Here is a 57671-nt window from a genome sequence, read left to right on the forward strand (position 1 = left end):
GCCTCGGTCTCCTCCAGCATCCGGCGGATATAGAACAGGAACGGCACAATCAGACAGCCAACCACAAACGGGATACGCCAGCCCCACTCTGTCACGGCCTCTTTCGCCAGCAGGTGGTTCAGCATCAGCCCCAGCAGGGCGGCGAAGATCACTGCAATCTGCTGACTGCCCGACTGCCAGCTGACGAAAAAGCCTTTTCGGCCTTCAGGAGCGACCTCCGCCAGATAGACCGACACGCCACCCAGCTCAACACCCGCTGAAAAGCCCTGCAGCAGTCGACCCAGCAGAATCAGAATCGGTGCCGCCGCGCCCAGGGTCGCATAGCCCGGCACCAGCGCGATGGTCAGTGTACCTATCGCCATCAGGCTCAGTGTCAGCAGCAGCCCTTTACGACGACCGTGATGGTCAATATAGGCCCCCAGAATGATCGCCCCCAGTGGGCGCATCAGGAAGCCTGCACCAAAGGTCATCAGGGTCAGCATCAGAGAAGCAAAGGGGTCGTCACCCGGGAAGAAGGTTTTGGCTATCGCAGTCGCGTAGTAGCCAAACACCATAAAATCGTACATCTCCAGAAAGTTACCACTGGTGACGTTAAAGATTGTCCGCGCGGCACTTTTGGATGGCTTTTGTAAAGACGGGGTGTGACTCATAACGGCTTCCTGTTGTTTTTTAGCCGTTTTAGCCTGCCTGAGACAGGAATAATGTGACCAGGCTCACCATTGCACTTTACAAAACTGTGTTCATAAGTAACAACCAATTAACAATTCAGTTCAGCCAGCATAACCGATCGGTGCGATCGCCAGTTGACCTGATTTTGTATGGCTGTCGCGCAGACATAAAAAAAGGCGACGGAAGCCGTCGCCCTGTTGAGATACCGGATAAGCCGCTATTTCTTCACAGTTTCCATGCCCATCAGGCCGATCTTCAGATAGCCCGCTGTGCGCAGCTTGTCCATCACGCTCATCAGCGTTTCATAATCCACTGACTTGTCCGCCTGGAAGAAGATGGTGGTTTCTTTATTGCCCTGGGTCTGGCTGGTCAGCACGTTCACCAGCGAATCGGGCGTGACCTGGTCGTTGCCGACATAAAGCTGCTTATCCGCCTTAATCGACAGGTAGACCGGCTTTTCCGGTCGTGGCTGCGGCGCGCTGGTGGAGGCAGGCAGATTAACCCGCACATCGACCGTCGCCAGGGGCGCGGCCACCATAAAGATGATCAGCAGAACCAGCATGACGTCGATAAACGGCGTCACGTTGATTTCGTGCATTTCACCCTGTGTCTCCAGGTCGTCGTTTAATCGCATTGCCATCAGTGCTTACCCTAACCGCAGCTTCTGAGCGGTGGCGGGACGCGGAACATCCCGCGCGACGGTGCCGAGGTCGATATCACGACTCTGCAGCAGCATAACCTGAGCGGCAACATCGCCCAGCGAGGCTTTGTAGTTAGCGATCATGCGGGCAAACACGTTGTAGATGACGACCGCCGGGATAGCCGCCACCAGACCGACTGCGGTCGCCAGCAGCGCTTCGGCGATCCCCGGCGCGACCACGGCGAGATTCGTGGTCTGCGTTTTCGCGATACCAATAAAGCTGTTCATGATGCCCCAGACAGTACCGAACAGCCCTACGAACGGCGCGACAGAGCCGATAGTCGCCAGGAACCCATTGCCCCGTCCGGCATGACGGCTGAAGGCAGCCACGCGGCGCTCAAGGCGGAAACTGGTGCGGTCTTTGATTCCGTTGGTGTCTTCCACCCCCGCCGACAGCTCAAGTTCATTCTGCGCGTCGTTCAGCAGCACTACGCTGTGGCTGTGGCCGGTAAACGATTGGGCGATGCGGGCGGCGTCATTGAGATTGCGGGCTTCGCCCAGCGCCTGCTGCTCACGCTTCAGGCGACGCTTAGCCGCGCTGAGTTCGGCATATTTGCCGAAGAAAATCGCCCAGGTCACGACAGAGGCCAGCAACAGGCCAATCATCACCACCTTTACCACGATATCGGCATGTTGATACATGCCCCAAACGGAGAGATCCGTTTGCATCAACTCACTGGCTACCACGCTGCTTCTCCAACTTCTGATTCAGGGATGCAAAATAAGGACAAATAATAGCAAAACGGCGTCGAATTGATAGTAGTTCTCATTAGTATTTACAAAGTCAGGGGTACCAGATGACCTGCGTTGAGCGGTTTTAACGGCGATATGTCCGGATGTTTCTAAAATGTGAAGCCGCATGAAAATTTATTAAAACAACGTTTCAAAATGTGATGGGTTTCATTCAATCAGCATTGCTGCATTTTACTCAGACAGGTTTTCACTATGCTGGCTCCTCACGGCCCTCTGCATTCAGCCCCGACTCCGGGCCGTCCTACCTCTGCAGGAGACAATATAATGAGAATGATAAAAACAGGCCTGGCAACGGCCCTGGCAGTGGCGATGATGAGCAGTACCGCCCTGGCACAGGTTATTAAAGTTGCCGAAGTGCAGCCTGCGGGCTATCCGACGGTGGTCGCCCTGCAGCACATGGGTGACAAACTGAAGCAGGCCACCGACGGGCGGCTGGAGATGAAAATTTATGCCGGTGGCGTACTGGGTGATGAAGATCAGACACTGCAACAGGTACAGCTCGGCGCCATTGATATGATCCGCGTTTCGCTGGCGCCAGTGACCTCAATTGCTCCGGAAACCAGCGTACTGACGCTGCCCTATATTTTTCGCGACGTTGACCACATGCACAAGGTTCTGGATGGTGAGATAGGTCGCGAGATCGCCAGCCGGTTCGACAACGATCCTAATGCCCGCATGGTCTTTCTCGGCTGGACCGACGCGGGTGAACGCAACATGATCACCAATAAACCGCTGGCGAAACCCGAAGATCTCAAAGGTATGAAGATTCGGGTGCAGAACAGCGCCATCTCGCTGGCAACACTAAAAGCCATGGGCGCCAATCCGGTGGCAATGGGCGTCAGCGAGGTGTTCAGCGCCATGCAGACCGGTGTAGTCGATGGCACAGAGAACAATCCCCCCACCTTTGTGGCCCACAACTATCTGCCGGTGGCGAAGTATTACACTCTCAGCGGCCACTTTATCCAGCCAGAGATGATCCTCTATTCAAAACGCGCCTGGGATCGCCTCAAACCCGAGGATCAGGCGCTGCTGAAAAAGCTGGGTAAAGAGGCGCAGGATGAGGAGCGCCAGCTCTGGGCGACCTACACTGACGACGCGATCGCCAAAATGAAGGCGGGCGGCGTCACGTTCCAGCAGACCGACCGTGACTATTTCGTTAAAGCCACGCAACCGGTGCGCGATCAGTTTGCCGGTAAATATCAGGATCTGATGACCCGGATCGCTGAGGTGAAATAATCCCGACGCCACACTGCCGTGTGGCGTGCTTACTCAGGTATCAGTTATGACTGCTTATACGCGTCTGATGGATGGGCTTTATCTGCTCTGCATGCTGGTGGCCGCTGTGGCGCTGCTGATCATGGTGACGGTGATCCCGGTGGGGATCTTCGCCCGTTACGTGATGAATGGCGCGCTCTCCTGGCCGGAACCGGTCGCCATTATCTGCATGATTATTTTTACGTTTATTGGCGCGCCGGTGGGCCTGCGCGCCGGAACCCATATCTGCGTGTCGATGGTCACCGATCGCCTGTCGCCCGCCCGGCAGCGCCTGATGCTGCGCGTCAGCGACCTGCTGATGATCGTCACCTGTCTGGTCATCTTTCAGGCAAGCTACAGCCTGTGCGAAGCGATGTGGGTTCAGCATCTCGCTGCGCTGCCTGCGGTCACTTACGGCGAGATCTATCTGCCGATTCCGGTCGGCGCGATCTTTACCCTGCTGTTTGTCATTGAGCGATTGCTGAACGGCGATCAGAGTCAGCGGCCGGTTGTCTCGCTGGGCGGCACCCACTAACGCGGAGCAGAAAAATGGATGCATTGATTCTGATAGGCAGTTTGCTGGTATTGCTGATGGTGGGCTTTCCGGTCGCCTTCGCCGTCGGCCTCAGCGCCTTTATCGGGGCGTGGTGGATCGATCTGCCGCTGGAGGCGGTGGTGATCCAGGTCACCAACGGCATCAATAAATTTTCGCTGCTGACCATCCCGTTCTTTATTCTGGCTGGCGCGATCATGGCAGAAGGCGGCATTGCCCGGCGGCTGGTCAACTTCGCCTATATCTTTGTCGGCTTTATTCGCGGCGGGCTCTCCCTGGTTAATATCGTCGCCTCGACTTTCTTTGGCGCGATCTCCGGTTCATCGGTGGCGGATACCGCCTCGATTGGCTCGGTGATGATCCCGCAGATGGAGGAGAAAGGGTATCCGCGTGATTTCGCCGCCGCCGTCACCGCCAGCGGATCGGTGCAGGCGGTGCTGACGCCCCCCAGTCATAACTCGGTGATCTATTCGCTGGCGACTGGCGGCATGGTGACCATCTCCTCCCTGTTTGTCGCCGGGATCTTCCCTGGCTTGCTGCTGGCAGCCTGCCTGATGGTGATGTGTCTGGGCTTTGCCCGCAAACGCGGCTACCCCAAAGGCGAACGGATCCCGTTTCGTCAGGCGCTGAAGATCTTCTTCGATGCGTTCTGGGGGCTCTTTACCGTGGTGATCATCATGGGGGGTATCCTCTCCGGCATTTTTACCGCCTCGGAATCTGCCGCCATCGCCTGCCTCTGGGCCTTCTTTGTGACGATGTTTATCTACCGCGATTTCAAATGGCGTCAGCTGCACATTCTGCTGTTCCGCACCATTAAAACCGTCACTATCGTCATGGTGCTGATCGCCTTCGCGGCGGGCTTCGGCGCGGTAATGACCTTCATGCAGCTCCCGACCCTGATTACGGAAGCCTTTACCAGCCTCTCTGATAATAAATATGTGATTCTGATGTGCATCAATCTGCTGCTGCTGGTGGTGGGAACGCTGATGGACATGGCACCGCTGATCCTGATTCTGACGCCAGTGCTACTGCCGGTAGCGACCGCGCTGGGCATCGATCCGGTTCACTTTGGCATGATCATGCTGACTAACCTGGGGATCGGGCTGATTACGCCGCCGGTCGGCACGGTGCTGTTTGTTGCCAGCGCGGTGAGTAAACAGAAGATTGAACAGGTGGTCAGCGAGATGCTGCCCTTCTACGGCATGCTGTTCCTGGTGCTGATGCTGATCACTTATGTCCCTGCCATTTCACTCTGGTTACCGCACCTGATGGGCGTGATGTAGCACAATAAAAGCGGCCCGTTCGCGGGCCCGCTTTTTTATGCTGCGACGCACTCTGATAATCACCATTGAGTCTCAACCCTGCTGGTCGTTTCGTGATAACGTGAGGGCTTAGTCAGAAGCGGCAAAGGCGACTCATGACCACCAGAAAAATTGATACCACGCTCGTCAGCGCAGGACGCAGCAAGCGTTATACCCAAGGCTCGGTGAATGCGGTTATTCAGCGTGCCTCCTCGCTGGTTTTCGATAGCGTTGCGGAGAAAAAGCGCGCCACCGCAGGCCGGGCAAAAGGCGAACTCTTTTATGGCCGCCGGGGCACCCTGACCCACTTTGCGCTGCAGGATGCGATGACCGAGCTGGAAGGCGGTGCAGGCTGCGTGCTTTATCCCTGCGGCGCAGCGGCGGTGGCGAATGCGATTCTGGCGTTTGTGGAGGCTGGCGATCATGTGCTGATGAGCGGTGCAGTCTATGAGCCGACGCAGGATTTCTGCACGAAAATCCTGGCGAAGATGCAGGTGTCAACGGGCTGGTTCGATCACACCCTTGGCAGTGAAATTGCTGAGCTTGTGCAGCCCAACACCCGGGTCGTTTTCCTGGAATCGCCTGCCTCCATTACCATGGAAGTGCAGGATATTCCGGCAATTGTCGCAGCCGTTCGCGCCCGTGCACCCGACGCGATCATCATGCTCGACAACACCTGGGCGGCCGGGATTTTCTTTAATGCCCTGGCGCATGGCATCGATATCTCGATTCAGGCCGGCACCAAATATCTGATTGGCCACAGCGATGCGATGATTGGCACCGCCGTAGCCAATGCGCGCTGTATCGATCAGCTGCGCGAGAACTCCTATCTGATGGGACAGATGGTCGATGCTGACACCGCCTATATGGCGAGCCGCGGTCTGCGTACTTTGGGCACCCGTCTGCGTCAGCATGAAGAGAGCGCCCTGCTGGTGGCGGAATGGCTGGCGGCGCGTCCGGAGGTGGCATGGGTCAACCATCCGGCACTGGCGCAAAGCAAGGGACATGCGTTCTGGCAGCGCGATTTTAACGGCAGCAGCGGCCTGTTCTCCTTTATCCTGCAGGAAAAATTAGGTGACGCCCAGCTGGCAGAATATCTCGATCACTTCCATCATTTCAGCATGGCTTACTCCTGGGGTGGCTACGAGTCCCTGATTCTGGCGAATCAGCCCGAAGAGCTGGCCGCCATTCGTCCGGCAGGCGGTGTGGATTTCACCGGCACGCTGGTGCGACTGCACATTGGTCTGGAGCACGTTGATGACCTGCTGGCTGACCTGGAGGCGGGATTTTCGCGTCTGATGCGCTGAGTCAGTTAAACAAAGCGTAAACGGATGCTAAACCGATGGCGGCTGTCGGCAGACTCTGCCGGGCAATCGCACTTTTGTTGTTAAAATTTCTCCCGCATCGTTCAGATCACGCGTGTATTAACGGTGTCATCTGAATGCAGACGGATAGTTCCTTGTGACGTGATGGAATAGCTAATGGGTGTTTTACACGAGATTGTCCAGGCGCTCTGGCATCAGGATTTTGCCGCGCTGGCGAATCCGGATGTGGTGTGGGTGGTGTACGGCGTGATGTTCCTGACGCTGTTTCTGGAAAATGGTCTGTTACCCGCCTCTTTTCTGCCGGGCGATAGCCTGCTGTTGCTGGCAGGCGCAATGGTGGCAAAAGGGGTAATGGATTTTGTGCCAACGATAGTGATTCTGACGACGGCCGCCAGCCTGGGCTGCTGGCTGAGTTATCTGCAGGGGCGCTGGCTGGGTAATACCCGGCTGGTGAAGAACTGGCTGATGCATCTGCCCGCGCAGTATCACCAGCGCGCCTGGAATATGTTTAACCGTCATGGCCTGATGGCGCTGCTGGTCGGCCGTTTTCTCGCGTTTGTCCGTACCCTGCTGCCAACCATGGCCGGGATTTCCGGCCTGCAGAATGGCCGCTTCCAGCTGTTTAACTGGCTGAGCGGCGTGCTGTGGGTCGGGATTGTGGTGGCCTTCGGCTATGGCATCAGCCAGGTGCCGTTTATTAAACGCCATGAAGATCAGGTGATGGCCATCCTGATGGTTCTGCCGATGGTGCTGCTGGTGCTCGGCCTCTCCGGCAGCATTATGGTCATCTGGAAGAAGCGTCGGCAGAAACGGACCTGACGCGCCTGCTACGTCCGGGTCCGCCGCTGCTCAGGCGGACGGATCCGCGACGGTCTGCCTGACCCGACTCACCTCCTCCCCCGGCGTCACGCCAAAATAGCGTTTAAATTCCCGCGAAAACTGTGACGGGCTCTCATAGCCGACCCGCACCGCCGCTGCACCTGCTTTGAGTCCGTCATGCAGCATCAGCAGGCGCGCCTGATGCAGGCGATATCGCTTGAGATACTGCAGCGGTGAGGTCTGCGTGACGGCCTTAAAGTTGTGGTGAAAGGCGGAAACGCTCATGTTCACCTCCGCCGCCAGCGCATCCACGCTGAGGTTTTCCGCATAGTGATTCTCAATCCGTCGCAGCGCACGCGCGATCAGGCTGAACTGCGTCTGTCGGCTCACCAGCGAGAGCAGCGCCCCGCCGATCGGGCCAGTCAGCACATAGTAGATTATCTCCCGCACGATGTGCGGTCCCAACACGCGCGCATCACGCGGTTGGGTCATGACATCAAGCAGGCGTTCGGCGGCGCAGAGCATCGGTTCCGTCAGCCACGCCGAATGAATACCGGACGTCAGCGGCTGGGGCTGAAACTGGTCGTCATCGCCGATTTCAATCAGCAGATCCTGCAGACTGGCGGTATCGACGTTCAGACAGAGCCCGGCGATTGGGATATCCGGCGAGGCCCAGGTTTCGCACTCCACCGGCAGCGGCACGGTCAGCATCAGGTATTTGCTGGCGTCATACTGAAAAGTGGTGCTGCCGAGATAACCGGTTTTGCTGCCCTGAAACAGGATCACAATACCGGGCTGATACATCATCGGCGTACGGGGGCGATATTGATTCGCATAAATCAGCGACACATTTTCGACGGGACAGAGACGATCATGACCGTGCGTCATTAAGGTGACGACCTGCTGTGCCAGCCGGTGACACAGTGCATCATGCGCCATAGCGACTCCTTTTCAGGCAAAAATTCAGTGTGCCGTGCCTGTGCCTGAATCGCCAGCGGTCTGGAGAATCAGGCAAGAAGTTTACTGAATCAGGCATAACCCCGGCGCGACAGAAGTTGCCTGAGCTGAGCAGGCTGACAATTGTTGGCTAGACTTAAGCACAGTGAAATCTCACGGGTTAACCGCAACGGAAAGGAGCAACTATGGCAGACCAACCCATTATCAAACTGCGCGATGGCAACATGATGCCGCAACTGGGACTTGGCGTATGGCAGGCCAGCATGGAGGATGCACGCCATGCCGTGCTGAAAGCGCTTGAGGTCGGCTATCGCTCAATCGATACCGCCGCCGCCTACAAAAATGAAGAGGCGATTGGTCAGGCACTGCAGGAAACTGATGTGCCGCGCGAAGAGATTTTCGTCACCACCAAACTCTGGAACGACGATCAGCAGAACGTTCAGCAGGCGATGGAAACCAGCCTGGAGAAGCTCAAACTGGATCAGGTTGATCTCTATCTGATGCACTGGCCGTGCCCGGAAAAAGATCATTACGTTGACGCCTGGAAGAAGATGATCGAACTGCAGCAGCAGGGGCTGACCAAAAGCATTGGCGTCTGCAACTTCCACGAGGCGCACCTGAAGCGACTCATGGATGAAACCGGCGTGACGCCGGTCGTGAACCAGATCGAGCTGCACCCGATGCTGCAGCAGCGCACCCTGCACGCCTGGAACGCGCTGCATCAGATTCAGACCGAATCCTGGAGTCCGCTGGCTCAGGGCGGTAAAGGGGTATTCGATCAGGAGATCATCAGGTCACTGGCGAAGAAATATGGCAAAACCCCGGCGCAGATCGTGATCCGCTGGCATCTGGACAGCGGCCTGGTGGTGATTCCGAAGTCCGTGACGCCAGCGCGTATCGAAGAGAACTTTAAAGTCTTCGATTTCCGTCTGGATAAGCATGAAGTGAGTGATATTGCGAAGCTGGACAGCGGCAACCGTCTGGGACCCGATCCGGAAACCTTTAACTAGGACAGCGTTTCAGGATGATCTTACCCGCTGCCCGGTCGCCGGCAGCGGATGAAAAACGCGGCCAGGCAGGTTATCCCGCCTGGCCGCGTACTTATGCGGTGGGCTGTACCACCAGCTGACCCGCGGTTCCGCGATCCGCCAGCTCCAGCGTCTGACTGTAATAGACGAACGGGAAGTGGTCAGAAGCACTCTGCGGGAAGCTCACCAGCAGCTCCACGCTGCCATCGACCCACACCGTATCTTTCCAGCCGCGATCTTCGCCCATCGGCTGAGCGCCATTCACGCTTTTTATCAGGAACATCACGCCCTGGATATGCAGCGACTGCGGCCGATCAGCGTGCAGGATCCAGCGCTCGAAGGTGCCCTGCTGGGTCGTGGTGTCGATGCGGTTCATATCCCACACCGCGCCGTTGATGCCCGGCATGCTGTCACCGATGCGGAACTCCCGCGTGCGTACCGCTGCGCCATCCAGGATCTGGTCAGCCAGCAGCCGCATCGGCAGATTATCGGTTACCAGCGGCAGCAGACCGGTCGGCCGCAGCGTCAGGATCAGGGTTGAGGTCAGAATGGATGAAGGCTCGAAGAAGCCGCGCAGCCGGTCCATAATGCCCGCCGCCGTGCCTGCGGTGATAGAGACTTCGTCGCCCTGCGACATATCCACCAGCACCTCGCGGCGTTCGCCCGGCGCCAGAGAGAGACGCTGCACCGCCACCGGTGCAGGCAGATAGCCCTGATCGCTGGCGATGACCATAAATGGCCGATTGTCACTGAGCATCATCTCGTAGCGGCGCGCATTCGACGCGTTCAGCAGACGCAGACGTACCCAGCCGCGCGACACCTCCACGAACGGATTGCGCACACCGTTGACCAGCAGCGTGTCACCCAGAAAGCCACCCTCCTGCGGCGGGTCATATACGGGTGTCGCAAAGTTATCAAGGCGCTTGTCCTGAATGATGATCGGGAAGTCATCCACCCCGTAGTGCTTTGGCAGCGGCAGCTGTTTGCTGACATCATCTTCTATCAGCCACATTCCTGCCAGGCCGTTGTAGATGTGCGGTGCCATGCGGTTCGGGGTGTTCGCGTGATACCAGCAGGTCGCGGCCGCTTGCCGAATCGGCAGCACCGGTGACCAGTCTGCGCCCGCCGACATCATACGCGGCGCACCGCCCATCAGCGCACCCGGCACCTGCAGGCCGCTGACCGTCATCGAAACTGGTTCGTTCAGCCTGTTGCTGTAGATGAGCTTAACGTCATCGCCGCTGTAGACCCGAACAGTGGGGCCAAGATAGAGGCCATTAATCCCCCACACCGGCACCTTGTTATTATCGCCGTTGAACGACCAGTGGCTGCGCTGCATCGTCAGAAACAGCGGCTGGCCGCGACGGGATTCCAGCAACGGCGGAACAGGAAGCGGCGTATCGCCACTGGCGGACGAGGCGGCCAGCGCCGCACGAGGCATAACCGTGGCGCTGAGTGCCACGCCAGCAGAAAGCTGGATAAACTGACGTCTGCTGAAAGACATAAAACTTCTGACCCTTTACGCGTGGCGCTAAGCGCCGACCCTGTTTTTATTGATCTGTTTTGCTGTGTTGTGTTCACGGTGAGCCAGCATCGGCTCATCGTGGGCATCCATGCAGGATAGTTCGGCAAAAGAGCCGCCGGTCAGATTTTTCCGTTTTTTTCGCGTTCTGCAACTTCGGCATTCAGCTCTTCCAGCTTCGCCGCCATCAGTTCGCGACAGTGGGTAGCCAGCTTACGCACCGAGGATGATTCGAATGCCTTTACGTCAACCGGTGGCAGCATCTCCACGATCACCAGCCCGTTATTGAGGCGGTTCAGATTAACTTTGCCGTGGGTGTTGGAGACCACAATCGGAATGATCGGCACGCCCGCCGCCACCGCCGCATGAAAGGCACCGGTTTTAAACGGCAGCAGGCCACGGCCACGGCTGCGCGTTCCTTCCGGGAACATCCAGATGGAGATGCGCTTGCGATTAAACTGGTCGACCAGCTCGCCGATGGTGCCACGCGCTTTGGCGCGGTCATCACGGTCAATCAGCAGGTTACCGGTCAGCCAGTAGAGCAGGCCAAAAAACGGTACCCACAGCAGACTCTTTTTCCCCACCGTCACCGTCGACGGCTGCACGATTTTAGCCGCGGTCACCATGTCATAGTTGTTCTGGTGGTTCGCAATGTAGATCGCGTTGCCATACTTCTCCGCGCCTTCCGGCTTGCGCAGCTCCACTTTAAGGCCGAATACCGTCGACAGTTTGCCAAACAGATGACCAAAACGGGCGACGTGACGCGGGTCGCGCGGCGAGAAAAGACACCAGATACAGCCAAAGACACAGACGACAATCGAGTAGATGACGACGATAATGGTACGCAGAATAAGTAACATAGTTCCCTCATTGAGCCACGGCTGACGCAGCGTCAGCCGGGTAGTTTACGCTTCGCTATCCGGGCTTGCCGGACGCGCAGGCGCATCCAGTTCTACACGATCGATTTTTTGCAGGCCGCGCGGCAACAGCGTACCGCGACGTCCGCGATCGGCGCGGAATTTCTGGAGTTCTTCACTGCGCAGCAACATTTTACGTTTGCCAACATAGAGCGTAATGGCGCTGCCCGGTGGCAGGATCATCAGCCAGGCCAGCTTATCCTGACCGGCAGCCGCTTCCGCCGACGGGATTGAGATAATTTTGTTGCCCTTGCCTTTCGACATCTGCGGCAGCTCGCCGACCGGGAACATCAGCATCCGTCCCGCCAGGGTGATCGCCAGCAGCATGTCATCTTCGTGATGCACCGCTAGTGGCGTCATCACACGGGCGTTTTCCGGCAGCGTCAGCAGCGCTTTACCGGCGCGGTTGCGCGACACCAGATCGCTGAAGGTACAGATAAAGCCGTATCCCGCATCGGAAGCCATCAGCAGACGCTGGTCATCCGCCTCCATCAGCACCTGTTCAACCACCGCGCCCGGCGGTGGCGTCAGCTTGCCGGTCAGCGGCTCGCCCTGCCCGCGCGCCGACGGCAGCGAGGTTGGATCCAGCGTATAACTGCGGCCGGTGGAGTCGATAAAGGCCACCGGCTGATTGCTCTTACCGCGTGCGGCCGCCAGATAGCTGTCGCCCGCTTTGTAACTGAGCCCGGCCGGATCGATATCGTGCCCCTTGGCGCTGCGCACCCAACCCATCTGGGAGAGCACAATGGTGACCGGTTCAGACGGCACCAGCTCCGTTTCACTCAGGGCTTTGGCTTCGTCGCGCTCACAGAGTGGCGAACGACGATCGTCGCCGTAGCGGGCACTGTCAGCCTGCAGCTCTTTCTTCAGCAGGGTGTTCATCTTGCGTTCAGAGGCCAGCGTCGCCTGCAGCTGATCGCGCTCTTTTTCGAGATCCGCCTGCTCGCCACGGATTTTCATCTCTTCCAGCTTTGCCAGGTGACGCAACTTCAGTTCGAGGATCGATTCGGCCTGGGTTTCGCTGAGACCAAAGCGCGACATCAGCACCGGCTTCGGCTCATCTTCAGTCCGGATAATCTCAATGACCTCATCGATATTCAGGAACGCGACCAGCAGGCCTTCCAGGATATGCAGGCGACGCAGCACGCGTTCCAGTCGGTAATTAAGACGGCGTTTGACCGTTTCACGGCGGAACACCAGCCATTCGGTCAGGATCTCATGCAGGTTCTTCACCGCCGGACGGTTATCCAGCCCGATCATGTTGAGGTTAACGCGGTAGCTCTTCTCCAGATCGGTAGTGGCGAACAGATGGTTCATCACCTGGTCGAGATCGACGCGGTTGGAGCGTGGCACGATCACCAGACGTGTTGGGTTCTCATGATCCGACTCATCACGCAGATCCTCCACCATCGGCAGTTTTTTATTGCGCATCTGGTTAGCAATCTGCTCCAGCACGCGCGCGCCTGACACCTGATGTGGCAGCGCGGTGATGACCACCTCGCCCTCTTCCTTTTTCCAGACCGCACGCTGGCGGATGGAGCCGCGACCGCTCTGGTAGAGTTTGCGGATTTCGTCACGTGGCGTAATGATCTCCGCCTCAGTCGGGTAATCCGGCCCCTGAACGATATCAAGCAGCTGATCCAGCGTGGTTTTCGGCGAGTCGATCAGTGCGATCGCCGCCTGAGCCACTTCGCGCAGGTTGTGTGGCGGAATATCGGTCGCCATACCCACGGCGATACCGGTGGTGCCGTTCAGCAGAATATTGGGCAGGCGCGCCGGTAACATCTTCGGCTCCTGCAGCGTGCCATCAAAGTTCGGCTGATAGTCGACGGTGCCCTGACCCAGCTCGCCCAGCAGCAGCTCGGCATATTTTGACAGACGGGATTCGGTGTAACGCATCGCCGCGAACGACTTGGGGTCGTCTGGCGCACCCCAGTTACCCTGGCCGTCGACCAGCGGATAACGATAGGAGAACGGCTGCGCCATCAGCACCATCGCTTCATAGCAGGCGCTGTCACCGTGCGGATGGTATTTACCCAGCACGTCACCCACGGTACGTGCCGATTTTTTAAATTTTGCGCTGGCGTTAAGCCCCAGTTCGGACATGGCGTAGACGATACGTCGCTGAACCGGCTTTAATCCGTCACCAATATAAGGCAGCGCGCGGTCCATGATGACGTACATCGAATAGTTTAAGTACGCATTCTCGGTGAATGTGTGCAGGGCAAGACGCTCTGCACCATCCTGAGTCAGTTCACTCATTAATTTCTCATCCTCACATCGTGGCCCACAACGGCGGGACACCCGGCGGTGGTTTGGCGAGGATAGTACCTTATTCGCTGGTGTTAGTCACAGGGGAAGCGCGGGAGATCAGGCCTCCCGCCAGCCGGATAGCATCTGCTGACGGGACGCCTGCTTCAGCGCGGCAAAAGCCGCGTCACGCCGGGGCGGTCAGTCAGGACTTTGCCCCCATCCACTGCCGGGCAATCCCGCCATATTCGCCGGTGGCCGTGCTGAGATGCAGCCACTGATCGACATAGAGTTTCCAGCTGATGTCGTCGCGCGGGATCATGTACGCCTTTTCGCCATACTGCAGCGGTTTGTCAGGATTGACCGCACACAGCGACGGATAGTGCTGCTGCTGATAACGCGCCTCAGAAGCATCCGTGATCATCACGTCCGCCTTGTTATCCACCAGCTGCTGGAAGATGGTGACATTATCGTGAAACAGCGTCAGCGTGGCGTCAGGCAGATGGCTGTGCACAAAGGCTTCGTTAGTGCCGCCAGCCGGTTCAATCAACCGCACGCCGGGCTGGTTCAGCTGCGCCAGGGTCTGATAACGGGCTTTATCGGCGCAGCGCACCAGCGGTATCTTGCCGTCCACATCCAGCGGCCGGGCAAACCAGGCAGTCTGCTGACGTTTCAGCGTCACAGAGATGCCGCCCACGGCGATGTCGCACTGCTTTGCCAGAAAGTCCGGCATCAGGCTTTTCCAGCGGGTTGGTACCCACTCCACTTTTGCGCCGAGCGAGATTGCCAGGGCGTTCGCCATGCTGATATCCAGCCCTTCATACTGACCATCAGGCCGCAGATAGCTGTAAGGCTTGTAATCCCCGGTGGTGCAGACCTTCAGCGTCTTCGTGGTGAGAACAGTATCGAGATGCGACTGCGCCTGGACAGCACCGCTGACCAGCAGCAACGAGAAGATAATTTTTTTCATTTTTGATTTTTTCATGGTGAGTTTGCCCGGCGATGGTGCCACAAAGCGGCGCATTATTGCTTCTAAAGCAAAAGTGTTGTGATCAGCCTCCCATTTTTCTCTGACCCCGGCGCGCGTAAGCTGAGCGCATATTCAGGAAATGAGGCAGATTATTGATGAGCAAGATTTTAATTATCGATGGCGGCAAAACCTTTGCCCACTCCAAAGGCGAACTGAACCATACACTGACCGACGTGGCCGCCAGCCAGCTGCGGGACATGGGCCATGATGTTTCGGTCACGGTCGCCGACAGCAACTATGTGATCGCCGATGAAGTGCAGAAGTATGTCGACAGCGATGTCGTGATTTATCAGATGCCCGGCTGGTGGATGGGTGAACCCTGGACGGTGAAGCGTTACATTGATGAAGTCTTTACCGAAGGTCACGGCTCGCTCTATGCCAGCGATGGCCGCACCCGCGCCGATGCGGCGAAGAAGTATGGTTCCGGCGGTCTGTTACAGGGCAAAAAATATATGCTGTCACTGACCTGGAATGCGCCGCTGCAGGCCTTTACCGATCCGGAGCAGTTTTTTGAAGGCGTTGGCGTTGACGGACTCTATCTGCACTTTCATAAAGCCAATCAGTTCCTGGGTATGGAAGCACTGCCGACCTTTATCTGTAACGATGTGATTAAAGCGCCGGACGTGCCGCGCGATATCGCGGCTTATCGGACCCATCTTACCCGCGTTTTTGCCTAAGATGAGAGGGGGCTACTCCCTATTTTCCCATGAAAGAGGAATTCACGAATGTTGACAGTCGTTGCTGAACTTTGTGTTAAACCCGGTCGCCGCCAGGCTGTGCTGGATGCGGTGAAAAAACTGATCCCGCAGGTCTTAGCAGAAGAGGGCTGCCATCAGTATGACGCGCTGCTGGACCATCAGGCGCAGGTGCCGTGGAAGCAGAATTCGCCGGACTCTATTTTTATGCTGGAACAGTGGGAAACCCTGCGCCATCTGGAGCAGCATCAGCAGATGCCGCACATGGATGCGCATCGCGCCATCATCAAAGATGACGTGGTGGATGTGAAGATTCTGGTGCTGGAACCCAGCACCTGACGGAGACGTTGAGGGCTGCTGCGCCGATCATCATGCTGAGGCGGCTGACAGACGCTCATCTGCGTCTTTCTGGCAGCAACGCACTGCCTCAACCCGCAGTGAACAGGCTTGAGCGTCTTTCGCTCGCCTCCTGTTCCGGCGCGGGCAGCGTCAGCAAGCGAAGATGATCCGGCCTGGCCTGCACCACTCAACCCCTGTCCTGTGACAGGGGTTTTTTCTTTCTGACAGTCTGGTTCAGAGCAGCTGACGCCGATCAATCTCGCTGCGGAGAAAGTCCAGGAAGCAGACGATGCGGGAAGAGAGCGTGGTATTCCGGTAATAGACCGCATGAACCGGCAACCGCAGATCGCGGGTTTCAGCGGGAAGTACGGGCACCAGCCGTCCAGCCGCGCAATCTTCCCGGCTGACAAAATCAGAGAGGCGTGCGATACCCTGACCCGCCAGCGCCAGCTGCCGGATGGTTTCGCCGCTGGAGGCGGCGATCGTCGGTCTGAAGCGCATAAATTCTCCTTCCGACTGCCAGAGCGGCCAGACATTAAGGGTTTCAGGGTAACTGAAACCGATGGTCTGATGCCGGGCAAGATCCGCAACGCTTTGCGGGGTGCCCGCTTTCGCCAGATAGGCCGGGCTGGCCATCAGCCGGACCGCACTACTGCCAAGCAGCCGGGCGTGCAGCGTCGAGTCGCGCAGTTCGCCGATGCGGATGGCGACGTCAGTCTGCTGCTCCAGCAGATCGATCAGGATGTCGTCGGTATTGAGCTCAAGCTGGATGAGCGGGTAGCGGGCCCGAAACGCCTCCACCAGGGGCACAATCACATGCAGCATAAAGGGCGTGGCGGCGTTGACCCGTAACCGCCCTGACGGCGTTTCGCGTCGCAGGGCGATCTGCTCTTCAGCCTGTTCAACTGAGGCCAGGATCTGACGCGCGTGATCCAGAAAGACCTGTCCTTCCTCCGTCAGCGCCAGCCGCCGGGTGGTGCGATGCAGCAACGTGGTCTGCAGCTTGCTTTCCAGCCGGGAAAGGGCGCGGCTGATGCCCGAGCTGGTCTGCGCCAGCTGGGAAGCGGCTGCCGTAATTGACCCGCTATCCACGACCGCGACCCAGGCGCGTAACTCTTCCAGCGTAATTTTCACAATGGTTACTGTCTCTGCTTACTCAAACCTGCCCGATGCAGCTGAGGCGGCACCGGGTCCATCATGCTGGCGTCATAAAGTGAACAGGACGCTTTCGCGTCCTGTTTTTTACACTTCGATATCGGCGGTGTCGCCTTTTTCCTGCAGCCAGTTACGCCGGTCTTCAGACCGTTTTTTCGCCAGCAGCATATCCATGATGCGCAGCGTCTGGTCGACATCTTCATCGCTGATCGTCAGCTGCACCAGGCGCCGGGTATTCGGATCCAGCGTGGTTTCGCGCAGCTGCATCGGGTTCATCTCGCCCAGTCCTTTAAAACGCTGGACGTTGGGTTTGCCCTTTTTGCGCTTCAGCTGCTCCAGCACGCCCTCTTTCTCATCTTCATCCAGCGCATAATAGACCTCTTTACCGAGATCGATACGGTAGAGCGGCGGCATCGCGACATAGACGTGCCCGCCTGCCACCAGCGAGCGGAAATGTTTCACGAACAGTGCGCAGAGCAGCGTGGCGATATGCAGACCATCTGAGTCCGCATCCGCCAGAATGCAGATTTTACCGTAGCGCAGCTGCGTCAGATCTTCGCTATCCGGATCGATACCGATAGCCACTGAAATGTCATGCACTTCCTGCGACGCCAGCACCTCATCAGACGAGACCTCCCAGGTATTCAGGATCTTGCCTTTCAGCGGCATGATCGCCTGATATTCGCGATCGCGCGCCTGCTTGGCCGAGCCGCCTGCGGAGTCCCCTTCCACCAGAAACAGTTCTGTCTTATTCAGATCCTGCGCGGTACAGTCCGCCAGCTTGCCCGGCAGGGCCGGACCGCTGGTGAGCTTTTTGCGCACCACTTTTTTGGCGGCCCGCATACGCCGCTGGGCGCTGGAAATCGCCAGTTCCGCCAGCAGTTCTGCGGTCTGGATGTTCTGGTTCAGCCACAGGCTGAAGGCATCTTTCACCACGCCAGAGACAAAGGCGGCGCACTGACGTGAGGAGAGACGCTCTTTCGTCTGTCCGGCAAACTGCGGATCCTGCATCTTCACCGACAGCACATAGGCGCAGCGATCCCAGATATCTTCCGCAGAGAGTTTTACGCCGCGCGGCAGGATATTGCGGTATTCGCAGAACTCACGCATCGCATCCAGCAGCCCCTGACGCAGACCGTTGACATGCGTGCCGCCCTGCATGGTGGGGATGAGGTTAACGTAGCTTTCGGTTAACAGTTCGCCACCTTCCGGCAGCCACAGCAGCGCCCAGTCTACCGCTTCCACATCACCGGTAAAGCTGCCGACAAAAGGTTTTTCCGGCAGCGTCGGCAGGCCATTGACGGCCTCGGAAAGATAGTCGGTCAGACCATCCTGGTAGCACCAGGTCTGTTCGGTATTGTTCAGCTTGTCTTTAAAGACAATCTCAACACCAGGACAGAGCACCGCTTTGGCTTTCAGCAGGTGTGACAGGCGCGACACGGAGAAGCGCGGGCTGTCAAAGAAACTCTCATCCGGCCAGAAATGGACCCGGGTCCCGGTGTTGCGTTTTGCCACCGTACCGGTCACGGTGAGATCCTGTACTTTGTCGCCATTTTCAAACGCCATGTCATAGATTTCGCCGTTACGGCGCACCGTGACTTCAACACGTTTTGACAGGGCGTTAACCACCGAGATCCCGACACCATGCAGGCCGCCTGAGAACTGATAGTTTTTATTGGAGAACTTGCCGCCTGCGTGCAGACGGCACAGGATCAGTTCGACCGCAGGCACGCCCTCTTCCGGGTGAATATCCACCGGCATGCCGCGACCATCATCAATAACTTCCAGCGACTGGTCAGCGTGCAGAATCACTTCAACCCGCTTAGCGTGGCCGCCCAGCGCCTCATCGACGCTGTTATCAATCACTTCCTGACCCAAATGGTTGGGCCGCGTCGTATCGGTGTACATTCCCGGGCGACGGCGAACAGGCTCAAGGCCAGTCAGGACCTCAATGGCATCCGCGTTATAGTTCGATTGACTCATCGTAAATGTCTGATTAGAAAGATGAAATGGGTGCGATTTCCGCTTTACTCAGGGATGATTCAGACCAAGAAAGTCCAGAATCTGCGGGAAATGGCGCTCGAATCCAGTAAATGCATGATTTCCGCCCTCTTCTACCGTGTGCCGGCACGCGCTGTAATAGTCGAGCGCCTGACGGTAATCGAGAACTTCATCGCCGGTCTGTTGCAGCAGCCAGAGTAAATCGGGTGCTTCCAGCGGTTCAATCTGCATTACTTTGAGATCGTAAATGTGGCGAGACTCTAACACATATTGCTGGCCGGTGTAGGGATTCTGATTTTCGCCCAGGAAATCCGCCAGCAGTTCAAACGGCCGTACCGCAGGATTGACGACGACCGCGGGCAGCATAAAGCATTGTGACAGCCAGGTGGCGTAATAGCCACCCAGCGACGAGCCGACCAGTCCCAGAGTTTCACCACTACGACTCAGCACCAGATCTTCCAGCATCGCGGCGGCATCCGCCGGGAAAGCAGGCAGCTGGGGCACGATTATCTCGATTGCCGGGTGGTGCGTCTCCAGCCATTGCCGGAACTGCGTCGCTTTCGCCGACCGGGGCGAACTGTTGAAGCCGTGCAGATAGAGCAAAGCCGCCACGCGTCAGTATCCTTCTGAGTCTAAATCAGGACGAAAAGCGTCGGTGTCGAGCCGGTTAACCTCGGTATCGAAGCTGCCATCCGGATGCAGGGTAAACCAGCGCCAGCCCGGTGCGACCGTATCAATGGTAAAGCTGGTGCAGTGTGGCTTGAACTGCACGCAGGTTGACGGCGTCGCCAGCACCCGGCGGCCATGCCATGCCAGATCCAGCTCCTGATGAATATGCCCGCAGACCAGCGTCCGGGCTAATGGGTAACGCTGCAGCACAGCGTCCAGCTGATGGGCATTGCGCAGGCTGTGCTGGTCGAGCCAGGTGCAGCCAGAGGCCAGCGGATGATGATGTAGCAGAACCAGCGTATGCCGTTGCGGATAGCGCCCCAGCGCATTGTCGAGCCACTCCAGCTGGTAGTCGCTCAGCATCCCATGCGGCACGCCTGAGACCTGACTGTCGAGCAGCACAATCTGCCACTGCTCGCCCAGCAGCACCTGTTTATGAGCATTGATATGGGCAGCCGCCAGGGTGTCGACCATCGCGGGCTGAAAATCGTGATTGCCAGGCAGCCAGACACAGGGCCGGGGCAAACGTGAAATACCCTCAGCAAAATGCTGATAGGCTTCAGCAGAATGATCCTGGGCAAGGTCGCCGGTGGCGATGATCAGGTCGAAGTCGTGCTGTTGTGCAATAATCGCATCCAGCACCGCTTTGTAGCTCGACCAGGTGTTCACCCCAAGTAAGGATTCATGTTTTCCCGCAAACAGATGCGTATCCGTAATCTGTAAAATCCTGAATCCGGAACCATTCGCTGCAGAAAGAGTTAGCAGGCTATCCAAAGCGTTTCCTTCGTCTCCACGCCATTTACCGCATTATACGCATCAGCAGACCGGAACAGCCATTGCGCCATGCGCAAGGCAGTAGCGCAGCCAGTCTGCGAGAAACTGGTTTATCTGATGTTTTTCATCGCGCTGATGCAGTTTTTTATTAGGATAATCATAGCGCGCTTTGAAACGATAGATCTGTTGAGTTGAACACACTTCGGCGACCATCGCATCGTGATAGAGCCGGACCGACATCGAAGGCAGGCTCCAGTAACTCACCGCAGGCGCAATCTGGCGAATTTCCACCAGCGTGGTATAGCGTGTCGACTCCTGAATCGTCAGCTGATAACGGGCGCCACTCACCTGATAGATCACCGATGCGCCCGCCTCATCATTGCGCGGCAGCAGGCGGCGTAGCTGGGCGAAATTGGTTTCGCAGAGCCGCATCATTTCGGGAAAGTCAGGGGTATAGCGCTGTTTCATTTTTGTATCCACTCTTCGCGTAGTTTTTCATGGTGCAACGCCAGCCATTGCAGAGCGATGACAGACGCCGCATTGTCGATTATCCCCTCTTCCACCCAGCGATAAGCCTGTTCGCGGCTCACCACATGGACAAGAATATCCTCATTCTCTTCCTCCAGACCATGGCATCCCTCTGCCTGGCTGGCATCCACTTCCCCAATCAGCACCGACAGACGTTCGCTGGTGCCACCAGGGCTGGCCAGATAGCTCAGCATAGGCTTAATCCGGCCGACCGATAACCCCGCCTCCTCAACGGCTTCGCGACGTGCCACCTGCTCGGCCGTTTCGCCAGGCTCAATGATACCGGCGACCATCTCCAGCAGCCAGGGTGTCACCGTGCTGTCATAAGCCGGGATGCGGATCTGTTCAATCAGCACCACTTCGTCGCGTAAGGGATCATAAGGTAGCAGCACGGCGGCATGACCGCGCTCAAAAACTTCGCGCTGCACTTCTGCACTCATTTCGCCATTAAACCGGCGATGGCGGAAACGATAGCGCTCAATGGAAAAAAAACCATCGTAGAGGGTTTCACGTGCAATAATTTCTACATCGTTTTTTGTGAAAGTCACAGGGGATTTTTTTTCTTCCGACATCATCAGGTTCCTTGTGCAGATTGGGATGGAGCGAAAAAAAGCCTGTTGCCGTGCTCCATGTAAGTGGTTCTTTATGAATTATTTACGTAAATTAGAGGGCGAAGGCACGTTCAGCCAACTTATCTCACAGTTGCCCTCTGCTAGAATCGGCGATAATTTTTTGGCTTACCCGGCAGCGCACCCACTGCAATTTGCTGCAACAAAAGGAATGCAAATGAAAAAACTGCTCCCATTTTTTATTGGGCTGAGCCTGGGCGGTTTCAGCTTCGCCAGCCAGGCCGAAGACCTGCTTCAGGTTTACCAGCAAGCGCGTCTGAGCAACCCGGATCTGCGCAGCGCCGCTGCCGATCGCGATTCTGCCTTTGAGAAAATCAACGAAGCGCGTAGCCCCTTATTACCCCAGCTTGGCCTGGGTGCAGACTACACCTATAACAATGGCTATCGCGACAGCAGTGGTCTTCATTCCAACACCACCAGCGGTTCGTTGCAATTAACCCAGACCCTTTTCGACATGTCGAAATGGCGTGCGCTGACCCTGCAGGAAAAAGCGGCCGGCATTCAGGATGTTACCTATCAGGTGGCGCAGCAGGATCTGATTCTGAACACTGCGACCGCCTACTTCAATGTGCTGAAAGCAATTGATACGCTCTCCTATACCGAAGCGCAAAAACAGTCGATCTATCGTGAGCTGGATCAGACCACCCAGCGCTTCAATGTGGGCCTGGTTGCTATCACCGATGTTCAGAATGCCCGTGCGCAATATGACAGTGTACTGGCTAACGAAGTCACCGCGCGCAACAACCTCGATAACAATGTTGAAACGCTGCGTCAGATCACCGGCATGGACTACCTGTCTCTGGCCTCACTGAGTATCGATCGTTTCAGAACCGATAAGCCGGAAGCGGTCAGTGCGCTGCTTAAGCAGGCGGAAGCCCGTAACCTGTCGCTGCTCTCGGCGCGTCTGAACCAGGATCTGGCCCGTGAGCAGATTCGCTCCGCTGAAGCTGGCCATCTGCCGACGCTGGGTCTGACGGCCTCTACCGGTCTGTCCAACAGCAAATATGGCGGCAGTCGTGCCAATCAGAGCCAGGGTTCTACGGATTCAATCACGGGTTCTAACCAGGTCGGCCTGAGTTTCTCACTGCCACTCTACAGCGGCGGCAGCGTGACCTCTCAGGTGAAACAGGCCCAGTACAGCTTTGTCAGCGCCAGCGAACAGCTGGAAAGCGCGCATCGCACCGCTGTCCAGACGGTACGTTCATCGTTTAACAACGTGAATGCGTCTATCAGCAGCATCAATGCTTACAAGCAGGCTGTCGTCTCTGCGCAAAGTTCTCTGGATGCTTCAGAAGCGGGCTATCAGGTCGGTACACGTACTATCGTTGATGTGCTGGATGCAACGACCGTACTCTACAACGCCAAGCAGCAGCTTTCTGATGCGCGCTACAGCTACCTGATTAACCAGCTGAATATCAGCTATGCACTGGGCACGCTTAACGAGCAGAGCCTGCAGAAACTGAACAGCCAGCTGGGTAAAGAGATCCCGACATCACCGGAAACGGTCGCACCGGAAAACGCGCAGCAGACCGCGCGTGTGGACAATGGCCCTGTGGCAACCGGCTCCCCTGAGGCGGCACGCCCGGCGGCGCGGCGTAACAGCGGTAATCCTTTCGGTAATTAATCAGCGGACGGGCTGCTTTGCGGCCCGTCTCTCTGTTGAACGTATAACTAAGTAAAGATCCCTGCTGCATCAGGCCTTCAGCTTCAATTTTACCCCCCCATCCCCTATTCTATGCCCTACCTTTGGGCACAGGATAATCATAATGAAACGCACAAAATCTATTCGCTATGCCGCTTTTCGCAAGAGCTGGCAGGCACGCCATTTAACGCCCGTTGCTTTCGCCGTGTCGGCCGTCTTTATGCTGGCTGGCTGCGAACAGAACGATGAAACGGTGTCGATGTACCAGAACGCGGATGACTGTTCGAAAGCGAATCCGGGTCAGAGTGCACAGTGCACGACCGCCTTTAACGAGGCGAAAAAAGAGGCAGAACGCACCGCGCCTAAATATGCTACGCGTGAAGACTGCGTCGCAGAATTTGGTGAGAATCAGTGTCAGCAGACACCGGCTCAGGCGGGCGTAGGTACGACTAATGCAGAATCTCAGCAGAGTGGCGGCAGCTTCTGGATGCCCCTGATGGCGGGTTACATGATGGGCCGCATGATGGGCGGCGGTTCGGGCTTTGCACAGCAACCGCTGTTCTCACCTAAAACGGCTCGCAGCCCGGCCAATGGTCAGTTTGTGGATGCATCCGGCCGCAACTATGGCGCCGCGACCTCCGGCAAAAGTATGACCGTGCCAAAAACGGCGCTGGCGCCGAAACCGGCAACCACCTCCACCATTACCCGTGGCGGCTTTGGTGAAACGGTTGCCAAACAGAACAGCATGCAGCGCAGCAGTGCCACCGGCACCTCCAGCCGCTCAATGGGAGGCTGATACCCCGATGGAACGCATAGCCATTTCAGAACGCCCCGGCTGGCGCGAAAAAGCTACCGAGTTCGGTTTTCGCTTTCACACCATGCATGGTGAACCCTACTGGTGTGAAGATGCCTATTACCGGTTCACGCTGGCGCAGATCGAACATCTGGAAGAGGTGACGGCTGAACTGCATCAGATGTGCCTGCAGGTGGTGGAGAAAGTGGTCAACAGCGACACGCTGCTGACGAAATTCCGCATTCCCAAACATACCTGGGACTTCGTGCGGGATTCATGGCGTCAGCGTCAGCCTTCGCTCTACTCACGCCTCGATCTCGCCTGGGATGGAAAAGGTGAGGTCAAACTGCTGGAGAACAATGCAGATACGCCGACCTCATTGTATGAAGCGGCTTTCTTCCAGTGGCTCTGGCTCGAAGATCAGCTCAACGCCGGTCAGTTACCCGCAGGCAGCGACCAGTTCAACAGCCTGCAGGAGAAGCTGATTGAGCGCTTTGCCGACCTGCATCAGCAGCACGGGTTTAACTGGCTGCACTTCGCCTGCTGCCGTGACACCGATGAAGATCGCGGAACCGTACAGTATCTTCAGGATTGTGCCACCGAAGCGGGCCTGCCGAGTGAGTTTCTCTACATCGATGAGATTGGCCTGGGCGAAAAAGGGGAATTTACCGACGCTCAGGATCAGGTGATTAGTAACCTGTTTAAGCTCTATCCGTGGGAGTTCATGCTGCGCGAGATGTTCTCCACCAAGCTGGGGGATGCTGGCGTACGCTGGCTGGAACCGGCCTGGAAGAGCATTATCTCGAATAAAGCGTTGCTGCCGATGTTATGGGAAATGTTCCCAAATCACCCTAACCTGCTGCCCGCCTGGTTTGCAGAAGATGACGTTCCGCCAATGGAGAAATATGTGGTTAAGCCGCTGTTTTCCCGTGAAGGCGCTAACATCCGCATCGTAGAAAAGGGTCAGGAGATCGCCCGGGTAGACGGCCCTTATGGCGAAGAGGGAATGATCGTCCAGCAGTTCCATCCGCTGCCAAAGTTTGGCGACAGCTATACGCTGATCGGCAGCTGGCTGATTGACGATCAACCCGCAGGTATTGGTCTGCGCGAGGATCGTGAGCTGATCACACAGGATCTTTCTCGCTTCTATCCACACGCCTTTATCGGCTGATGCCGCACGATAGTCGCCGGCTGGGTTAATCGTAAGCCCCGGTCAGTACAGGTCACCCGTTCAGTCCGGCAAAACGTTCAGGCTGGCCCGTAACATGCCCGGCCCGCCTGGGTACGCACCGCAGCCCTGAAGTGCGCCCGCAGCCGGGTTCGCGCAGTGTGCCATTAAAAAACGCCTGCGTTTTCCGTGCTGCGGGCCGCTCTCTTCTTTTGCACCTGTCTCTGCACGAGATCGTTCACTTAACCGACCTGAACCGACAGCATGCTGATGGCACCCATCTCTATTCCGTCAACCGGAAGAGTAATGTCATCATCCGGCTGTCGTGCGCCCAGCACATAGAGCAGCGGCAGATAGTGCTCAGGCGTCGGATTAGAGAGCGCGGCGTCAGGATGGTCCATAAAGTTAACCAGCGGATGTGCCGCGGCATCGCTCTGGACCGCCAGATTATCGCGAACGAACTGTTCAAATCCGCTGGCCCAGGGGTAGACGTCGCCGTTACCGTTCCAGTGCACTTTACGCAGGTTGTGCACCACGTTGCCACTTGCCACAATCATCACGCCCTGATCGCGCAGCGCAGCCAGTTTCTGGCCCATCTCAAAATGCCATGCGGCTGGTCGGGTGCCATCAATACTGAGCTGCACCACCGGAATATCAGCATCCGGATACATCCTGATCAGGACGCCCCAGGAACCATGATCCAGTCCCCATTCATAATCCAGTTTCACCGCCACCGGTGCCAGTTGCTCCACCAGCTGCTGTGCCAGCTCAGGCGATCCCGGCGCCGGATAGCGCGTATCAAACAGCGCCTGGGGAAATCCCCCGAAATCGTGAATGGTTTTTGGCTGCGCCATCGCGGTCACGGCAGTACCGCGCGTGTACCAGTGCGCCGAAACCGCAATGATTGCGCGCGGCCGTGGCAGCGTTTCCCCAGCCTGACGCCACGCGGCGGTATAACGGTTCTCTTCAAGGGCATTCATCGGGTTGCCATGACCTAAAAACAGCGCTGGCATGCGGATCTGACTCATTATGAACTCCGGAATCCGGTTATTTAATGGTCACTACGATACGCGCATTTACCACGCAATCACGCGGATAAGCATGATGGTGATCATCAGGAAATTTGAATGAATGCAACGCGGCGGTGTTAACCGGGCTGCTGACAGCGGGAAGGTGAGGAAAGCAGGATAATAGCCGTGGCAGAAACAAACAGGCCTACGGAAGGCCTGTTTGTTTCTCAATCATCAGCTGGCGTGGCGCGTTTCGTGCGTGCGACGCCAGGCAATCAGGTCTTCGATAGTGACGACCGGCATCTCATGCTGACGGGCAAACGCAATCGCTTCAGGCGCATGCGCCATGGTGCCGTCATCGTTGGTCAGCTCACACAGCACACCGGCGGGCTTAAAGCCTGCGAGCGTGACCAGGTCGATGGTCGCTTCTGTGTGACCGCCACGGGTCAGAACCCCACCTTCACTGGCGCGCAGCGGGAAGACGTGGCCAGGGCGATGCAGATCGGCTGGCTTTGCATCATCGGCAATCGCCGTGCGGATGGTGGTGATACGATCCTGCGCGGAAACGCCGGTCGTGACGCCCTCTGCCGCTTCAATGGTCACCGTGAAGCCGGTGCCAAAGGAGCTGGTGTTGTTTTCCACCATCATCGGCAGATCGAGCTGCTGGCGGCGCTCTTCCGTCAGGCAAAGGCAGACGATGCCGCTGCCGTGACGAATCGTCAGTGCCATCTGTTCAACGGTCATGGTTTCAGCGGCGAAGATCATGTCGCCTTCGTTTTCACGATTTTCATCGTCGAGTACCATCACACCGCGACCCTCACGCAGGGCGGCGATAGCACGTTCTACACGCTGTTCAGGCGTGCCAAATTCAGAAAGTAGCGTCTGATTCATGGTAATAAAAACCTTAATATATATGGGTTACCAGAATCAGGGCGTGCTTAGGAGTGACGTCAAAAAGACGTGGCAATAACGTGAAGCAGACACACTTGTCCGACAGATGTCGTTACCCTCTCCCATCCGGACTGTAACCGTCGGCCCCGGAATTACACCGGATCTGCTGTCCTTTATCTCTCTTTTCAGTGAGATAAAGCGCTCGCGGGCTTTCAGCCGAAGCTGATTTACCGCCGGTGGGGAATTGCGCCCCGCCCTGAGAATAAGCAGTTCAACTATAACGCCGAATGTCTGAAGCGGCAATCATCAATAGCGCAATTGCTTTTGCACTTCCTGCGTTAAGGATTTGAGGTTTATCCTTTTCATTTCTGGCATTACACTTAACACTTATTACGTTGGTAAACACGCTGACACAGCTCTCTGTAACCAGGAAATCATCATGATCGACACGAAAAAAATTGAACAACTAGCCCGTCAGGTTCACGACGCGATGCCGAAAGGTGTTCGTGAGTTTGGGGATGATGTCGAAAAGAAAATTCGTCAGGTTCTTCAGGCGCAGCTGACCCGGATGGATCTGGTCAACCGTGAAGAGTTTGATGTGCAGACGCAGGTCTTGCTGCGTACGCGGGAGAAACTGGCGTCGCTGGAGCAGCGTCTGGCTCAGCTGGAAAGCCAGGGCTCTTCAGCCGGTACGACAGCGCCTGCGGCACCGGCTTCCGCCACCGTGAGCCCGGCTGCAGCCGTAGCTACCTCACCTGCGGTTTCGCCACCACCGGTTGCCGACGTGGTAAAACCTGTGCCGGATAACAAGTCCGAATAAGTGTTCAGGCGGGAGCCTGGCTCCCGCTGATACATTCAGAGGTAGCTTCAGCTGCCGCGAATGGTTTTGATAATGTTGGTGGTAGAGATACCGTCTTCGAAGTTCAGTACCTGCACGTCACCGCCATTTGCCCACACTTCTTTACTGCCGGCGATATCTTCCGGTTTGTAATCCCCGCCTTTTACCAGCAGGTCAGGCAGAATGGAGGCAATCAGTCGCTGCGGGGTGTCCTCTTCAAACAGCACGACCCAGTCGACCGCTTCCAGCGCACCAAGCACAATCATGCGGTTTTCCTGCGGATTGACCGGACGGCTTTCCCCTTTCAGACGTTTTGTTGATGCATCGCTGTTTACCGCGACGATCAGCCGGTCGCCAAGCTTGCGGGCATTGGCCAGGTAGGAGACATGCCCGGCGTGCAGGATGTCGAACACACCATTGGTCATCACCACTTTCTCGCCACGCCGACGGGCCATCTCAACGGCGGCTTTCAGCTGCGCTTCTGTCATGATGCCAAAGCCCTGCTCCGGACGGGCGTGGATCGCATTCTCCAGTTCAACGGTGCTGACGGTCGACGTACCCAGTTTGCCCACCACCACACCGGCGGCGGCATTGGCCAGGAAACAGGCCTCTTCCAGCGAATCGCCCGCCGCCAGTGCTGCCGCCAGTACGCCAATCACCGTATCGCCAGCACCGGTCACGTCATACACTTCCTGCGCCTGGGTCGGCAGATGCAGGGGCGCTTTGCCTGGCTGCAGCAGCGTCATGCCATTCTCGGAGCGGGTGACCAGTAGCGCGGCGAGGTCGAAATCAGCAATCAGCTGCATCCCGCGTGCCACGATTTCCTCTTCGCTTTTGCATTTGCCGACGACGGCTTCGAACTCAGAGAGGTTCGGCGTCAGAAGCGTCGCGCCACGGTAGCGGGCGAAATCAGTGCCTTTCGGGTCGATCAGCACCGGCACCTTCGCTTCCCGCGCCAGGGTAATCATGGTTTGTACGCTGTTCAGCGCGCCTTTGGCGTAGTCGGAGAGCACCAGCGCCCCGGCTGCCGCCAGAGATTCTCGCATTTTCTGGTGAATCGGCTCCGGATCAACCTGGTCGAAACCCTCTTCGAAATCGAGGCGGATCAGCTGCTGATTGCGGGAAAGCACGCGCAGTTTGGTAATCGTCGGATGGCTTTTTACCGCGACGAAGTCGCAGTGAACGTTGACGTCTTTCAGCGTGTTACTCAGTACGCGCGCCGCATCGTCTTCACCGGTCAGGCCAATCAGGCGTGACGCGGCACCGAGTGCTGCAATGTTCATCGCCACGTTTGCCGCCCCGCCAGGGCGCTCTTCAACCGTGTCCACTTTCACCACCGGAACCGGTGCTTCAGGGGAGATACGGCTGGTTGGGCCATACCAGTAACGATCCAACATTACATCGCCAACAACCAGCACTGAGGCTTGGCCGAACGCGGGCAGAGTCACTTTCATTCCAGACACTCCAGACTGCATTAAAAATAGTGCGCGGATGATAGCACAGTTGTGAATGGTGCTATCAGCATCACGCCAGGATAGACGACGACGCGACCAGCCAGCGTTTCCAGCTGTTCAGCACCGTCTGCCGCTCCGCTGCAAACGCCTCTGGTTCAACGTGGCCAGGCAGTTCCTGCAGGGCGCGATGATGCAGTGCGTCGCGCATCGTCACATACGCCTGCGTCAGCGCCTGCGCCTCATCGGCGGGCATTTTGTGAAATTTCGCCATCAGCTCGAAGATGCGTACGTTATCAGACCAGCGCGTCAGCGCCGGCTGCTCAGCGGCGTAGCGTAAGACAAGATATTGGGCAATGAATTCAATATCCGTGATGCCGCCCTCGTCGGCCTTGATGTCCCAGCGGCCTTTATGTTTGTTGCTGAGGTGAGCGCGCATCTTTTCACGCATCTCGCGCACTTCGGTCTGCAGGACCCCGGCGGCACGCGGCAGCGAGAGGATCGCCAGACGAATCGCGTTGAAACGCTCGCTCAGTGCCGCTTCGCCAAAGACCACGCGCGCGCGGACCAGCGCCTGATGCTCCCAGGTCCAGGCTTCACTGCGCTGATACTCCTCAAACGCCTCAAAGGTACTGACCAGCATGCCCGCCGCGCCGGAAGGACGCAGCCGCGCATCGACCTCATAGAGAATGCCGGATGAGGTGCGGGTACTGAACAGATGCATGATGCGCTGGGCCAGACGCAGATAGAACTGACGGCCATCGATGCTGCGCTCCCCTTCAGTGACGGCATCGGCCGGACAGTCGTGCAGGAAGACCAGATCGAGATCGGAACGGTAACCCAGCTCCCAGCCCCCCAGCTTTCCGTAGCCCAGCACCGCAAATCCGCGCTCATGTTCATTAATCAGATGCGAAGGACGACCGTAGCGCTGCACCATCATCATCCAGGCCTGACGCACCACGGATTCGATAATCGCTTCCGCCAGCCAGGTGAGATGATCGCTGACTTTCATCACTGGTAGCGTGCCGGCGATGTCGGCAGCCGCAATACGCAGATGCTGCGCCTGCTTGAACTGCCGTACCGCTTCCAGCTGCTGCTCTTCATCCTCGGCGGGGATGCGCAGCAGATACTGCCGCAGCTCATCGCGATAGGCATCGGTGGCGGTCGGCTGATAGAGCGTGGCCGGATCGAGCAGCTCATCCAGCAGCAGCGGATAACGTGCCAGCTGGCTGGCGACCATCGGTGAGGCGGCGCACAGGCGAATCAGGTGGCGCAGCGCACCGTGATATTCGGTCAGCAGCTCCAGATAGGTACTGCGGGTCAGTACACCGAGCAGCAGCGGGGTCAGGCGGCTGAGCGTTACCGCCGCATCGTCACGCGGACAGACTTCACTCAGCAGGCGCGGCATCAGCTGATCCAGCGCCTGACGACCGCGCGGGCCGATGGTACGCCGGTTGATATCCTGGCGAAACGCTTCCAGCGTCTGATGCAGCGTCTGACGGTGGTCGTCACTGAGCTGCGGCACCAGCGGCGCCAGTTCACTATCCTCCAGCTGGTCCTGCCACAGCACCTGAAACTCCGCCAGCTCGCGCTGATCGTCGATATCCGGTGTATCTTCGCCAATCAGCTCATCAAAGATGGCCCGCACCGCTGCCATCTGGCTGTCGAGCCGTGTCATCAGCGCCGCCCAGTCGGCGCACTCCATCGCCCACGCCAGCCGTGCGCGATTCAGTTCATCTTCCGGCAGGGTCTGGGTCTGTTCGTCCCCCAGACTCTGCAGCAGGTTTTCCAGCCGTCGCAGAAAGAGATAGGCTTCGCGCAGTGCATCGACCTGTTCCGCAGGCAGCAGCGCCAGGGTTTTGATCGCCTCCAGTGTCGGCAGCAGCGCACGTAACTGAAGTGAGCGCTCACGTCCGCCACGGATCAGCTGGAACACCTGCACGATAAATTCAGTTTCGCGGATGCCGCCCGCGCCCAGTTTGATGTTGTTTTTCAGTCCGCGTCGCCGGACTTCGCGACTGATCATCCCTTTCATGTTCCGCAGGGACTGGATCACGCTGAAATCGATATAGCGGCGATAGACAAAGGGCCGCAGCATCTGCTGCAGCTCCAGACTCCAGCGGTCGTGATCGTCTCCCATCAGGCGCGCCTTCACCATCGCATAGCGCTCCCAGTCACGTCCCTGCTCCTGATAGTAATCTTCCAGCGCGGCAAAGCTCATCACCAGCGGGCCGCTGTCGCCGAACGGCCGCAGCCGCATATCTACCCGATAGACAAAGCCATCCATCGTAGGCTGATCCAGCACTTTGATCAGCCGCTGCCCCATGCGGGTGAAGAACTGCGCGTTGTCCAGCTCGCGCCGTCCGCCGCGCGTGGTGCCATTCTCCGGCCAGGCAAAAATCAGGTCGATGTCAGAGGAGAAATTGAGTTCCCCCCCGCCCAGCTTGCCCATGCCCAGAATCAGCATTGGCTGCGCTTCACCCTCCGCATTGCAGGGCGTGCCAAAGTCCTGACAGCACGCCTGCCACACCCAGTCACGCGCCCGGCTAATCAGCACTTCGGCTAACAGGCTGAGCTGTTGCAGACTCTGTTCAGTGGTGGCGTGCCGCAAAGTCTGCATCCATGCAATACGCACCAGCATCCGGCGGCGAAACAGCCGCAGCGCCCGCATCAGGTCCGCTTCGCTGTCAATGCCGCTCAGGGCCTGATTCAGCCACGCCGGATAGTGCTGCCATTCGTCGGGCTGAGGCGGCTGGTCCCGCATCGTCTGCCACCAGTCGGGATGCTGCTGCAGGTTTTCCAGAACGAAATCGCTGAACGCCAGCCCGGCGGCCTGCTCCGCGCTGAGCGAACTCAGCGAAACCCCAAGCTGTCGGGCGGCCTTTTCAGCCTGGTCGCGAAGCAACGCGGGAAGTGCTGACAACATAACGCCCTCCTCAGATGGCATGACGTAATGCCCGTCAGCGGCCAGCGCCGCTGGTGAGCCAGAAGGGTGACTGTTTCAGCGCCTGCGTCGCCAGCCAGGCTAAACCGGATGACTGCTTCTCATGGATGGCGGAGAGCAGCTGCTGCCAGGGGTCGAGCCAGGCCATGACGGTTTCAGCGGGATAGGATCCGGCCAGCAGATGCACCGTCAGCAGCTGACGTGCCAGTCGGGTGGCTTTATCCTGATATTCATTAGGCTGTCTGACTGTGACAAAGGTCTCGCGCAGATCGGCATTGACGCGGCTCAGCATAATGTCGCTGAAGCGCTTAAACGATCCCTGCAGTTTAGTCTCGCCTTTAGCATCGACCCACTGACGCCACTGTGACTCAGCCAGCCAGTGCGTCAGCGCCAGTTGCGTTTCAACCGACAGAGAGGACAGGCAGAACGCGGCCGCCTCCTGCTCTTCGTTTAATAATGTCTCTTCCAGCGTGGTCAGCTGCTGACGCAGTGCGCTGCTGGCTTTACGCGGCACCAGCGCACCAAACAGGCTGAACGCCTGACGCAGCAGATCCAGGGCTTCGCGCACCGCGTCCTGTGCCGCCGCGTTACCGCGCAGCCAGACCTCTTCATGATACTGCCAGTGCTGGAGACCGGCCGACATCGCGGCGATCATGCCCTGCTCGACGGTGGCCTTAGCACCCACCTTCAGCAGCGGAAACGCCACGCGCTGACGCGGCGGATTGCCCTGCGCCAGCTGATAACCGCGGGCGGCTTTGCTCAGGCTGCCCATACGCAGCCCACCCAGCGCCACCAGCTCCTGAGCAAAAGCCAGCAGATCCTGGCGCTCACCGCGTTTCAGCTCCAGTTCGATCTCGCACAGTGGTTCGCTCAGCTCACCCGCCGTTACCTCGCCCTGATCAAAAGCCACCTCAATTTCACTGTTGCCGGTCGTGATCAGCCAGACCTCGCGCTGAAAGTGGGTGGTGAACAGCGGCTGCAAACGCTGCTGCAGCGCCGCAACATCGGTGCCCTGTGGCCAGATCGCTTCGGGCAGACGCGCGATGTCCAGCACAGGTTCGCTAAGATCAACATTATATTCCGGACGCTGATGCAGTCCGCCGAGCGTCTGGCCTGCCGCTTTCAGCGTCATCTCATAACGCTTGTCAACGCCACGGATGCGTAATCCCATATCCCAGCGCCGCAGCTGGTTATCATCGGTTTCAAAATAGATGTTGGTCAGCTCGCGCGCAGCCTGATGCTGATGCGGCAGCGTGGCGAGTCGTTCAGCCAGCTTCCCGGCTGCCTGTGATGTTGCAATGAACTTTAGTTCGATTTCGATGGTCATAATTTTTTATTCACTACGCTGCTGGCACTTAAGAGGGTGTTTCCTGCATATTTCAGGCGATTATCAGCGGGTTACTTACGCTGTCACCTGGAGGGCAAGGGTTTATCAGGCGAAGATTAATGCACAGAAGCCGCGCTGTCTCTGCTTTCTTTGCGCTTTCGCAGACCTTTTCGCACTCTCATGAGACCAGGATAGTTCTCATTCAGATTTATGTGAGGCCTCTCCAGACTGTGCCGGTAAATTTTAGTCAGATTAAGCCAAACGAAATCGAATGAAAAAAATCACACTTGCCGGACTCACTTTGCTGGCCCTCAGCACCCTTGCACCTGCCCATGCCGACGAAAAACGTTACGTTTCTGATGAACTCTCAACCTGGGTCCGCAGCGGGCCTGGCGACCAGTTTCGCCTGCTCGGTAAGCTGAACGCCGGGGAAGAGGTGCAGCTGTTGCAGACCAACAATGATACGCATTATGGTCAGATCCGCGATTCAGAAGGCCGGACTACCTGGATCCCGCTGTCACAACTCAGCGCCAGTCCGAGCCTGCGTACCCGTGTGCCGCAGCTGGAGCAGCAGGTGAAAGATCTGACGGCCAAACTGGATAACATCGACAACAGCTGGAATCAGCGCACGGCAGAAATGCAGAATAAAGTCGCCAGCAGCGACGGCGTCATCAACGGACTGAAAGGCGAAAACCAGAAGCTGAAAAATGAGCTGATCGTGGCGCAGAAGAAAGTCAGCGCGGCGAACGTTCAGCTGGATGATAAGCAGCGCACCATCATCATGCAGTGGTTCATGTATGGCGGCGGTGTACTGGGCGTGGGCCTGCTACTGGGCCTGTTGCTGCCGCACATGCTGCCGCGTCGCAAGAAAAGCGATCGCTGGATGAACTGACACCCGTTCGCCGGATTGAAAAAGGGGATCTTCTGATCCCTTTTTTGGCATGTCTGCAATCCGGGGAATCTGTGCAACAATGAAATGAGATGCATTGCCGATTTCAGGTGCAGGATACGCCCGGTGTGCAGGTCATTTCTTATTCTCTGGAGTTTTGCGTGAAGACGTTTTTAGTGGGTGGTGCAGTGCGAGATGCGCTGCTGAATCTGCCCGTAACAGATAAAGACTGGGTGGTGACGGGCGCCACGCCGGAAGCCATGCTTGAGCAGGGCTATCAGCAGGTCGGTCGTGATTTTCCCGTTTTCCTGCATCCCAAAAGCCGCGAAGAGTATGCGCTGGCGCGGACCGAGCGGAAAAACGGGAAAGGCTACACCGGGTTTGTGACCTGGTCTGCGCCCGACGTGACGCTGGAGCAGGACTTGCAGCGTCGCGATCTGACCATCAATGCTATCGCGCAGGATGAACACGGCGAACTGGTCGACCCTTATCATGGCCAGCGCGATATCACCCTGCGCCTGCTGCGCCACGTCTCTGACGCCTTCAGCGAAGATCCGCTGCGGGTACTGCGGGTTGCCCGTTTTGCTGCGCGCTTTGCCCATCTCAATTTTCGTATCGCGCCGGAAACTCAGCAGCTGATGCAGCAGATGGCAGAGAGCGGCGAGCTGTCGAATCTTACGGCAGAACGGGTCTGGAAAGAGACGGAAAAGGCGCTCGGCAGCCGTAACCCGCAGATCTATTTTCAGGTCCTGCGGGACTGTGGTGCGCTGAAAGTGCTCTTTCCGGAGCTGGATAACCTGTTTGGCGTTCCTGCGCCGATCCGGTGGCATCCGGAAATCGATACCGGGGTGCACACGCTGATGACGCTGGCGATGGCCGCTGCCCTCTCCGATGAAATTGATGTGCGCTTCGCCACGCTGTTCCATGATGTCGGCAAGGCGCTGACGCCGCCCGCGCTGTGGCCCAGTCATCACGGCCATGGTCTGGCCGGTGTGCCGCTGGTCGCGGCCCTCTGCCAGCGACTGCGCGTGCCGAATGCGATGCGCGATCTGGCGCTGATCGTCACCGAGTTTCACGACATCGTGCATACCATTGAGCGGCAGTCACCGGCGTCACTGGTGGGGCTGTTTGACCGGATTGATGCCTGGCGTAAGCCGCAGCGTGTGGAACAGATGGCGCTGACCAGTGAAGCGGATGCGCGCGGACGCGCCGGACTGGAGAGCATGGCCTATCCGCAGGGAGACTATCTGCGTCGTGCGTTTGCACGGGCTCAGGCGGTGCCGACGAAAGCCGTCATCGAGGCGGGATTCAAAGGCGTGGAAGTCAGGGAAGAGTTAACGCGACGGCGCATAGCGGCCGTGGCGCAGGGTCTGGCGAGCGGGCAACCTGACTAGCAGGCTGCCCTGCGGTTTACATGAAGATAGCGTAAACCGCCGCCGCCACGATAAAGCGGTAGATGGCGAACGAGACGAAAGAGATACGTTTGATCAGCTCAAGGAAGACTTTAATCGCAATCATCGCCACGATAAACGCCGTGACAAAGCCTACCGCGAACATCGGGAAGTCCGCCATTGTCAGGAAGCCGATGCTCTTATACATATCCAGTACGGTTGCACCCATCATCATCGGCACCGCCAGGATGAAGGAGAATTCGGAGGCAGCATAGCGGCTCACGCCCATCAGCATTCCGCCGGAGATGGTGGCACCGGAACGGGAGAAGCCTGGCCACAGCGCTAAGCACTGAAAACAGCCAATCATGAACGCCTGACGATAGGTAATGTCATCGACGCCTACCGCTTTCGGCTGTTTCGGCTTAAGGAATTCTGCGGCCAGCAGCAGCACGCCGCCGACCACCAGGGCATACATCACGTTAATCGGATTAAACAGCGTTTTAATCTGATCGTGCAGCACCAGACCGATAACCACCGCCGGAATCATACCCAGCAGGATATGGATCAGCGACAGACGTCCGGTGCCCACACCCTCGTGTCTGACTTCACCAAAATGGATTCCGATCAGGCCAAACAGACGACGCCAGAACATCACCACGACGGCCAGAATCGACCCTAACTGGATGACCACTTCAAAGGTCTCGGCTTTATCACCCTCAAAGCCCAGCAGGTGACCCACGATAATCATGTGTCCGGTGGAAGAAACCGGTAAAAACTCGGTCAGCCCTTCCACAATGCCCAGGATTGCAGCAACCCAAAGCTGATGAATATCTGCCATCAAATGTTCCCTCTATCTGTTTCAAAACCATTAAAAAGGCGGTAGCCCGTTGCTATCGCCTTAAATATGCCGCACCTAGCCTGAATTAAACCTTAAGGTCTGGCCCGTTTCGCCTGCTGTAACGAAACGGCTCACGCTATGACAGACAGTAATTTGGTTTGGTTTCATTGTGATGGCAATCACATCCAGATTATTTAGGAATAGTCCCGCGCTCAATTCGCACCCCAACCTGCGCCGCCTGGGCGACAGCGCCCGGTTTACTGACCTTTATACGCACGCCCGGCGAACTGAAACGGTTCATCAACAGATCCGCGATTTCTTCAGCCACACGCTCTACCAGCGCAAAACGGCTGCCGTTCAGATGGGTCAGGACTGCGGATGCGACATCGGCATAGCTGAGGCAATCATTAACATCGTCGCTGCGGGCCGCCAGACGGTTATCCCAGGCCATTTCGATATCGAGTACCAGCTTCTGCTGAATGCCCTGTTCCCAGTCGTAAACGCCAATGGTGGTGAACACCGTGAGTTGTTCTATAAATACGATATCCATGATGAGAGTCTCTGTTTTTGGCTGAGCCGGATACCACTTCCGGCGGATTATGCGTATTATCCACGGTTGATGAGATCAAAACGACCCTAAAGGGAACGGTACGGTGTTATGAGTGCTTTCGCGCTTGGTATGATTATTTTCGCGTATCTTTGCGGCTCAATTTCCAGTGCGATTCTGGTCTGCAAACTCGCAGGCCTGCCCGATCCCCGCACACACGGCTCCGGCAATCCAGGCGCAACCAATGTCCTCCGTCTAGGCGGCAAAGGTGCCGCCGCCAGCGTACTGGTGTTTGATGTGCTGAAAGGGATGGTGCCAGTCTGGCTGGCGTATCTGATGCATGTGACGCCGTTCTATCTGGGCCTGACAGCCATTGCTGCCTGTCTGGGTCACATCTATCCGGTGTTCTTTCATTTCCGTGGTGGCAAAGGCGTCGCGACAGCATTCGGCGCTATTGCCCCGATTGGCTGGGACCTGACGGGTCTGATGACCGGAACCTGGCTGCTGACGGTGTTACTGAGTGGTTACTCCTCGCTGGGCGCCATTGTCAGTGCACTGATCGCCCCCTTCTATGTCTGGTGGTTCAAACCCCAGTTTACCTTCCCGGTGTCCATGCTCTCCTGCCTGATTTTACTGCGTCATCACGACAATATTCAGCGACTGTGGCGGGGGCAGGAAGGCAAGATCTGGAAGCGCAAAAAGAAATCTCAGCCATAAAAAAAGCCGGCAATAGGGTGTCCAAAAAAACTGTGGCTGTGCGACCGGCACTGCTCAGGAAACAGGGTCAGATCGGAAAGACGCAAAAGCCGTCATCCCTGACCGCTCGGCCCGCGCCATCCATGGCGCGTGACGCTTTCCTCTTCTGACCCAGTTCCCTGCGTGTTGAGCTTATCCGTTGCGGCCAGATGCACTCTCATTCAGACTGTTGAGCCGGCTCTTTTTACGTCAGATGGCGGGCAATTCCGCCAGCGGCCAGCGCGGTCGCACACTGACGCTCAGCTCGCCCCGCGTGCCACCTTTTAACCGCACCATGCCCGCATACGCGATCATCGCACCGTTATCAGTACAGAATTCCGGACGAGCGTAGAAGACTTCACCGCCTCGTTTCTGCATCATCACCGCCATCTGCTCACGCAGGGTGCGGTTAGCACTCACGCCACCGGCAATCACCAGACGCTTAAAGCCGGTCTGATCCAGCGCGCGCTTACATTTGATCGACAGCGTATCCACTACCGCATCTTCAAAAGCGCGGGCGATATCTGCACGGATCTGTTCATCGTCGGGATTGGCGCGGATGGTGTTAGCCGCAAAGGTTTTCAGCCCGGAGAAGCTGAAATCCAGCCCCGGCCGATCGGTCATCGGGCGTGGAAAGGTGAAACGTCCCGCTGTTCCCTGCTGCGCCATCTTCGACAGCATCGGCCCGCCCGGATAATCCAGACCCAGCAGTTTCGCCGTTTTGTCGAAGGCTTCACCCGCGGCATCATCGATCGATTCGCCCAGCAGTTCATATTCACCTATGCCGGTGACGCTGATCAGCTGTGTATGTCCGCCCGATACCAGCAGCGCCACAAACGGAAATGCCGGTGGATTCTCTTCCAGCATCGGCGCCAGCAGATGGCCTTCCATGTGATGAACCGGCACAGCAGGCACTTTCCAGGCAAACGCCAGTGCGCGGCCGATGGTTGCGCCAACCAGCAGCGCACCCACCAGGCCCGGCCCGGCGGTATAGGCCACCGCGTCGATCTGCTGCGGCGTCAGATTTGCCTCTTTCAGCGCCGCCTGAATCAGCGGCACAGTTTTCCGCACGTGATCACGTGAGGCCAGTTCCGGCACCACACCGCCGTAATCGGCATGCAGTTTTACCTGGCTGTAGAGTTGGTTTGCCAGTAATCCGGCCTCATCGTCATAGATTGCGATGCCGGTTTCATCGCACGACGTTTCAATACCCAGAATTCGCATTGCATCACCTCATTCTTGCGGCGCGCAGTTTATCACAGCAATGGGATATGCAGCGCGGGCATCCGGCGTAAAAAGTCATTTTCTGTCGGCTAAAGAGTGCGCTATACTCCCGCCCCTGGAAAAACCGGCAGCCGCACAGGCAAACGCTCCTGTTGGTTTCAAATTATCCATGGTGCTTTACAAACCGACGCGAGTTGGAGTAAAATGCTGCACCATTTTGAAATGTGCTGGCGCCGCAGTCAGCAGCAAAACCGAATTTTATCGAGGTGAGAGTTACATGCCGGTAATTAAAGTACGTGAAAACGAGCCATTTGACGTAGCACTGCGTCGCTTCAAACGTTCTTGCGAGAAAGCAGGCGTTCTGGCTGAAGTTCGTCGTCGTGAGTTCTATGAAAAACCGACTACCGAACGTAAGCGCGCTAAAGCGTCAGCAGTTAAGCGTCACGCCAAGAAACTGGCTCGCGAAAACGCACGCCGCACTCGTCTGTACTAAGTCGTTCCGGAGGTTCGCCTCCATTGCGTGATCCACGCAGACAGAGTCAAGTAAAAGGCCGTGCTTTCCGAAAGGAAGCGCGGCTTGTTGCCGTTTATGAGCTGAAAATCTGGGGCGTATGGCTGGACGAATTCCACGCGTATTTATCAACGACTTACTTGCCCGCACGGATATCGTGGATCTTATCGATGCCCGCGTTAAGCTGAAAAAGCAGGGTAAGAATTTCCACGCGTGCTGTCCTTTCCATAATGAAAAAACGCCCTCCTTCACCGTAAACGGCGAAAAGCAGTTCTATCACTGTTTCGGCTGTGGTGCCCACGGTAACGCTATCGACTTTTTAATGAACTTCGACCGCCTGGAGTTTGTTGAAACGATTGAAGAGCTGGCCACGTCCCACGGTTTAGACGTGCCTTATGAAGCAGGCAGCGGGCCGAGCCAGATGGAACGCCATCAGCGCCAGAGCCTGTACCAGCTGATGGAGAGCCTGAATAGCTTTTATCAGCAGGGTCTGCAGCAGTCCAGCGCACAGCCCGCCCGTGACTATCTCGACCGTCGCGGCCTGAGCGCCGAAGTCATCAATCATTTTGCTATCGGTTACGCGCCTGCCGGCTGGGATAACGTTCTCAAACGTTTCGGTAAGCAGACGGACGATCGCGAGTCATTGATGGAAGCGGGTATGCTGGTCAGCAATGACAAAGGCCGGACTTATGATCGGTTTCGTGACCGCATCATGTTTCCGATTCGTGATAAGCGTGGCCGCGTGATTGGTTTTGGCGGACGGGTACTGAGTAACGAAACGCCAAAATATCTGAACTCGCCGGAAACACCGATTTTCCACAAAGGCCGTCAGCTCTATGGCCTGTATGAAGCGGTTAAGAACCATCCTGAACCTGCCCGCCTGCTTGTAGTCGAGGGGTACATGGACGTGGTGGCGCTGGCGCAGTACGGAATCGATTATGCCGTCGCGTCGTTAGGCACCTCCACCACTGCTGAACACATTCAGTTGCTGTTTCGCAGCACCGATACGGTCATCTGCTGTTATGACGGCGACCGGGCTGGCCGTGAAGCCGCATGGCGTGCGCTTGAAACAGCCTTGCCTTACATGAATGATGGCCGTCAGCTACGCTTTATGTTCTTACCCGACGGTGAAGACCCGGACACGCTGGTACGCAAAGAGGGTAAAGCCGCCTTCGAAGCGAGGATGGAGCAGGCAATGCCGCTCTCTTCGTTTTTATTTGACAGCCTGCTGCCGCAGGTAGACCTGAGTTCACGTGACGGCAAAGCGCGCCTGAGCACGCTGGCTTTACCGCTGATTACGCAGATCCCTGGCGAAACGCTGCGTATTTATATGCGGCAGGAGCTGGGAAATAAGCTGGGTATCCTTGATGATAATCAGCTCGAAAAGCTGATGCCTAAGCAGGCTGCAAGCGGTACTGCGCCGGTCGCGCCACCGCTTAAACGTACCACTATGCGCGTGCTTATCGCCCTGCTGATACAGAATCCGCAGCTGGCCTCGATGGTGCCTTCGCTGGATGGCCTGTCTGAGTCGAAAATGCCCGGCCTGCCGCTCTTTATCGAGTTAGTCGGTCGTTGTAACGAGAACCCTGGATTGACGACCGGGCAGCTACTAGAGTTATATCGCGGGACAAATTTTAGTCAGACGCTTGAAACGCTGGCGATCTGGAACCACATGATAGTAGATGAGGAAGCCGAAGCGGTGTTTCAGGACTCGCTGGCCAGCATCTATGATTCTGCGCTTGAAGAGCGACTGGAGTTTCTGATTGCGCGCGAACGTATTCAGGGACTCACTGCCGACGAGCGCCGTGAGCTCTGGATGCTCAGCCAGGCGTTTGCCAGAAAATAAGTTTTAGCACGCTGCCCGCGCTGGAGATGGGCGGCGTGGCTGTTTTAAGGCCGGGAGCGTTAAGCCAGGCCGTCAGCACAAATTTTAAAGGCCGTCTGCGTCGATGCCAGTCTGGTTACCGCCAGCGCACAGCTCCCGAAGCGTACTGAAGTGCGTGAGGAGAGCGAGCACTGCCGGGAAGCAGAATGGCGAGTAAGCCAGGCCTGTACCACCAAAAATTTATACAAGCGGCTTAAGTGCCGATTACTGTTGGGCATCGCCCACGCCGCGACGAGGGCAGCGGCAAGAATTAAACGCCTTCACTGCTATTGTTGGCGCGCTGCCGACCGACACCAATCTAATTTAACAGAAGTGTGGATACCGTCTTATGGAGCAAAACCCGCAGTCACAGCTCAAGCTTCTTGTCACCCGTGGTAAGGAGCAAGGCTATCTGACCTATGCTGAGGTCAATGACCATCTGCCGGAAGATATCGTCGACTCAGATCAGATCGAAGACATCATCCAGATGATTAACGACATGGGTATTCAGGTGGTTGAAGAAGCCCCGGATGCTGACGATCTGATGCTGAATGAAAACAGCTCCGATACTGACGAAGATGCCGCGGAAGCTGCCGCTCAGGTATTATCCAGCGTTGAATCTGAAATCGGGCGCACCACTGACCCGGTGCGCATGTACATGCGTGAAATGGGTACCGTTGAACTGCTGACGCGCGAAGGCGAAATCGACATCGCGAAGCGTATCGAAGATGGTATCAACCAGGTTCAGTGTTCCGTTGCCGAATACCCTGAAGCGATTACCTATCTGCTGGATCAGTATGACAAAGTCGAAGCAGGCGAATCACGCCTCTCCGATCTGATCACCGGTTTCGTCGATCCTAACGCAGAAGAAGATCTGGCCCCAACGGCGACGCACGTGGGCTCTGAACTCTCTGAAGCCGATCGTAACGACGACGAAGACGATGATGAAGAGGATGACGACAATTCCGAAGATGATAACTCTATCGACCCGGAACTGGCGCGCGAGAAGTTCTCTGACCTGCGTAAGCAGTATGAAACCACCCGCAGCGTGATCAAGAGCAAAGGCCGCAGCCATGCCGCAGCCATTGCCGAGATCCAGAACCTCTCTGACGTCTTTAAGCAGTTCCGCCTGGTACCGAAGCAGTTCGACTACCTGGTTGGCAGCATGCGCAACATGATGGAACGTGTCCGTACTCAGGAACGTCTGATCATGAAGCTCTGTATTGAGCTGTGCAAAATGCCGAAGAAGAACTTCATCACCCTGTTTACCGGCAACGAAACCAACGAGAGCTGGTTTAAAGCCGCACTGGCGATGAACAAGCCATGGTCTGAAAAACTGCTGGAAGTGCAGGATGACGTGATGCGCTCCCTGCAGAAGCTGGCGCAGGTTGAAGAAGAGACCGGCCTGACCATCGAGCAGGTGAAAGACATCAACCGCCGCATGTCGATTGGTGAAGCCAAAGCGCGTCGCGCTAAGAAAGAGATGGTGGAAGCCAACCTGCGTCTGGTTATTTCGATTGCGAAGAAATACACCAACCGTGGTCTGCAGTTCCTCGACCTGATTCAGGAAGGTAACATCGGTCTGATGAAGGCGGTCGATAAGTTTGAATATCGCCGTGGTTACAAATTCTCGACCTATGCGACCTGGTGGATCCGTCAGGCGATCACCCGCTCTATCGCCGATCAGGCGCGTACCATCCGTATTCCGGTGCACATGATTGAGACCATCAACAAGCTCAATCGTATTTCGCGCCAGATGCTGCAGGAGATGGGCCGCGAGCCGACGCCGGAAGAGCTGGCTGAGCGTATGCTGATGCCGGAAGATAAAATCCGTAAGGTGCTGAAAATCGCGAAAGAGCCAATCTCTATGGAAACGCCGATTGGTGACGATGAAGATTCGCATCTGGGCGATTTTATCGAAGATACCACGCTGGAGCTGCCGCTGGATTCTGCTACCTCAGAAAGCCTGCGTTCTGCGACTCACGACGTGCTGGCTGGCCTGACTGCACGTGAAGCGAAAGTGCTGCGCATGCGTTTTGGTATTGATATGAACACCGACCATACGCTGGAAGAAGTGGGCAAACAGTTCGACGTGACGCGTGAGCGTATCCGTCAGATTGAAGCGAAAGCCCTGCGTAAACTGCGCCATCCGAGCCGTTCGGAAGTGCTGCGCAGCTTCCTCGACGATTAAGTCCTGAAAACCCCGGTTCGCCGGGGTTTTTTATGCCTGCCGGTTACCGTCTCTCCCCCCTCTGCCCGGGTTCAGTGATTCACCGGATGCAGTGCCGCATAAAGCTGACGATATGTGGCCACCATCTCCTCCAGTGAGGCGCGATTGAGTCCGCTTGGATTTGGCAATACCCACACCTGCGTTTCTCCTATGCCTGTCGGCTGCTTGCCCCACTCAACCTTGCCTTGTTTAAAGGCACGGCGAAACGCCTCTTTGCCGAGGATAGCCAGCGCGGCAGGCTGATAGTGCATGACCTTCTCCGTCAGGCGCAGACCGCCCTGGCGTAACTCCTCAGACGCTAACTCGCTCGCCTGCACCGTAGGACGCTCAACCAGCATGGTGATTCCGCAGCCGGTTTCCATCAGACGCTGCTCCTCTTCCGGTTTCAGCTGCTGCCGGGTAAATCCCGCCAGATGGATGACTTTCCAGAAGCGATTGCCGGGATGGGCAAAGTGAAAGCCCTGATGGGCGGTTGACTGGCCCGGATTGATGCCGCAGAAGAGCACATCAAGGCCTGGCGCGATAATGTCGCGGATGTCATGCGCAATCATGCTGTCACCAGCGTGCGCGGCGTCAGCGCAATAAGATGGCGTTGTGGTACGAGGCTGCCCTGCGCCTGCGGGCGGGCTCGCGCACATTGATGCTCACTCTGTGAGGCTGCAATCGTATGAATAGTACCGTGTACAAGCCAGGGCGCTTGCATCAGCACAGAAACGTCCTCTGTTAAGCCCGTCTCAGATTTCCCGCGCACGAGATGTGTTCGCGTTTTGCTACTCTGCTGCTCCATAGATCGTTTTGTCCCCTCTGCCGCATAACCATCAATAGAGAGTTAATTATTGCACCTGCGCATCCAGCCTGGCGATTTTTGTAGTGCAGTTGCGATCGGGGGGCCAGGCATCTCAGATCCCGCACTCTTGTCTTCAGAACAGAAACCTTAACGCGCGTATCATAATGGCACCCGCGACCGGCCTGAACAGCCAGACCTGAGGTTTTCTTAACTGCATAGGTGGCATCTGCAACGCAGTTTTAAAACTTCGCTAACACAGAGAGCCAGATTTGTTATAGAAATCAGCAGGTAAATTACTGCTGCATATTTCAGCAACCGGCGGCTGAGTGCTGGATCGCCCTGAAGAGATACTTTATAATCCCCGCTCCGCTGGCCCCTTAGCTCAGTGGTTAGAGCAGGCGACTCATAATCGCTTGGTCGCTGGTTCAAACCCAGCAGGGGCCACCAAATTTAATGATGCTAATCATGAACTTAAACCGCTCTTCGAAGCGGTTTTTTTGTAGCTGTCTTTTTGAGTGGCGACAAAATGGCGGCACATTATTACCGCCGCCGTATCCCCACGATTGATTCAAAAGGTAAACCGACCCAAGGCGTGTCTTTTTTTACTGCGATCGCTACTGCCCTCTTTCTGTTTCCTCAACAATGATGATCATACCTTGTCAGCACTACAGCAATGATTCCTCATACAGTGAAGGCAGACAACAAGAGAGGCTACGTTTTCACAAAGCCTCTTCTGTGTTTCATTCTTCAGACTATTATTTTCTGTTTCTGGCCTTTTATAATACCCATTACCGACGCGACCAGAACGGCATGAATAAGAAAACCTGCAAATCCAGCCACCTTCATGCAGTCATTAAAAACAAACCGCAAAAGAGCAAAGGCATGTAGTTATCCCTTCAGACATATTTACAGACGGTATGCCTGTGAATCTGAAAAGGTCAGCGAGAGAGGATTTTACAGATTCCATTTTTCACACCTTTACATTGGCCAGCCACTGGTTCAAACCCCACAAGGGCCACCAGCGTCTTCAGTTAATGATAACGCTGCAGATAACTCTCACATAATTGCAGAATTATCCCTATTTACTCTGCCACGTCCGGCGCCTTTCCGCTTCAGTTTGCTCTCACAACAATGATTAAAATTAACATTCGCGAAGTGCTTTGGTCAGCAGTTTGCGCATCGGCTCTGATAAGCCTTTTTCGGGTCGCAGGAGAGCACATCATTCAGGCGAAGAAATGACACCATACTCTAAAAAATCCCTTCCTGATTAAAATGCTTTTATTCCGTTCACAATACATGTTATTAATAAAGCCTCTGATAGTAACATGGTAAAGTGCTTTATTAACATAATTTACATCAGCGTTATCAAATTAGAATCCCAAAAGCCAGCCTGCTCTTATTGAAAGCCTCATACAGGCATAGGCATACTAATAAAAATTGTTTTTTATCATTGACTTTTGAGATGTCAGATAAAAGATCGCTCACAAAACCTGACTTATTCCGGCACCATTCACTCTTCCTTCCATCTTATTTTAAAGACTAAACATAATAATAAAAAAAAACATCAAATGACGATAAATTTAATTAACTTCGCTTTGATCTTTTAATAACCAATCGTGTTAACCTACGCCTACTGAATTGATACTAAAATTCAGAAAAAATCAATTGCAAACGGAATTAATAGAATTAAACACCCCAGCACGGCGTTAAATTTTCATTTATCCCAGACCGCAACTTGATAAATAAATGCCATGGAAGCGTCCGATATAACTGTTCATATTTAGCCCTTTGACTAGAGAAAATTTATGCGTAAATTAATGTTAAATACCGCTATTGCTGCTGCGCTGGCATCAGCCAGCTTTGCTGGCCAGGCTGCGGAATCTGCAACCTTTACCGTAACAGGTACGATCACGCCGGCCACCTGCGATGTCTCGCTAAGTACACCCTCAATTGATTTGGGTAATATTCCTGCGTCAACACTGACGGAAGACACCAACCTTAAAAAAGGTGAGGATGTGATCCTGAGTGTTGACTGCGATGCTGCAGCCGCTACGGCCATCAGGACCTCTGACAATCGTTCGTCAAGTGCCATGACAGCAGAAGAAGTCGCTGAGCAGATGAAAATGCCGTTAGAAAACTCCAACCTGACCGGACAGGATATTTTTGGCTTAGGCACTGACAGCGCACAAAACAAAGTGGGTGCACTCGCCATCGGAATCAACGCTGCAACTTCAGATGGTGTAGCCAATGGCAACCTTTTCACCAGCAATAATAGAGCAGCCTGGCGGTCAGCCCCCATTAATGCAAACGGCCAGCCTGTGAGCAAGGATGAATATTTCGGTCTGGCGTCTTCCGCTGATGCAACCGGTCCTTCAGCTTATACCCGGTCAACTTATACCATTGGCTCAATGGTATTGCTGAAAAAAGGCAATCTCTACCCTGCCGGTGAAGCGGTACCCATTGACGGAAATATCACCTTCTCTGTTTTTTACATTTAAAATTCATTTATACAGAGCGAAGAATGCTATGCCTTCGCTCTATTTATTCCGGGGATAAAGACGTTGTTAAAATCTCTCTCACTCAGCTTCATCCTGTTAATTTCAGCCTTTTCAGCGCTGGCGGCAGGTATGAAACCCGAAGTGCCGGTATTATTTCTCGACGATCAACATCGTGAAGCAACAATTACCGTTCTGAACACCGATAATAGCCCGGCACTGCTTCACAGCAGTCTGCAGACAATTCCTGAAGATCCAGAAAATAAGCTAATCGTAACGCCGCAACTGGTAAAAGTGGACGGGGGTAAAAAGCAGCAGGTTCGTGTGGTGCTTAAAGACGGGATTAAAATTAACAAACAAAAAATGCAGCGCATTAATTTTATATCTGTTCCTCAGGATGATGGCAAAAAAAACCGCGCACGTATTCTGGTAGGACAGAATATTCCGGTGATTATCTCACCCGCCAGCTTACCCCTGAATACAACGCCCTGGACTGGCCTGACGTTTAACCGCACGGGCTCAACCCTGACGATTACGAATCCAACCGATTATATCGTCAGACTGACTGAACAGGTTGATCTGCTACCTGCCGCGCGATCGGTCAGCCTTAAAAAGACCTATATTCTGCCGGGTGAGAAAGTCACTCTGGCGCTACCTGCAGCCATCGCAAATAACGTGAAGTCTGTCCGGCTGCATCCGGTAACACGATACGGCATACTGACTGCGCCTTATGACGCGCAGTTGTAAGCCTGCTTTTATTTTTCGATGAAACGGTTTCTGTTACTTAGCCTGCTGAGCTGCTCAGCCAGTACACTGGCGGCAGGCGGCTACGATCAGGAGATGCTTAAAGCGTTGGGTTATGATGCCAGTGCCGCACAGCTTCTGGATTCGGGAACCCATTTTCTGCCTGGCAGGCAACATATAAATATTATCGTAAACAGGCAAAGCAAGGGCGTTCATGCCGTCACTTTTGACCAGGCTGGTACGCCCTGCTGGTCAGCAGAACAGTTACAAACGCTGGGTATTACGCCTGATAGCCTGGATAACGCGGAAAAGCGTGTCTGTCATCAACTGCTGCCACAAGGCCCTGTTCATATTGAACAGCAGGTTGATCGCAATAGCCTGATCCTCACGGTACCCGCAAGCAATCTGTTGGTTGGCCAGCACTATGCCAGTGGGGGTAATGCACTGGTCGTAAACTATGATGGCCGACGTTATCAGTATTCGACACGCGCTGGACGAAACCACACCTCTCAGGCACTGACTTCCGAAGTGGGTGCCAATATCAATAACTGGATTTTTCGCAGTGGGCAGAGTTTCACCAGTCTTGATGACCGCCATCAGCTTTCCCGTCTCTACAGTTATGGGCAACGATCTATCCCTGGCTGGAACTCTGTGCTGCAGGTTGGTGAGATCACGGCGGGCAACTCACTCTTTTCCGGCATTAACCTGCTGGGCGCACAAATCGTGCCGGAACGCGGGTTACACAATGGCGGAGGCTATGATGTCTCGCTGAATTTGCTGGTATCACAGGCGGGTACGGCTGAGGTCTGGCAGGCAGGGATATTACTAAAAACCTTTCAGGTGACAGCAGGCATGAACAAACTGGCTGGCATCCCGGCCATTAATCAGTCAGACGATTTTGAGATCATCAGTCATGATCAATCCGGCAATCGTCAGCAGCAGATTATCCCCTATATTGAAGCTCAAACCTCGCTTGCGCTGGCAGATGCCGGCCCTTCGCTGGCCGCAGGGCGTTTACGTCTGACCGACAATCAGTTCCCATTGATAGTCGGTTCTGCCGGACTCTATCAGAACCATTTCATGGCAGTGACGGCCGGGGGGCTGGTGAGCCAGAACTATCAGGCCGCGTCGTGGCGCACTACGCTACGTCTTACCGAACGCCTGATGGCCTCAGTCACACAAACGGCCTCACTGTTACCGGGTACGGCAGATAATAACCGTAAAATGCAGGGTCTGAATCATCAGGTCAGTCTCAATGCAGGGATAAGTGAGCAGTTGTCACTCACCTCTTCTGCCAGCTTCCGCAGTCGCGGCTACAGCGACCCCGGCAGTGCCTGGCAGGAAAAAAAGTCCCGTGACCAGAACGGGCAGATGCACTCTCAATACGCTGTCGGGCTGAGCTACAACCAGCCCCTGCTGGGCGTATTCTCTTTTTCCGGTAGCCTGTCACAGAGCTGGCAGGGTTCAGAAAGCACAGGTTATGTGTTCAGCTGGGGCCGCACCTTTGGAAAGGTAAATATCAATCTGGGCGTCCAGAAGAACCGGCTGACACAGGATCAGCGCCATACTGATGACCGCTATGTTTACCTCAACCTGTCGGTGCCGCTGGGTAGCAGCAGTAGTGTGCGCAGCTGGGCCAGTAACAACAAAGGTCAAACGCGGACCGGGATTGGCTTAGACAGTATGCTGAATGACAAATTTTCCTGGGGCCTCTCGGGTGAAAAAAATCAGAGAGATACCTCAATGGCTGGCACGGCCATCTGGACCACAAAATATAGTCAGCTGAGCGGCGGTGCGTCGCACAGTCAAAACAGTACCAGCTACAATCTCGGCGCACGAGGCGGTGCCGTGTGGCATAGCGAGGGTCTGACGTTTACACCACGAAAAGTGGGCGATACCTTTGGTGTGATCTCTCTGAATAACCCACAGCCGGACGTGAAAATACGCGCGCCGGGCGGAACGGTGTGGAGCGATCGCAGCGGCTATGCCATCGCCTCCTGGACTCCCTGGCAGAAGAATACTGTGAAGATTGAAAACCAGAGCCTGCCCAGAAATGTCCAGATCATCAGTGGTATCGCTGACATCACGCCTTACCGCGGGGCGGTCGTGCCGGTTACGCTGCCAGCCTTTACTGTACGCCGTGCACTGGTGAACTTTCCATCCGGTGATGGTCCGGCACCAGGCGCGCCAGTAAAGAATGGCAAAGGGATGCTCATCGCTTTTGTTAACGAAGATGGCACACTTTTCTTCGACGATCTGCCAGACGAGCCGCTGCTTAGCGCGCGCCCTGACGGCACACCGTGCTCACTGCACATGATCACCCCCTGGCATGACAAGCCTGGTACGCTTTATGCTTCACTTTCAGCGAGTTGCGATATATGAAACAGCGATTTTTACTGTCACTGCTACTGGTGGCAGGCGGTCTGATGACGGCCTTAACTGCCCATGCCGAATGTACGATCCAGCTTAGTGAGCCTCAGATCGATTATGGCGAAATGACGCGCGGCGAACTGCTTTCGCGCCCCGGAAACGTCCTGTCAGCCGCCGAATTACGTATGGGTGATGAGCGTGAAATTGGGCTCTCCGTGATCTGCGATCGCCCAACGTCAATGGCCCTGATCTTTAGTGGCCCGGCAAAAGATAATGGGAGCTATCTGTTTGGAGAGCAGGGGCGAGCAACGCTCACCTTACAAGATGTGACTCTCGACGATCAGCCGGTCATGATTGACAGCGCAGGCAGGCAGGCGGCAAAAATGGCCTTTACCGACGGTCATCCGATGCGTTTTCTGAAAGCGGGTCAGCGCATCTCAGGCACAACGCTACGCGCAAACGTGACGGTTGTAACCTGGCTATCTTCCCCAGCCACCCGCGTCAGCGAACAACAGCAGTGGCAGCTGAATGGCCGCTTTCTGGTGAACAGCGAAGGCTAAACCCCCGTCACAATTATCTGTTCCCCTGCCCTGTTTTCCCGCGCGAAGCCCGTGCTATCTTGTGGCTTTGATTTTTTCAGTGGGCAAACCTGATGACAAAGTTGCGGGTAGGAATTGTGTTTGGCGGGAAATCGGCTGAGCACGAAGTATCGTTGCAGTCGGCCAGAAATATCCTTGATGCGATCGACAAAACCAGATTTGATGTGGTGCTGCTGGGCATCGATAAGCAGGGACAGTGGCACCTTAATGATGCATCAGACTTCCTGCTTAACGCTGAAAACCCGGCGCTCATCGCGCTGAATCCTGCCGCGGAAGCGGTGGCGCTGGTGCCGGGTCAGTCACAGCAGCAGATTATCACCCGCCACGACGCCCATCCGCTATCGCAAATCGATGTTATTTTCCCGATTGTTCACGGCACGCTGGGCGAAGATGGCTCTCTGCAGGGCCTGCTTCGCATGGCCTCGTTACCCTTTGTCGGTTCCGATGTGCTGGGGTCCGCCGTCAGCATGGATAAAGATTTTACCAAGCGTCTGTTACGTGATGCCGGGCTGAAAGTCGCGCCGTGGATAAGCGTCACCCAGGCGCAACGTTCACAGCTGGATGCAGAGGCCGTGATTGCCCGCCTGGGCCTGCCGCTGTTTATCAAACCGGCCAACCAGGGTTCATCAGTGGGCGTCAGTAAAGTCGACACGCCTGACGCTTTCGACGCGGCGCTGGCGCTGGCGTTCTCCTTTGACCGCAAGGTGCTGATCGAACAGGGCATTAAAGGCAGGGAAATTGAGTGTGCCGTGCTGGGTAACGACGCACCTGAAGCCAGTCCCTGCGGCGAAGTGGTCGTACATGACGCCTTCTACTCCTACGACACCAAATATATCTCTGAAAGCGGCGCACAGACAGTGGTTCCGGCAGCGGTTTCAGCGCAGACCAGCGAAGCTATACAGGCGGTCGCCATCAGGGCTTTCACCGCCCTGGAGTGCTTTGGCATGGCCCGCGTCGATGTCTTCCTGACCGAGGACGAAGAGATCGTCGTCAACGAGGTGAATACCCTGCCGGGCTTCACTAACATCAGCATGTATCCGAAACTCTGGCAGGCGGCCGGGCTTAGCTATCAGGATCTGATCAGCCGTCTGATTGACCTCGCGATGGAACGTCATCAGCAGGCCGGCACCCTGAAAAGCAGTATCAGCTGACAGAATCCGGCGGCGTGTTATGCCACGTCGCTGTTGATGGCGTGGTCGTCAACCGGGGAGGTCTGGTTGCGACCATTGCGTTTCGACTGATAAAGATTTTTGTCTGCCGCAGATATCAGCGGGTTGATCACGCGGTGCCACTCTGTCGCCTTACCCGCTCTGCCATACGCCAGTCCCAGGCTGATGGTCACGGTCACCGTACTGCCCTGTAGCCAGAACTTCTCTTTTGCCATCGTCTGGCGGATCGACTCCGCCAGAAAATAGAGCTTGTCCGGATTCTGATCGAACAGCACCACCACAAACTCCTCTCCACCAAAACGACAGATGTGCCCCGCATCCTTCACGACATGCTGTATACGAAGGGCGATGGCTTCCAGCACACTGTCGCCCGCATCGTGGCCGAAATTGTCATTGATGGTTTTGAAGTAGTCGACATCAATCAGGATCACCCCCACCTTGCGCGCCGGATTAATCGGCTCCGCATGCAGACTTTCATACAGGCCTGAACGTGACAGCAGTCGGGTCAGAAAATCGTAATTTGCCCGCAACGCCAGTCGTTCATTAAGCTGACGTATCGCATCCATGCTTGCAGCCACAATCAGCGGACTGATGGCGATCGTGGCCACGCCCAGCCGCGCTGACGTAAGATGACTGACCGGCAGCAGATTATCGTCGCCCTGAATATTCATTACCCCATGTGAAACCAAAATAATCTCGGTAATGCCCGTGAGCAGGATCACCAGGCTGGTCAGCGGCATCGGTAAGACGACGGCGCACCAGACCAGCGCCGGAACCGGAAACGTCAGGCTACCCGCGCCCCCCATCAGCGCGCCAACGACCAGCGACAGGATGACGGAAATAACCGGCATCAGCTTTTGTAGCTGCATGCACTGGCGGAGCGTCAGCGATGGCCCGCCGCGCGTCAGCAAAAAAGGCAGCAGCATCAGGCCAGTTGAGAACTGCTCGCTGAACCACTCACCCCAGGCGGTCGCCAGTGCAGCATTAAAGTCAGCCTGCTGGGCCAGTGCCCCCCAGCTCGCGCAGGCCAGCCCGGCCAGCAGACAGGCCGGAAAAATACGCAGTACGCTGGTAATGCGTTCGCTACCGGAATCGTGCTGAAAGTGTTTCACCAGCAGCATAACTGCTACCAGAATAAACAAAAGATTCGCCAGATTAAGTGTAAATGCAGTCAGCGCCCAGCCCGAAAAAACGGTGTCGTTAAACACCATTGCGGCAAAGCTGGCGAGATAATAGCGGGTCTCATGCAGAAAGGGATGCCGGACGATGATGCCAGTGATGATGGCGTTGACCGGCCAGAACAGAGACAGCTCCTGCGGAAAGCGCAGGTGTCCGCCGATAAAGCAGAACAGCAGCGTGATGAAAAACAGTGAAAAGGCGTTCTTCTTAGCATTGTGCTCTTCAAACAGCTGTATACGCATACTTCCGGACCTTGTTGCAAAGAGGCGTGTCCACGTCAGCCTGAACAGGTGCGTGACGTCAGAATAATGACATACTGGGAACCCGCTGTATCATCCTGCGATAAAACACCACTTCAGGGGTCAATCCGGGAGGTTGCTGATACCCGATGACACCTGCACATGGGGGCTTATTATGCCCTGCATACAAAAAAATCGGATATCCGTGATATCCGATTTTTGCTGTTATGACACCCTGTCTTTGCACTTAACGCTATTTTACAGCCACCGGCCATTGACTCAGGCGGATACCCCGTTTATCGGCGTTGTCGCTGAAATCTTTAAGCACCGCCCTGACGTCGGGATCGATATATTCCGCATTATCGTTATCCACGATCACTACGCTGTTCTCCGGGATCTCATCCAGCAACCCCTGCAGCTTTGGATTGTGCATAAAGGTCAGGTTCTGCTGAAAGCGCAGCACATAGTGGTCGTCGTAACGGGTAAGCTGCAGCGCGTTGCGATGGCTCTTGTAGATGCTGCAGAGGATCTGCACGGCAATCCCGATCCCAATGCCGGCCAGCATACCCAGCGTAATGATCCCGACGATCGTCGCCAGAAACGGCACGTACTGCTGCGGGCCCATCCGGAATTGCTCAGCAAAAAGTCGCGGCGTCGCCAGCTTATAGCCGGTGTAGAGCAGGACGGCGGCCAGGCTGGCCAGCGGAATAGCGTTCAGCATCTCGCTGAACCACACGCCGCAAATCAGCAGCAGCCCACCGTGGATGAAGATCGACAGCTTCGTCTGCGCGCCTGCGCTGACGTTAACCGAACTACGCACAATCACCGCCGTGATCGGCATAGCGCCCAGAAATCCGGCGGTCAGGTTACCGATTCCCTGAGCAAACATCTCTTTATTGGGCGACGGCGCAGGCGTCTGCGGGCGTAACTTTTTCAGCGCCTCCTGGCTCAGCAGCGTTTCCAGGCTGGCGACCAGTGCCAGGGTAACGGCAACTACCCAGACCTGCGGGTTCTGCCAGGCCATCCAGTCGGGTGTTTCCAGACCGGCCACCAGCGCAGAAACGCTGTCGAAGGCAGGCAGCGAAATGCGTGCCAGACCGCTGGCGACGTCAGGAAACAGCTGTCCGCCAGCGACCGTCGCCAGGCAGCCGGTCAGCACGGCAATCAGTGGACCAGGGATCCAGGCCAGCGCTTTGATCCGTTTGACCGGTCCGGTGGTCCAGAGGCACAGGATGGCGAGGCCCGTCACCGCTACGGCTATCGCGGGCAGTGAAAAGGTCATCTCGCCCGTCGCCAGCGACACCAGCTCTGCATCGCCTGCGGCACCCAACGCCACCGGGATCTGCTGCATGATCAGCAACAGACCTATCGCCGCCAGCATCCCTTTGATAACGCTGCCCGGCACCAGCGAGATAAAACGTCCGGCGCGCAGCAGCCCGAACAGGCACTGCAGCGCCCCGGCGATGATCAGCGCGGTGAGAAAGGCGGAAAAGCTGCCCAGTGATGCCATTGAGGCGACGACGATAGTGACCAGGCCCGCCGCCGGGCCGCTGACAGCAAACCGTGAGGGGCTCAGTGACGTGACTACCAGCCCGCCAATCACGCCCGTCAGCAGACCGGCAAATGGCGGTAATCCACTCGCCTGGGCAATTCCCAGACAGAGTGGTAAGGCGACCAGGAAAACCACCAGACCTGCCGGGATGTCGCGGCGCAGGGTATCGAGGTTCATAAGGAAGGCTCCTCTGCAGATTGATGAATCAGCTCTTTAAGATGGCCGGAGCGCAGGTCATAGACACAACCAAACACTTCCAGTTCCTGGCCCGATTGCCAGATTTGCCGGACCGGTGCGGCGTTCACCAGCCGGGCGAATTGCGCTTTAACGTTGGCTTCAACCAGCCGGTCGAGCCGTTCACCCGGTTCGGCCTGCGGCGACGGGTTCTCTGCCACGCCCGCCTCAATATCCTGACGCAGCCTGCTGATGCGCCTTGCCAGCGCACTTTCCTGGCCGTCCAGCACGCTGCCCGGCAGGTTCAGCGCGGCCTCAACCCCGCCGCAACCGTAGTGGCCGCTCAGAACGATGCGTTTCACGCCGAGAAAAAAGAGAGCGTACTGCAGGACGCTGAGTAAGTTGTCATCCTCTTCAATCACCATGTTGGCGATATTGCGGTGGACAAAGAGTTCGCCAGGCTGGGAGCCGGTCAGAACTTCGGCGGGAACGCGACTGTCAGAGCAGCCTATCCAGAGCGAGTGCGGTTTTTGCTGATGGAGGAATTTTTTAAAATAGTCCGGATTACGCTGGCGGCGCTGTAAGGCCCAACTGCGATTTTTCGCTAATAAGGGTTTAAGTGTCGTCACAATCATCTTCTCTCTACTACCGGGATGTCGCATCCTGGCTGACCACAAAGTGTTTCGGCTGACCCGTGAAGGGGTAAGCCGCCAGGTAATTAAGAACTGAGTCACAGAAAAAGGTTATAGACGTTAACCATTGCTAATGCACGAGCAATATTTTACAGCGCGTTAACATCAGCGACTTTGTCAACCTGGTGTCAGTAAAAGTCAGCGAAAAGTAAATTTAATTAAGTAGCAGAAGCGAAGCTAAATATAAAAAATGAATGGTTAATTCATTAAAATCATATATTTATTTTAATTCAGATTAATAAGTAAAGTTATCACTGACAAATAAATACAATCAGTAACGCAGGGGATATTCTTTACTTCCCGCACCGGCTGGCTTTTTACCAGGATTACTCTTAATTAAAAAATTAACCATTAGCAGGATTCACCAGCTTAATTGCGAAAAGCCAGTTTAATCCACCTGATTTGAGTTAAGAATAAAGCGGGAGATAATTAATTTCATTTGCAGGGATATAGTGACGGCGGTAAGTAAATCAGGACCGGAAATTATCAGAGCCTGAATGCTCAGGCTCTTTTCCTTGACGAATTATTTACCGTTCCAGCTCTGCAGACGCGACTCCCGCACCGACAGCTGCTGTTCCGGGGTCAGCTTGTTGTAGTTTTCCGCCATGCCGCTCTCCCAGTCACCGTAAAGCGGGTTTGGCAGCACGATGAACTGTGTACCAAAACGCTGGTGGTTGAGGTTAACAAAATCGCGCCGCTGCTGATTACCCTGATGCCAGGTAGCCCCACCGAAATCGTTGAGGTTATCTCCGACGTAGAGCACCACGTTATAGCCGGCATTTTTGATCGCATCGAAACGCGCCTGCTTGTTGGAGCTGTCGGTATTCAGACGCACCGTCTTTTCGCTGACGTCAGGGAAACCGAGCTGCTGCATGTTGGCGACGGTGGCGGCGTAATCTTTCTGGTCGCGGTTCGAGACATAGAACAGCGTGCCGCCGTTTTCGGTGACGTGACGGGCGAACTCAACGGCGCCAGGCACCGCTTTCGCCTGCCGCGCCTGTGTCCAGGCTGACCAGGTTTTGCTGCTGAACGGCTGACCGTTCTTCGCCTGCCATGCACTGTAGGCGCTGTTATCCAGCATGGTTTCATCCAGATCGACAATGACCGCTTTGGGTTTGCCGGTCAGCGAAGGCGCCTGATCAAAGGCCATGCGCGCGGCATTAAAGGCCTGCCAGGTCAGCGCCTGATATTCGCCAGACTGCTGGAACCAGTTGGCTGCCAGCACCGATTGCTGGCCGAGCTGCTGCTGCGCGGTCTGCTGTGCTGAGGGAGCACAGCCGGTCAGCAACAGCGCGACCAGACCGGATGCAGCGAGTTTTGCGGAGGTTTTCATCATTTCATCCTTAATGTGAGAAAGGGCTTGGGAGAAGCTTCAAAAATGTAGCAGTTAACGTAAGCTGTGGGCAGCCCAACGCATGCTGTTATAACAGGAGATTCTTATGGCCGTGAACCCGCACTCGCCGTTGCTCGACGCGCTGACGTGGCTCGATTATGCGTTTCAGCCCGCCGG

51 protein-coding genes, 1 tRNA gene and 1 riboswitch (2 of these 53 cut by a window edge) are annotated in these 57671 nt (G+C 56.1%); of the genes, 25 read left to right on the forward strand and 27 right to left on the reverse strand.

Annotated elements, in window-relative coordinates:
• From RT657_RS14040 to exbB, 3 genes are all read right to left on the reverse strand, one after another.
• Nucleotides 1-650, reverse strand: the 5' portion of a protein-coding gene (locus RT657_RS14040) for an MFS transporter (protein WP_313655187.1). Its footprint begins 673 nt before the window's first position; the window shows 650 of its 1323 coding nt (coding positions 1-650); the start codon lies at nt 648-650; its stop codon lies off the left edge, out of view.
• 236 nt (nt 651-886) lie between these two features.
• Nucleotides 887-1309, reverse strand: coding sequence for a TonB system transport protein ExbD (gene exbD / locus RT657_RS14045; RefSeq protein WP_313655189.1), 423 nt, complete (start codon nt 1307-1309; stop codon nt 887-889).
• A gap of 6 nt (nt 1310-1315) precedes the next feature.
• Nucleotides 1316-2038: a tol-pal system-associated acyl-CoA thioesterase gene (exbB, locus tag RT657_RS14050; protein WP_313655190.1), complete on the reverse strand. Its 723-nt coding sequence runs from the start codon at nt 2036-2038 to the stop codon at nt 1316-1318.
• A 348-nt stretch (nt 2039-2386) separates the two neighbouring features.
• On the opposite strand from exbB, the gene RT657_RS14055 reads away from it, so the two are divergent.
• The 5 genes from RT657_RS14055 to RT657_RS14075 all read left to right on the forward strand — a co-directional run bounded on the left by RT657_RS14055 (nt 2387) and on the right by RT657_RS14075 (nt 7374).
• Entirely contained in the window at nt 2387-3358 is a 972-nt protein-coding gene (locus tag RT657_RS14055; RefSeq protein ID WP_409521003.1) for a TRAP transporter substrate-binding protein, read from the forward strand.
• 46 nt (nt 3359-3404) lie between these two features.
• Nucleotides 3405-3911, forward strand: a complete 507-nt coding sequence (locus RT657_RS14060; protein WP_313655191.1) for a TRAP transporter small permease — start codon at nt 3405-3407, stop codon at nt 3909-3911.
• Nucleotides 3912-3925: 14 nt separating this feature from the next.
• Nucleotides 3926-5212: a TRAP transporter large permease gene (locus RT657_RS14065; protein WP_313655192.1), complete on the forward strand. Its 1287-nt coding sequence runs from the start codon at nt 3926-3928 to the stop codon at nt 5210-5212.
• A 134-nt stretch (nt 5213-5346) separates the two neighbouring features.
• Nucleotides 5347-6537 (forward strand): cystathionine beta-lyase, encoded by a 1191-nt coding sequence (metC, locus tag RT657_RS14070; protein ID WP_313655193.1) that lies wholly within the window; start codon nt 5347-5349, stop codon nt 6535-6537.
• A 174-nt stretch (nt 6538-6711) separates the two neighbouring features.
• A complete protein-coding gene (locus RT657_RS14075; protein ID WP_313655194.1) occupies nt 6712-7374 on the forward strand; it encodes a DedA family protein in 663 nt (220 codons plus the stop codon).
• A gap of 30 nt (nt 7375-7404) precedes the next feature.
• On the opposite strand, the gene RT657_RS14080 is transcribed toward RT657_RS14075, so the two are convergent.
• Nucleotides 7405-8313, reverse strand: a complete 909-nt coding sequence (locus tag RT657_RS14080) for an AraC family transcriptional regulator (RefSeq protein WP_313655195.1) — start codon at nt 8311-8313, stop codon at nt 7405-7407.
• A 203-nt stretch (nt 8314-8516) separates the two neighbouring features.
• On the opposite strand from RT657_RS14080, the gene dkgA reads away from it, so the two are divergent.
• The gene (dkgA, locus tag RT657_RS14085; RefSeq protein ID WP_313655196.1) at nt 8517-9341 is read left to right on the forward strand and encodes a 2,5-didehydrogluconate reductase DkgA; all 825 of its coding nucleotides are present in this window, start codon (nt 8517-8519) and stop codon (nt 9339-9341) included.
• Between the two features lie 91 nt (nt 9342-9432).
• On the opposite strand, the gene ftsP is transcribed toward dkgA, so the two are convergent.
• From ftsP to RT657_RS14105, 4 genes are all read right to left on the reverse strand, one after another.
• Entirely contained in the window at nt 9433-10863 is a 1431-nt protein-coding gene (ftsP, locus tag RT657_RS14090; RefSeq protein ID WP_313655197.1) for a cell division protein FtsP, read from the reverse strand.
• Nucleotides 10864-11003: 140 nt separating this feature from the next.
• Nucleotides 11004-11741 (reverse strand): 1-acylglycerol-3-phosphate O-acyltransferase, encoded by a 738-nt coding sequence (locus RT657_RS14095; RefSeq protein ID WP_313655199.1) that lies wholly within the window; start codon nt 11739-11741, stop codon nt 11004-11006.
• A 45-nt stretch (nt 11742-11786) separates the two neighbouring features.
• On the reverse strand, nt 11787-14060 hold the full coding sequence (gene parC / locus RT657_RS14100) for a DNA topoisomerase IV subunit A (RefSeq protein WP_313655200.1): 2274 nt from the start codon (nt 14058-14060) through the stop codon (nt 11787-11789).
• 193 nt (nt 14061-14253) lie between these two features.
• Entirely contained in the window at nt 14254-15018 is a 765-nt protein-coding gene (locus RT657_RS14105) for a transporter substrate-binding domain-containing protein (RefSeq protein ID WP_313655343.1), read from the reverse strand.
• A 155-nt stretch (nt 15019-15173) separates the two neighbouring features.
• Here RT657_RS14105 and RT657_RS14110 point away from each other — a divergent pair, with 155 nt between their 5' ends.
• Both RT657_RS14110 and RT657_RS14115 read left to right on the forward strand, forming a co-directional pair.
• A complete protein-coding gene (locus tag RT657_RS14110; protein WP_313655201.1) occupies nt 15174-15755 on the forward strand; it encodes an NAD(P)H-dependent oxidoreductase in 582 nt (193 codons plus the stop codon).
• Nucleotides 15756-15803: 48 nt separating this feature from the next.
• Nucleotides 15804-16112 carry a putative quinol monooxygenase gene (locus tag RT657_RS14115; protein ID WP_128085193.1) on the forward strand — a complete coding sequence of 103 codons (309 nt, stop codon included), beginning with the start codon at nt 15804-15806 and terminating at the stop codon, nt 16110-16112.
• 234 nt (nt 16113-16346) lie between these two features.
• Here the strand turns inward: RT657_RS14115 and RT657_RS14120 are convergent, their stop codons facing one another.
• From RT657_RS14120 to nudF, 6 genes are all read right to left on the reverse strand, one after another.
• Entirely contained in the window at nt 16347-17246 is a 900-nt protein-coding gene (locus RT657_RS14120) for a LysR substrate-binding domain-containing protein (RefSeq protein ID WP_313655202.1), read from the reverse strand.
• 108 nt (nt 17247-17354) lie between these two features.
• Nucleotides 17355-19250: a DNA topoisomerase IV subunit B gene (gene parE / locus RT657_RS14125; RefSeq protein ID WP_313655203.1), complete on the reverse strand. Its 1896-nt coding sequence runs from the start codon at nt 19248-19250 to the stop codon at nt 17355-17357.
• Nucleotides 19251-19298: 48 nt separating this feature from the next.
• Nucleotides 19299-19880: an esterase YqiA gene (yqiA, locus tag RT657_RS14130; RefSeq protein ID WP_313655205.1), complete on the reverse strand. Its 582-nt coding sequence runs from the start codon at nt 19878-19880 to the stop codon at nt 19299-19301.
• Between the two features lie 3 nt (nt 19881-19883).
• Entirely contained in the window at nt 19884-20711 is an 828-nt protein-coding gene (gene cpdA / locus RT657_RS14135) for a 3',5'-cyclic-AMP phosphodiesterase (RefSeq protein ID WP_313655206.1), read from the reverse strand.
• Nucleotides 20712-20753: 42 nt separating this feature from the next.
• Nucleotides 20754-21179 (reverse strand): DUF1249 family protein, encoded by a 426-nt coding sequence (locus RT657_RS14140; RefSeq protein ID WP_313655207.1) that lies wholly within the window; start codon nt 21177-21179, stop codon nt 20754-20756.
• Nucleotides 21176-21811 carry an ADP-ribose diphosphatase gene (gene nudF, locus RT657_RS14145; RefSeq protein ID WP_313655344.1) on the reverse strand — a complete coding sequence of 212 codons (636 nt, stop codon included), beginning with the start codon at nt 21809-21811 and terminating at the stop codon, nt 21176-21178. The genes RT657_RS14140 and nudF overlap by 4 nt, the downstream gene beginning before the upstream one ends.
• A 214-nt stretch (nt 21812-22025) precedes the next feature.
• Between nudF and tolC the strand changes: the two genes are divergently transcribed.
• The 3 genes from tolC (at nt 22026) to RT657_RS14160 (ending at nt 25474) form a co-directional block, all read left to right on the forward strand.
• A complete protein-coding gene (gene tolC / locus RT657_RS14150) occupies nt 22026-23492 on the forward strand; it encodes an outer membrane channel protein TolC (protein ID WP_313655209.1) in 1467 nt (488 codons plus the stop codon).
• 142 nt (nt 23493-23634) lie between these two features.
• Entirely contained in the window at nt 23635-24306 is a 672-nt protein-coding gene (locus RT657_RS14155) for a DUF1190 family protein (protein WP_313655210.1), read from the forward strand.
• Nucleotides 24307-24313: 7 nt separating this feature from the next.
• Nucleotides 24314-25474: a glutathionylspermidine synthase family protein gene (locus tag RT657_RS14160; RefSeq protein ID WP_313655211.1), complete on the forward strand. Its 1161-nt coding sequence runs from the start codon at nt 24314-24316 to the stop codon at nt 25472-25474.
• Between the two features lie 239 nt (nt 25475-25713).
• Here the strand turns inward: RT657_RS14160 and ygiD are convergent, their stop codons facing one another.
• The gene (ygiD, locus tag RT657_RS14165; protein WP_313655212.1) at nt 25714-26499 is read right to left on the reverse strand and encodes a 4,5-DOPA dioxygenase extradiol; all 786 of its coding nucleotides are present in this window, start codon (nt 26497-26499) and stop codon (nt 25714-25716) included.
• A 216-nt stretch (nt 26500-26715) separates the two neighbouring features.
• Nucleotides 26716-27372, reverse strand: a complete 657-nt coding sequence (ribB, locus tag RT657_RS14170; RefSeq protein WP_111139901.1) for a 3,4-dihydroxy-2-butanone-4-phosphate synthase — start codon at nt 27370-27372, stop codon at nt 26716-26718.
• 110 nt (nt 27373-27482) lie between these two features.
• A riboswitch (FMN riboswitch) is annotated at nt 27483-27640 on the reverse strand.
• A 171-nt stretch (nt 27641-27811) separates the two neighbouring features.
• Here ribB and ubiK point away from each other — a divergent pair.
• Nucleotides 27812-28192, forward strand: a complete 381-nt coding sequence (gene ubiK / locus RT657_RS14175) for a ubiquinone biosynthesis accessory factor UbiK (protein ID WP_313655214.1) — start codon at nt 27812-27814, stop codon at nt 28190-28192.
• Between the two features lie 47 nt (nt 28193-28239).
• Here ubiK and hldE read toward each other — a convergent pair whose 3' ends face one another.
• The 3 genes from hldE to RT657_RS14190 all read right to left on the reverse strand — a co-directional run bounded on the left by hldE (nt 28240) and on the right by RT657_RS14190 (nt 33932).
• Nucleotides 28240-29664 carry a bifunctional D-glycero-beta-D-manno-heptose-7-phosphate kinase/D-glycero-beta-D-manno-heptose 1-phosphate adenylyltransferase HldE gene (hldE, locus tag RT657_RS14180; RefSeq protein WP_313655216.1) on the reverse strand — a complete coding sequence of 475 codons (1425 nt, stop codon included), beginning with the start codon at nt 29662-29664 and terminating at the stop codon, nt 28240-28242.
• A 70-nt stretch (nt 29665-29734) separates the two neighbouring features.
• Nucleotides 29735-32587, reverse strand: a complete 2853-nt coding sequence (gene glnE / locus RT657_RS14185) for a bifunctional [glutamate--ammonia ligase]-adenylyl-L-tyrosine phosphorylase/[glutamate--ammonia-ligase] adenylyltransferase (RefSeq protein WP_313655217.1) — start codon at nt 32585-32587, stop codon at nt 29735-29737.
• Nucleotides 32588-32621: 34 nt separating this feature from the next.
• A complete protein-coding gene (locus RT657_RS14190) occupies nt 32622-33932 on the reverse strand; it encodes an inorganic triphosphatase (RefSeq protein WP_313655218.1) in 1311 nt (436 codons plus the stop codon).
• 271 nt (nt 33933-34203) lie between these two features.
• On the opposite strand from RT657_RS14190, the gene RT657_RS14195 reads away from it, so the two are divergent.
• Entirely contained in the window at nt 34204-34824 is a 621-nt protein-coding gene (locus RT657_RS14195; RefSeq protein ID WP_111139906.1) for a TIGR04211 family SH3 domain-containing protein, read from the forward strand.
• A gap of 158 nt (nt 34825-34982) precedes the next feature.
• Complete coding sequence (locus RT657_RS14200) at nt 34983-36215, forward strand: multifunctional CCA addition/repair protein (protein ID WP_313655219.1); 1233 nt, start codon at nt 34983-34985, stop codon at nt 36213-36215.
• Between the two features lie 16 nt (nt 36216-36231).
• Here the strand turns inward: RT657_RS14200 and bacA are convergent, their stop codons facing one another.
• The gene (bacA, locus tag RT657_RS14205; protein WP_313655220.1) at nt 36232-37050 is read right to left on the reverse strand and encodes an undecaprenyl-diphosphate phosphatase; all 819 of its coding nucleotides are present in this window, start codon (nt 37048-37050) and stop codon (nt 36232-36234) included.
• A gap of 190 nt (nt 37051-37240) precedes the next feature.
• On the reverse strand, nt 37241-37600 hold the full coding sequence (gene folB, locus RT657_RS14210) for a bifunctional dihydroneopterin aldolase/7,8-dihydroneopterin epimerase (protein WP_313655222.1): 360 nt from the start codon (nt 37598-37600) through the stop codon (nt 37241-37243).
• Between the two features lie 108 nt (nt 37601-37708).
• On the opposite strand from folB, the gene plsY reads away from it, so the two are divergent.
• Complete coding sequence (plsY, locus tag RT657_RS14215; RefSeq protein ID WP_313655224.1) at nt 37709-38314, forward strand: glycerol-3-phosphate 1-O-acyltransferase PlsY; 606 nt, start codon at nt 37709-37711, stop codon at nt 38312-38314.
• Nucleotides 38315-38542: 228 nt separating this feature from the next.
• On the opposite strand, the gene tsaD is transcribed toward plsY, so the two are convergent.
• Nucleotides 38543-39556: a tRNA (adenosine(37)-N6)-threonylcarbamoyltransferase complex transferase subunit TsaD gene (tsaD, locus tag RT657_RS14220; protein ID WP_313655225.1), complete on the reverse strand. Its 1014-nt coding sequence runs from the start codon at nt 39554-39556 to the stop codon at nt 38543-38545.
• A 277-nt stretch (nt 39557-39833) separates the two neighbouring features.
• Here tsaD and rpsU point away from each other — a divergent pair, with 277 nt between their 5' ends.
• From rpsU to rpoD, 3 genes are all read left to right on the forward strand, one after another.
• A complete protein-coding gene (gene rpsU / locus RT657_RS14225; protein ID WP_001144069.1) occupies nt 39834-40049 on the forward strand; it encodes a 30S ribosomal protein S21 in 216 nt (71 codons plus the stop codon).
• Nucleotides 40050-40167: 118 nt separating this feature from the next.
• On the forward strand, nt 40168-41913 hold the full coding sequence (gene dnaG, locus RT657_RS14230; protein ID WP_313655227.1) for a DNA primase: 1746 nt from the start codon (nt 40168-40170) through the stop codon (nt 41911-41913).
• 367 nt (nt 41914-42280) lie between these two features.
• Nucleotides 42281-44122, forward strand: coding sequence for an RNA polymerase sigma factor RpoD (rpoD, locus tag RT657_RS14235; protein ID WP_313655228.1), 1842 nt, complete (start codon nt 42281-42283; stop codon nt 44120-44122).
• Between the two features lie 71 nt (nt 44123-44193).
• Here rpoD and mug read toward each other — a convergent pair whose 3' ends face one another.
• The gene (gene mug, locus RT657_RS14240; RefSeq protein ID WP_313655230.1) at nt 44194-44712 is read right to left on the reverse strand and encodes a G/U mismatch-specific DNA glycosylase; all 519 of its coding nucleotides are present in this window, start codon (nt 44710-44712) and stop codon (nt 44194-44196) included.
• 607 nt (nt 44713-45319) lie between these two features.
• Between mug and RT657_RS14245 the strand changes: the two genes are divergently transcribed.
• The 6 genes from RT657_RS14245 to ddlA all read left to right on the forward strand — a co-directional run bounded on the left by RT657_RS14245 (nt 45320) and on the right by ddlA (nt 52307).
• Nucleotides 45320-45395: transfer RNA gene (locus RT657_RS14245), tRNA-Ile, on the forward strand.
• A 1358-nt stretch (nt 45396-46753) separates the two neighbouring features.
• Nucleotides 46754-47446, forward strand: coding sequence for a DUF1120 domain-containing protein (locus RT657_RS14250; RefSeq protein WP_313655232.1), 693 nt, complete (start codon nt 46754-46756; stop codon nt 47444-47446).
• A 63-nt stretch (nt 47447-47509) separates the two neighbouring features.
• The gene (locus tag RT657_RS14255; RefSeq protein WP_313655233.1) at nt 47510-48190 is read left to right on the forward strand and encodes a fimbria/pilus chaperone family protein; all 681 of its coding nucleotides are present in this window, start codon (nt 47510-47512) and stop codon (nt 48188-48190) included.
• A gap of 18 nt (nt 48191-48208) precedes the next feature.
• Complete coding sequence (locus tag RT657_RS14260) at nt 48209-50569, forward strand: fimbria/pilus outer membrane usher protein (RefSeq protein ID WP_313655235.1); 2361 nt, start codon at nt 48209-48211, stop codon at nt 50567-50569.
• Nucleotides 50566-51117, forward strand: coding sequence for a hypothetical protein (locus RT657_RS14265; protein WP_313655237.1), 552 nt, complete (start codon nt 50566-50568; stop codon nt 51115-51117). The genes RT657_RS14260 and RT657_RS14265 overlap by 4 nt, the downstream gene beginning before the upstream one ends.
• 92 nt (nt 51118-51209) lie before the next feature.
• On the forward strand, nt 51210-52307 hold the full coding sequence (ddlA, locus tag RT657_RS14270; protein WP_313655239.1) for a D-alanine--D-alanine ligase: 1098 nt from the start codon (nt 51210-51212) through the stop codon (nt 52305-52307).
• A gap of 17 nt (nt 52308-52324) precedes the next feature.
• Here ddlA and RT657_RS14275 read toward each other — a convergent pair whose 3' ends face one another.
• The 4 genes from RT657_RS14275 to RT657_RS14290 all read right to left on the reverse strand — a co-directional run bounded on the left by RT657_RS14275 (nt 52325) and on the right by RT657_RS14290 (nt 57494).
• Nucleotides 52325-53746 carry a diguanylate cyclase gene (locus RT657_RS14275; RefSeq protein ID WP_313655241.1) on the reverse strand — a complete coding sequence of 474 codons (1422 nt, stop codon included), beginning with the start codon at nt 53744-53746 and terminating at the stop codon, nt 52325-52327.
• A gap of 250 nt (nt 53747-53996) precedes the next feature.
• On the reverse strand, nt 53997-55472 hold the full coding sequence (locus tag RT657_RS14280; protein WP_313655242.1) for a SulP family inorganic anion transporter: 1476 nt from the start codon (nt 55470-55472) through the stop codon (nt 53997-53999).
• Nucleotides 55469-56104, reverse strand: coding sequence for a carbonic anhydrase (locus tag RT657_RS14285; RefSeq protein WP_313655243.1), 636 nt, complete (start codon nt 56102-56104; stop codon nt 55469-55471). Before RT657_RS14285 ends, RT657_RS14280 begins: the two co-directional genes overlap by 4 nt.
• 580 nt (nt 56105-56684) lie before the next feature.
• Complete coding sequence (locus tag RT657_RS14290; RefSeq protein ID WP_313655345.1) at nt 56685-57494, reverse strand: 5'-nucleotidase, lipoprotein e(P4) family; 810 nt, start codon at nt 57492-57494, stop codon at nt 56685-56687.
• A gap of 106 nt (nt 57495-57600) precedes the next feature.
• Here RT657_RS14290 and RT657_RS14295 point away from each other — a divergent pair, with 106 nt between their 5' ends.
• Nucleotides 57601-57671, forward strand: partial view of a polyphenol oxidase family protein gene (locus RT657_RS14295; RefSeq protein ID WP_313655244.1) — the 5' end (the start) only. It continues 658 nt past the right edge of the window; only the first 71 of its 729 coding nucleotides appear in the window; the start codon lies at nt 57601-57603; the stop codon falls past the right edge of the window.

Source organism: Pantoea sp., from assembly GCF_032114055.1.
Taxonomy (GTDB): Bacteria; Pseudomonadota; Gammaproteobacteria; order Enterobacterales; family Enterobacteriaceae; genus Pantoea.

What these genes read in the sequence shown, in the direction of transcription:
- RT657_RS14160 (WP_313655211.1), top strand. Translation starts at nt 24,314, where the DNA reads ATGGAACGCATAGCCATTTCAGAACGCCCCGGCTGGCGCGAAAAAGCT.
- dkgA (WP_313655196.1), top strand. Translation starts at nt 8,517, where the DNA reads ATGGCAGACCAACCCATTATCAAACTGCGCGATGGCAACATGATGCCG.
- mug (WP_313655230.1), bottom strand. Translation starts at nt 44,712, where the DNA reads ATGATTGCGCATGACATCCGCGACATTATCGCGCCAGGCCTTGATGTG.
- RT657_RS14285 (WP_313655243.1), bottom strand. Translation starts at nt 56,104, where the DNA reads ATGATTGTGACGACACTTAAACCCTTATTAGCGAAAAATCGCAGTTGG.
- ubiK (WP_313655214.1), top strand. Translation starts at nt 27,812, where the DNA reads ATGATCGACACGAAAAAAATTGAACAACTAGCCCGTCAGGTTCACGAC.
- RT657_RS14065 (WP_313655192.1), top strand. Translation starts at nt 3,926, where the DNA reads ATGGATGCATTGATTCTGATAGGCAGTTTGCTGGTATTGCTGATGGTG.
- RT657_RS14195 (WP_111139906.1), top strand. Translation starts at nt 34,204, where the DNA reads ATGAAAAAAATCACACTTGCCGGACTCACTTTGCTGGCCCTCAGCACC.
- glnE (WP_313655217.1), bottom strand. Translation starts at nt 32,587, where the DNA reads ATGTTGTCAGCACTTCCCGCGTTGCTTCGCGACCAGGCTGAAAAGGCC.
- RT657_RS14075 (WP_313655194.1), top strand. Translation starts at nt 6,712, where the DNA reads ATGGGTGTTTTACACGAGATTGTCCAGGCGCTCTGGCATCAGGATTTT.
- dnaG (WP_313655227.1), top strand. Translation starts at nt 40,168, where the DNA reads ATGGCTGGACGAATTCCACGCGTATTTATCAACGACTTACTTGCCCGC.
- RT657_RS14115 (WP_128085193.1), top strand. Translation starts at nt 15,804, where the DNA reads ATGTTGACAGTCGTTGCTGAACTTTGTGTTAAACCCGGTCGCCGCCAG.
- tsaD (WP_313655225.1), bottom strand. Translation starts at nt 39,556, where the DNA reads ATGCGAATTCTGGGTATTGAAACGTCGTGCGATGAAACCGGCATCGCA.
- RT657_RS14190 (WP_313655218.1), bottom strand. Translation starts at nt 33,932, where the DNA reads ATGACCATCGAAATCGAACTAAAGTTCATTGCAACATCACAGGCAGCC.
- metC (WP_313655193.1), top strand. Translation starts at nt 5,347, where the DNA reads ATGACCACCAGAAAAATTGATACCACGCTCGTCAGCGCAGGACGCAGC.
- RT657_RS14260 (WP_313655235.1), top strand. Translation starts at nt 48,209, where the DNA reads ATGAAACGGTTTCTGTTACTTAGCCTGCTGAGCTGCTCAGCCAGTACA.
- RT657_RS14155 (WP_313655210.1), top strand. Translation starts at nt 23,635, where the DNA reads ATGAAACGCACAAAATCTATTCGCTATGCCGCTTTTCGCAAGAGCTGG.
- RT657_RS14290 (WP_313655345.1), bottom strand. Translation starts at nt 57,494, where the DNA reads ATGAAAACCTCCGCAAAACTCGCTGCATCCGGTCTGGTCGCGCTGTTG.
- RT657_RS14055 (WP_409521003.1), top strand. Translation starts at nt 2,387, where the DNA reads ATGAGAATGATAAAAACAGGCCTGGCAACGGCCCTGGCAGTGGCGATG.
- RT657_RS14095 (WP_313655199.1), bottom strand. Translation starts at nt 11,741, where the DNA reads ATGTTACTTATTCTGCGTACCATTATCGTCGTCATCTACTCGATTGTC.
- RT657_RS14060 (WP_313655191.1), top strand. Translation starts at nt 3,405, where the DNA reads ATGACTGCTTATACGCGTCTGATGGATGGGCTTTATCTGCTCTGCATG.
- parE (WP_313655203.1), bottom strand. Translation starts at nt 19,250, where the DNA reads ATGAGTCAATCGAACTATAACGCGGATGCCATTGAGGTCCTGACTGGC.
- exbD (WP_313655189.1), bottom strand. Translation starts at nt 1,309, where the DNA reads ATGGCAATGCGATTAAACGACGACCTGGAGACACAGGGTGAAATGCAC.
- hldE (WP_313655216.1), bottom strand. Translation starts at nt 29,664, where the DNA reads ATGAAAGTGACTCTGCCCGCGTTCGGCCAAGCCTCAGTGCTGGTTGTT.
- RT657_RS14110 (WP_313655201.1), top strand. Translation starts at nt 15,174, where the DNA reads ATGAGCAAGATTTTAATTATCGATGGCGGCAAAACCTTTGCCCACTCC.
- RT657_RS14250 (WP_313655232.1), top strand. Translation starts at nt 46,754, where the DNA reads ATGCGTAAATTAATGTTAAATACCGCTATTGCTGCTGCGCTGGCATCA.
- folB (WP_313655222.1), bottom strand. Translation starts at nt 37,600, where the DNA reads ATGGATATCGTATTTATAGAACAACTCACGGTGTTCACCACCATTGGC.
- plsY (WP_313655224.1), top strand. Translation starts at nt 37,709, where the DNA reads ATGAGTGCTTTCGCGCTTGGTATGATTATTTTCGCGTATCTTTGCGGC.
- ftsP (WP_313655197.1), bottom strand. Translation starts at nt 10,863, where the DNA reads ATGTCTTTCAGCAGACGTCAGTTTATCCAGCTTTCTGCTGGCGTGGCA.
- bacA (WP_313655220.1), bottom strand. Translation starts at nt 37,050, where the DNA reads ATGGCAGATATTCATCAGCTTTGGGTTGCTGCAATCCTGGGCATTGTG.
- tolC (WP_313655209.1), top strand. Translation starts at nt 22,026, where the DNA reads ATGAAAAAACTGCTCCCATTTTTTATTGGGCTGAGCCTGGGCGGTTTC.
- ribB (WP_111139901.1), bottom strand. Translation starts at nt 27,372, where the DNA reads ATGAATCAGACGCTACTTTCTGAATTTGGCACGCCTGAACAGCGTGTA.
- RT657_RS14280 (WP_313655242.1), bottom strand. Translation starts at nt 55,472, where the DNA reads ATGAACCTCGATACCCTGCGCCGCGACATCCCGGCAGGTCTGGTGGTT.
- rpsU (WP_001144069.1), top strand. Translation starts at nt 39,834, where the DNA reads ATGCCGGTAATTAAAGTACGTGAAAACGAGCCATTTGACGTAGCACTG.
- ddlA (WP_313655239.1), top strand. Translation starts at nt 51,210, where the DNA reads ATGACAAAGTTGCGGGTAGGAATTGTGTTTGGCGGGAAATCGGCTGAG.
- RT657_RS14105 (WP_313655343.1), bottom strand. Translation starts at nt 15,018, where the DNA reads ATGAAAAAAATTATCTTCTCGTTGCTGCTGGTCAGCGGTGCTGTCCAG.
- RT657_RS14275 (WP_313655241.1), bottom strand. Translation starts at nt 53,746, where the DNA reads ATGCGTATACAGCTGTTTGAAGAGCACAATGCTAAGAAGAACGCCTTT.
- RT657_RS14265 (WP_313655237.1), top strand. Translation starts at nt 50,566, where the DNA reads ATGAAACAGCGATTTTTACTGTCACTGCTACTGGTGGCAGGCGGTCTG.
- exbB (WP_313655190.1), bottom strand. Translation starts at nt 2,038, where the DNA reads ATGCAAACGGATCTCTCCGTTTGGGGCATGTATCAACATGCCGATATC.
- RT657_RS14140 (WP_313655207.1), bottom strand. Translation starts at nt 21,179, where the DNA reads ATGAAACAGCGCTATACCCCTGACTTTCCCGAAATGATGCGGCTCTGC.
- rpoD (WP_313655228.1), top strand. Translation starts at nt 42,281, where the DNA reads ATGGAGCAAAACCCGCAGTCACAGCTCAAGCTTCTTGTCACCCGTGGT.
- RT657_RS14080 (WP_313655195.1), bottom strand. Translation starts at nt 8,313, where the DNA reads ATGGCGCATGATGCACTGTGTCACCGGCTGGCACAGCAGGTCGTCACC.
- nudF (WP_313655344.1), bottom strand. Translation starts at nt 21,811, where the DNA reads ATGTCGGAAGAAAAAAAATCCCCTGTGACTTTCACAAAAAACGATGTA.
- parC (WP_313655200.1), bottom strand. Translation starts at nt 14,060, where the DNA reads ATGAGTGAACTGACTCAGGATGGTGCAGAGCGTCTTGCCCTGCACACA.
- ygiD (WP_313655212.1), bottom strand. Translation starts at nt 26,499, where the DNA reads ATGAGTCAGATCCGCATGCCAGCGCTGTTTTTAGGTCATGGCAACCCG.